This is a genomic window from Stenotrophomonas sp. 82F1 (genome assembly GCF_056861525.1).
Genome location: NZ_JBSPUD010000023.1, coordinates 9,563 through 63,503 on the forward strand (window position 1 = coordinate 9,563; position 53,941 = coordinate 63,503).

47 protein-coding genes and 1 tRNA gene are annotated in these 53,941 nt (G+C 65.8%); 29 read left to right on the forward strand and 19 right to left on the reverse strand.

Going from position 1 to position 53,941, the window contains the following annotated elements; translation table 11 throughout:
- Window positions 1-506 precede the first annotated feature (506 nt).
- The 7 genes from AC13GI_RS18155 (at window position 507) to AC13GI_RS18185 (ending at window position 10,683) form a co-directional block, all read left to right on the forward strand.
- On the forward strand, window positions 507-959 hold the full coding sequence (locus AC13GI_RS18155; protein WP_482997009.1) for a DUF2946 family protein: 453 nt from the start codon (window positions 507-509) through the stop codon (window positions 957-959).
- A 72-nt stretch (window positions 960-1,031) separates the two neighbouring features.
- Window positions 1,032-3,095 (forward strand): TonB-dependent copper receptor, encoded by a 2,064-nt coding sequence (locus tag AC13GI_RS18160; RefSeq protein ID WP_482996982.1) that lies wholly within the window; start codon window positions 1,032-1,034, stop codon window positions 3,093-3,095.
- A 303-nt stretch (window positions 3,096-3,398) separates the two neighbouring features.
- Entirely contained in the window at window positions 3,399-4,505 is a 1,107-nt protein-coding gene (locus tag AC13GI_RS18165) for an efflux RND transporter periplasmic adaptor subunit (protein WP_482996983.1), read from the forward strand.
- Window positions 4,502-7,627: an efflux RND transporter permease subunit gene (locus AC13GI_RS18170; RefSeq protein ID WP_380655175.1), complete on the forward strand. Its 3,126-nt coding sequence runs from the start codon at window positions 4,502-4,504 to the stop codon at window positions 7,625-7,627. The genes AC13GI_RS18165 and AC13GI_RS18170 overlap by 4 nt, the downstream gene beginning before the upstream one ends.
- Entirely contained in the window at window positions 7,620-8,159 is a 540-nt protein-coding gene (locus AC13GI_RS18175) for a GNAT family N-acetyltransferase (RefSeq protein WP_482996984.1), read from the forward strand. Before AC13GI_RS18170 ends, AC13GI_RS18175 begins: the two co-directional genes overlap by 8 nt.
- Window positions 8,160-8,339: 180 nt before the next feature.
- The gene (locus tag AC13GI_RS18180) at window positions 8,340-9,857 is read left to right on the forward strand and encodes an alanine/glycine:cation symporter family protein (RefSeq protein ID WP_380651013.1); all 1,518 of its coding nucleotides are present in this window, start codon (window positions 8,340-8,342) and stop codon (window positions 9,855-9,857) included.
- Entirely contained in the window at window positions 9,850-10,683 is an 834-nt protein-coding gene (locus AC13GI_RS18185) for a TrmH family RNA methyltransferase (RefSeq protein ID WP_482996985.1), read from the forward strand. Before AC13GI_RS18180 ends, AC13GI_RS18185 begins: the two co-directional genes overlap by 8 nt.
- 63 nt (window positions 10,684-10,746) lie before the next feature.
- Here AC13GI_RS18185 and AC13GI_RS18190 read toward each other — a convergent pair whose 3' ends face one another.
- From AC13GI_RS18190 to AC13GI_RS18205, 4 genes are all read right to left on the reverse strand, one after another.
- Entirely contained in the window at window positions 10,747-12,168 is a 1,422-nt protein-coding gene (locus tag AC13GI_RS18190) for a M28 family peptidase (protein WP_482996986.1), read from the reverse strand.
- Window positions 12,169-12,409: 241 nt separating this feature from the next.
- Complete coding sequence (gene mscL, locus AC13GI_RS18195) at window positions 12,410-12,814, reverse strand: large-conductance mechanosensitive channel protein MscL (RefSeq protein WP_482996987.1); 405 nt, start codon at window positions 12,812-12,814, stop codon at window positions 12,410-12,412.
- A gap of 56 nt (window positions 12,815-12,870) precedes the next feature.
- Entirely contained in the window at window positions 12,871-13,587 is a 717-nt protein-coding gene (locus tag AC13GI_RS18200; RefSeq protein WP_482996988.1) for a fumarylacetoacetate hydrolase family protein, read from the reverse strand.
- A gap of 70 nt (window positions 13,588-13,657) precedes the next feature.
- Complete coding sequence (locus AC13GI_RS18205; RefSeq protein WP_089236615.1) at window positions 13,658-13,939, reverse strand: hypothetical protein; 282 nt, start codon at window positions 13,937-13,939, stop codon at window positions 13,658-13,660.
- A 178-nt stretch (window positions 13,940-14,117) separates the two neighbouring features.
- Here AC13GI_RS18205 and AC13GI_RS18210 point away from each other — a divergent pair, with 178 nt between their 5' ends.
- Window positions 14,118-14,453 carry a Rieske (2Fe-2S) protein gene (locus AC13GI_RS18210; protein ID WP_049469607.1) on the forward strand — a complete coding sequence of 112 codons (336 nt, stop codon included), beginning with the start codon at window positions 14,118-14,120 and terminating at the stop codon, window positions 14,451-14,453.
- Window positions 14,454-14,888: 435 nt separating this feature from the next.
- Here AC13GI_RS18210 and AC13GI_RS18215 read toward each other — a convergent pair whose 3' ends face one another.
- The 4 genes from AC13GI_RS18215 to thiS all read right to left on the reverse strand — a co-directional run bounded on the left by AC13GI_RS18215 (window position 14,889) and on the right by thiS (window position 18,588).
- A complete protein-coding gene (locus AC13GI_RS18215; RefSeq protein WP_025874276.1) occupies window positions 14,889-16,736 on the reverse strand; it encodes an SLC13 family permease in 1,848 nt (615 codons plus the stop codon).
- A gap of 27 nt (window positions 16,737-16,763) precedes the next feature.
- On the reverse strand, window positions 16,764-17,498 hold the full coding sequence (gene trmB, locus AC13GI_RS18220) for a tRNA (guanosine(46)-N7)-methyltransferase TrmB (protein WP_265951428.1): 735 nt from the start codon (window positions 17,496-17,498) through the stop codon (window positions 16,764-16,766).
- Window positions 17,498-18,292, reverse strand: a complete 795-nt coding sequence (locus AC13GI_RS18225) for a thiazole synthase (protein ID WP_089236612.1) — start codon at window positions 18,290-18,292, stop codon at window positions 17,498-17,500. Before AC13GI_RS18225 ends, trmB begins: the two co-directional genes overlap by 1 nt.
- A 95-nt stretch (window positions 18,293-18,387) precedes the next feature.
- Window positions 18,388-18,588: a sulfur carrier protein ThiS gene (gene thiS, locus AC13GI_RS18230; RefSeq protein ID WP_089238075.1), complete on the reverse strand. Its 201-nt coding sequence runs from the start codon at window positions 18,586-18,588 to the stop codon at window positions 18,388-18,390.
- Window positions 18,589-18,794: 206 nt separating this feature from the next.
- Here thiS and AC13GI_RS18235 point away from each other — a divergent pair, with 206 nt between their 5' ends.
- The 9 genes from AC13GI_RS18235 to AC13GI_RS18275 all read left to right on the forward strand — a co-directional run bounded on the left by AC13GI_RS18235 (window position 18,795) and on the right by AC13GI_RS18275 (window position 26,409).
- Window positions 18,795-20,639 (forward strand): autotransporter outer membrane beta-barrel domain-containing protein, encoded by a 1,845-nt coding sequence (locus tag AC13GI_RS18235; RefSeq protein WP_099820864.1) that lies wholly within the window; start codon window positions 18,795-18,797, stop codon window positions 20,637-20,639.
- A 132-nt stretch (window positions 20,640-20,771) separates the two neighbouring features.
- Window positions 20,772-20,845, forward strand: a tRNA-Gly gene (locus tag AC13GI_RS18240).
- A 137-nt stretch (window positions 20,846-20,982) separates the two neighbouring features.
- Window positions 20,983-21,225, forward strand: a complete 243-nt coding sequence (locus AC13GI_RS18245; RefSeq protein WP_482996989.1) for a hypothetical protein — start codon at window positions 20,983-20,985, stop codon at window positions 21,223-21,225.
- A 94-nt stretch (window positions 21,226-21,319) separates the two neighbouring features.
- A complete protein-coding gene (rimK, locus tag AC13GI_RS18250; protein ID WP_025874283.1) occupies window positions 21,320-22,198 on the forward strand; it encodes a 30S ribosomal protein S6--L-glutamate ligase in 879 nt (292 codons plus the stop codon).
- A 253-nt stretch (window positions 22,199-22,451) separates the two neighbouring features.
- Window positions 22,452-22,928 (forward strand): hypothetical protein, encoded by a 477-nt coding sequence (locus AC13GI_RS18255; RefSeq protein ID WP_312705554.1) that lies wholly within the window; start codon window positions 22,452-22,454, stop codon window positions 22,926-22,928.
- Window positions 22,929-23,016: 88 nt separating this feature from the next.
- Window positions 23,017-23,490, forward strand: a complete 474-nt coding sequence (locus tag AC13GI_RS18260; protein WP_033831854.1) for a hypothetical protein — start codon at window positions 23,017-23,019, stop codon at window positions 23,488-23,490.
- An 8-nt stretch (window positions 23,491-23,498) separates the two neighbouring features.
- Window positions 23,499-24,176, forward strand: a complete 678-nt coding sequence (locus AC13GI_RS18265; RefSeq protein ID WP_025874286.1) for a response regulator transcription factor — start codon at window positions 23,499-23,501, stop codon at window positions 24,174-24,176.
- Complete coding sequence (locus AC13GI_RS18270) at window positions 24,139-25,509, forward strand: sensor histidine kinase (protein ID WP_088101008.1); 1,371 nt, start codon at window positions 24,139-24,141, stop codon at window positions 25,507-25,509. Before AC13GI_RS18265 ends, AC13GI_RS18270 begins: the two co-directional genes overlap by 38 nt.
- A gap of 513 nt (window positions 25,510-26,022) precedes the next feature.
- Entirely contained in the window at window positions 26,023-26,409 is a 387-nt protein-coding gene (locus AC13GI_RS18275; RefSeq protein WP_482996990.1) for a hypothetical protein, read from the forward strand.
- Window positions 26,410-26,553: 144 nt separating this feature from the next.
- Here AC13GI_RS18275 and coaE read toward each other — a convergent pair whose 3' ends face one another.
- The 3 genes from coaE to AC13GI_RS18290 are packed head-to-tail and all read right to left on the reverse strand — an operon-like array spanning window position 26,554 to window position 29,307.
- Complete coding sequence (coaE, locus tag AC13GI_RS18280) at window positions 26,554-27,165, reverse strand: dephospho-CoA kinase (protein ID WP_482996991.1); 612 nt, start codon at window positions 27,163-27,165, stop codon at window positions 26,554-26,556.
- An 11-nt stretch (window positions 27,166-27,176) separates the two neighbouring features.
- Window positions 27,177-28,040: a prepilin peptidase gene (locus tag AC13GI_RS18285; RefSeq protein WP_049463888.1), complete on the reverse strand. Its 864-nt coding sequence runs from the start codon at window positions 28,038-28,040 to the stop codon at window positions 27,177-27,179.
- 7 nt (window positions 28,041-28,047) lie between these two features.
- Complete coding sequence (locus AC13GI_RS18290) at window positions 28,048-29,307, reverse strand: type II secretion system F family protein (RefSeq protein WP_482996992.1); 1,260 nt, start codon at window positions 29,305-29,307, stop codon at window positions 28,048-28,050.
- 357 nt (window positions 29,308-29,664) lie between these two features.
- Between AC13GI_RS18290 and AC13GI_RS18295 the strand changes: the two genes are divergently transcribed.
- From AC13GI_RS18295 to pilB, 3 genes are all read left to right on the forward strand, one after another.
- Window positions 29,665-30,099 carry a pilin gene (locus tag AC13GI_RS18295; RefSeq protein WP_482996993.1) on the forward strand — a complete coding sequence of 145 codons (435 nt, stop codon included), beginning with the start codon at window positions 29,665-29,667 and terminating at the stop codon, window positions 30,097-30,099.
- 103 nt (window positions 30,100-30,202) lie between these two features.
- Window positions 30,203-30,622 carry a pilin gene (locus AC13GI_RS18300; RefSeq protein WP_482996994.1) on the forward strand — a complete coding sequence of 140 codons (420 nt, stop codon included), beginning with the start codon at window positions 30,203-30,205 and terminating at the stop codon, window positions 30,620-30,622.
- A gap of 65 nt (window positions 30,623-30,687) precedes the next feature.
- Window positions 30,688-32,415, forward strand: a complete 1,728-nt coding sequence (gene pilB, locus AC13GI_RS18305) for a type IV-A pilus assembly ATPase PilB (protein ID WP_482996995.1) — start codon at window positions 30,688-30,690, stop codon at window positions 32,413-32,415.
- A 42-nt stretch (window positions 32,416-32,457) separates the two neighbouring features.
- Here the strand turns inward: pilB and AC13GI_RS18310 are convergent, their stop codons facing one another.
- The 3 genes from AC13GI_RS18310 to AC13GI_RS18320 form a co-directional block, all read right to left on the reverse strand.
- The gene (locus AC13GI_RS18310) at window positions 32,458-32,754 is read right to left on the reverse strand and encodes a hypothetical protein (protein ID WP_099820873.1); all 297 of its coding nucleotides are present in this window, start codon (window positions 32,752-32,754) and stop codon (window positions 32,458-32,460) included.
- Window positions 32,755-33,031: 277 nt separating this feature from the next.
- Entirely contained in the window at window positions 33,032-34,405 is a 1,374-nt protein-coding gene (locus tag AC13GI_RS18315) for a sigma-54-dependent transcriptional regulator (protein WP_380651198.1), read from the reverse strand.
- Window positions 34,406-34,459: 54 nt separating this feature from the next.
- Window positions 34,460-36,073, reverse strand: a complete 1,614-nt coding sequence (locus AC13GI_RS18320; RefSeq protein WP_380651201.1) for a sensor histidine kinase — start codon at window positions 36,071-36,073, stop codon at window positions 34,460-34,462.
- A 377-nt stretch (window positions 36,074-36,450) separates the two neighbouring features.
- Here AC13GI_RS18320 and sucC point away from each other — a divergent pair, with 377 nt between their 5' ends.
- The 3 genes from sucC to AC13GI_RS18335 all read left to right on the forward strand — a co-directional run bounded on the left by sucC (window position 36,451) and on the right by AC13GI_RS18335 (window position 40,333).
- Complete coding sequence (gene sucC / locus AC13GI_RS18325) at window positions 36,451-37,620, forward strand: ADP-forming succinate--CoA ligase subunit beta (protein ID WP_025874298.1); 1,170 nt, start codon at window positions 36,451-36,453, stop codon at window positions 37,618-37,620.
- A 21-nt stretch (window positions 37,621-37,641) separates the two neighbouring features.
- A complete protein-coding gene (gene sucD, locus AC13GI_RS18330) occupies window positions 37,642-38,517 on the forward strand; it encodes a succinate--CoA ligase subunit alpha (RefSeq protein WP_017356169.1) in 876 nt (291 codons plus the stop codon).
- A 181-nt stretch (window positions 38,518-38,698) separates the two neighbouring features.
- Window positions 38,699-40,333, forward strand: coding sequence for an NAD+ synthase (locus AC13GI_RS18335; RefSeq protein ID WP_380651206.1), 1,635 nt, complete (start codon window positions 38,699-38,701; stop codon window positions 40,331-40,333).
- Window positions 40,334-40,465: 132 nt separating this feature from the next.
- Here the strand turns inward: AC13GI_RS18335 and AC13GI_RS18340 are convergent, their stop codons facing one another.
- On the reverse strand, window positions 40,466-41,350 hold the full coding sequence (locus AC13GI_RS18340) for an outer membrane protein assembly factor BamD (protein WP_099820877.1): 885 nt from the start codon (window positions 41,348-41,350) through the stop codon (window positions 40,466-40,468).
- Between the two features lie 114 nt (window positions 41,351-41,464).
- Here AC13GI_RS18340 and rluD point away from each other — a divergent pair, with 114 nt between their 5' ends.
- From rluD to AC13GI_RS18355, 3 genes are read left to right on the forward strand one after another with little or no spacing between them, the layout of a single operon-like run.
- Window positions 41,465-42,454 carry a 23S rRNA pseudouridine(1911/1915/1917) synthase RluD gene (rluD, locus tag AC13GI_RS18345; RefSeq protein ID WP_099820878.1) on the forward strand — a complete coding sequence of 330 codons (990 nt, stop codon included), beginning with the start codon at window positions 41,465-41,467 and terminating at the stop codon, window positions 42,452-42,454.
- Complete coding sequence (gene pgeF, locus AC13GI_RS18350) at window positions 42,454-43,221, forward strand: peptidoglycan editing factor PgeF (protein ID WP_099820879.1); 768 nt, start codon at window positions 42,454-42,456, stop codon at window positions 43,219-43,221. The genes rluD and pgeF overlap by 1 nt, the downstream gene beginning before the upstream one ends.
- Window positions 43,221-43,646 (forward strand): thiol-disulfide oxidoreductase DCC family protein, encoded by a 426-nt coding sequence (locus tag AC13GI_RS18355; RefSeq protein WP_482996996.1) that lies wholly within the window; start codon window positions 43,221-43,223, stop codon window positions 43,644-43,646. Before pgeF ends, AC13GI_RS18355 begins: the two co-directional genes overlap by 1 nt.
- A gap of 127 nt (window positions 43,647-43,773) precedes the next feature.
- Here the strand turns inward: AC13GI_RS18355 and otsA are convergent, their stop codons facing one another.
- From otsA to AC13GI_RS18375, 4 genes are all read right to left on the reverse strand, one after another.
- Complete coding sequence (gene otsA / locus AC13GI_RS18360) at window positions 43,774-45,138, reverse strand: alpha,alpha-trehalose-phosphate synthase (UDP-forming) (RefSeq protein WP_180165720.1); 1,365 nt, start codon at window positions 45,136-45,138, stop codon at window positions 43,774-43,776.
- Window positions 45,135-46,916 (reverse strand): glycoside hydrolase family 15 protein, encoded by a 1,782-nt coding sequence (locus AC13GI_RS18365; protein ID WP_482996997.1) that lies wholly within the window; start codon window positions 46,914-46,916, stop codon window positions 45,135-45,137. Before AC13GI_RS18365 ends, otsA begins: the two co-directional genes overlap by 4 nt.
- A 38-nt stretch (window positions 46,917-46,954) precedes the next feature.
- Window positions 46,955-47,713 carry a trehalose-phosphatase gene (gene otsB / locus AC13GI_RS18370; RefSeq protein WP_099820904.1) on the reverse strand — a complete coding sequence of 253 codons (759 nt, stop codon included), beginning with the start codon at window positions 47,711-47,713 and terminating at the stop codon, window positions 46,955-46,957.
- A 196-nt stretch (window positions 47,714-47,909) separates the two neighbouring features.
- Window positions 47,910-50,342, reverse strand: coding sequence for a TonB-dependent receptor plug domain-containing protein (locus tag AC13GI_RS18375; protein WP_482996998.1), 2,433 nt, complete (start codon window positions 50,340-50,342; stop codon window positions 47,910-47,912).
- Between the two features lie 241 nt (window positions 50,343-50,583).
- On the opposite strand from AC13GI_RS18375, the gene AC13GI_RS18380 reads away from it, so the two are divergent.
- The 3 genes from AC13GI_RS18380 (at window position 50,584) to AC13GI_RS18390 (ending at window position 53,785) form a co-directional block, all read left to right on the forward strand.
- Complete coding sequence (locus tag AC13GI_RS18380; RefSeq protein WP_482996999.1) at window positions 50,584-51,060, forward strand: DUF3574 domain-containing protein; 477 nt, start codon at window positions 50,584-50,586, stop codon at window positions 51,058-51,060.
- A gap of 36 nt (window positions 51,061-51,096) precedes the next feature.
- Window positions 51,097-51,957, forward strand: coding sequence for an XAC2610-related protein (locus AC13GI_RS18385; protein WP_482997000.1), 861 nt, complete (start codon window positions 51,097-51,099; stop codon window positions 51,955-51,957).
- A 109-nt stretch (window positions 51,958-52,066) separates the two neighbouring features.
- Window positions 52,067-53,785: a thiamine pyrophosphate-dependent enzyme gene (locus tag AC13GI_RS18390; RefSeq protein WP_482997001.1), complete on the forward strand. Its 1,719-nt coding sequence runs from the start codon at window positions 52,067-52,069 to the stop codon at window positions 53,783-53,785.
- The last annotated feature ends 156 nt before the right edge of the window (window positions 53,786-53,941 follow it).

The following is a 53,941-nucleotide window of genomic DNA, read 5'->3' on the forward strand; positions in this document are numbered from 1 at the left end:
TGTGTCCCCGCCGGCCCCGCCACCCCCCCCCCCCGCGGGGCCGCCCCCCCCCCCCCCCCCCCCCCCCCCCCCCCCCCCCCCCCCCGCCCCGCCTCTGACAGATTCCGACGGCTGTTGGTAGGTGTCGACCTTGGTCGACACGGTAGATCCACGCCATGCGTGGATGAATCTCTTTCAGATATCGAAATCAATCTGGAGTCAGATCCGTTTTCCGTAGGAAAACGGATCTGACTCCAAGAGCCATTCCAACAGATCGCGGAAATCTGTCGAAGGCGGGGTGGGTCCGGTTGCGGGGGTGTCCGCGGCATGGATGCCGCGGCCAAGCCTACAGGGACGTACTTGCGGCGTCCCCCGCAACCGGACCCACCCCGCCATCCCACGGAATGCCCGCTTTTGCCGTTGCCGTTGCCGTCGATTCGGCGGTGCAGGGCGCAGCCCTGCCGACAACCCTCTCCTGCGACGGTTCGTCGCACGGCGCTCCCGGGGGGCACCTCTACACTAGCGCGGTGATCCGTACCGCCCGCCTGCATCGAACGCTGCTCCAGCTCGCCTTCATCGCGACGCTGCTGATGGTGCTTGCGCCGCTGGTCAGCCGCGCGCTGCAGGCGCCTCAGGGTCAGATCCCTTCACCACAGGGAAGGGCTCTGACCCCATCCACAATGCATTGCGGCATGGACCATGCCCACATGCATCACGGCGATATGGCTGAGGGTCAGAGCCCTTTGCCGGGGCAAAGGGATCCGACCCCGCCTGCCGACCCGCATGCCATGCATGGCGAGGCTTGTGAGTACTGCGTGCTGGCCATGCGCCTGCTGCCGTGGCTGGCAGTGCTGGTGCTGCTGCTGCCCCTGCTGTGGCGGCCGACGCTGGTGTTCCCATGGTCGCAGCCGCGCCTGCCGCTGCTGCATTGGCCGGCACACGCCGCGCGTGGCCCGCCGCTGATCTCGACCGTCCGCTGATTTCCCTATCGAATCCGTCGCACGATGCCTGCAAGGGCGTCGTGCGCGCGTGCGTACCTTGGAGCTGTTCCCATGAAAATGACTTTCCCCGCCGCGGGCGCCCGTGCGCGCCTGCCGTTTGCGCTTGGCGTTGCCTTGACCGCGCCCTTCGCCCATGCCGCGCCCGCTGAAGAAGCGCGGACGCTGGAAACGCTGGTGGTCACCGCCGCTGCACCGTCCTCGCCCTTGCACTGGGTGACCGATCCGCGCCTGCCGCGGCAGCCGGTGCCGGCCAGCGATGGCGCCGATTACCTGAAGACCGTTCCCGGCTTTTCCGCCATCCGCAATGGCGGCACCAACGGCGACCCGGTGCTGCGCGGCATGTTCGGTTCACGCCTGAACATCCTCAGCAACGATGGCAATCTGATGGGTGCGTGTCCCTCGCGCATGGACAATCCGTTGTCCTACATCTCGCCGGAGAGCTTTGACCGGCTGACCATCATCAAGGGCCCGCAGAGCGTGCGCTGGGGCGCGGGTGCCTCGGCGGGCACCGTGCGTTTCGAGCGTGATACCCCGCGTTTCGATGCACCGGGGCTGCGTGCCGATGCCAGTGCGCTGGTCGGTTCGCGCAACCGCAACGACCAGGTGCTGGACCTCACCCTGGGTAATCCGACCGGCTATGTGCGGGCCAGCGGCAACCGCTCCGAAGCCGATGACTACAAGGACGGCAACGGTGATGTGGTTCCGTCGAAATGGCGGAAGTGGAATGGTGACGTAGCCGTTGGCTGGACGCCTGATGCCGATACCCTGTTTGAAGTATCCGCCGGTGCCGGCGATGCGATCGCGCGCTACGCCGGGCGCGGCATGGACGGTGCCGTGTTCGAGCGCACCAGCTACGCCGCACGCTTCGAGAAGCGCAACCTGCCCGGGGCGTGGGACAAGCTGCAGGCCAACGTGTACTACAACGAAGCCGACCACGTGATGGACAACTACACGCTGCGCGAACCGAATCCGCACAGCATGATGCCAATGCCGATGGCGTCGAACGTGGATCGCCGCACGCAGGGTGGGCGCCTCAGCGCCGAATGGCGCTGGCAGGACGTGCAGCTGGTGGCCGGTGTGGATGGTGAGGACAGTCGGCATCGCGGCCGCATGGGCATGGGCCGCGACACCTACAAGCAGGCGGACTGGAACACCGACGCCACCTTCCGCCGCTACGGTGCATTCACTGAACTGACCCTCGGCGCCGGCACCGACCAGCGCTGGATCGGTGGCCTGCGCGTCGATCGTGCCAGCGTGCGCGATGAGCGCGCCGACATCGGCGGCATGATGATGGCCATGCCCAATCCCACCGCCGGCCAGCGCCGCAGGGAATGGCTGGGCAGTGGGTTCCTGCGCTACGAACAGGATCTCGCCGACGGCCTGACCTGGTATGCCGGGCTGGGCCACAGCCAGCGCATGCCTGACTACTGGGAACTGTTCTCGCCCGATCATGGGCCGGCAGGTGCGGTGAACGCGTTCGCTGGCATCCAGCCCGAGCGCACCACCCAGCTCGACGTTGGCCTGCAGTACAAGGGCCCGCGCGTGCAGGCCTGGGTCTCGGCATATGCGGGGCAGATCCAGGACTACATCCTGTTCACCTACCGCGGCAGCGGCATGATGGGCATGAGCCAGGCCGACAACGTGCAGGCACGCATCGCCGGTGCCGAGGCCGGTGTGCAGCTGCAGCTGGACGCGCAGTGGAAGCTGGGTGGCACCCTGGCCTATGCCTGGGGCGAGAACCGCGACCAGCATCGCCCGTTGCCGCAGATGCCGCCGCTGGAAGCGCGCCTGAGTGCGGACTGGGAAGGCCAGCGCTGGAGTGCCGGCGCGCTGGTGCGCGCGGTCACCCATCAGCACCGGGTCGCGGACGGGCAGGGCAACGTGGTGGCGCAGGACCTTGGGCCGAGCAGCGGCTTTGCCACGCTGGCGCTCAATGCGGCCTATCGTTTCAGTTCGCAGCTGCAGCTCAGCGCCGGTGTCGACAACCTGTTCGACCGTGCCTACAGCGAGCATCTGAATCTGGCCGGCAGCGCCGATTTCGGCTTCCCGGCCGATCCGGTGCGCATCAACGAGCCCGGCCGCAGCCTGTGGATGAAGGTGAACTACCGGTATTGATCCGCCGGGCATGGCCCGGCGCTACCCATGCGCCGGGCAACAAAGAAAACGGGGTCGGATCCCCGCCAGGTTCCGACCCCGCCCGGCGCCCTCGGCCGGGCCTCCCGACTCTACGACGGCGTCGCCGCTCATGGCGCGCCGGGATACATCCCGACATACGCCGACACCGTGCTGCAGACCCTTGCATGGAATGGGCGCACGGCGCTATCGCAGTACCCGTTCCACGCCGGTAAACGCTTGGCACATACCGCTTTTGCGGGGCCTTGCCTACACTCGGCGGCCGTGGATCACTCAGGATTGTTCATGTTGGCTCGTATCGCTTCGACCCTGGCCCTTGGCCTCAGCCTGGCCGTGCTGGCCGGGTGCGCAGGCAAACAGGAGGCCGCCGCGCGTCGGCAGGGCGAAGCCGTGCCGGTCACCGCGCAGGTCGTGCAGTCGGTGCAGTGGAACGACACGCTGCAGGCGCTGGGTACGGCCAAGGCGCGCGAGTCGATCAGCGTGACCGCCAAGGTGAGCGAGATCGTCGAGCGCGTGCATTTCGAAAGTGGCCAGCAGGTCGCCGCCGGTGCGCCCCTGGTGACCCTGCGCGGGCAGGCCCAGGAAGCCGCATTGGTGCAGGCGCAGGCGACCTTCCGCGAAGCCGACCAGTTGTACAAGCGCCAGCGCGAACTGGCGGCGCAGCGGTTGGTGTCCAGCGCGACCCTGGACACGCAGAAGTCGATCCGCGACGCCGCCGAAGCACGCGTGGCGCAGATGCAGTCGGATATCGGCGACCGTCGCGTGCGTGCGCCATTCGCCGGCGTCCTCGGCATCCGCCAGATCAGCCCGGGCACGCTGCTGACGCCGACCACGGTGATCGCCACCCTCGACGACGTCGAGCGCATGCACATCGATTTCCAGGTGCCGGAAGTGGAGCTGGCGTCGCTGACCATCGGCGACAAGGTGCAGGCCACCAGCGTGGCCTGGCCGGGCCGCACCTTCGAAGGCGAGGTCAGCACCATCGATGCACGCATCGACCCGGCCACTCGTGCGGTGACCGTACGTGCCGACTTCGCCAACGGCGACCACGCACTGCGTCCGGGCATGCTGCTCGACGTGCGCCTGTTCCATCCCGATCGACCGGCACTGGTGGTGCCGGAAATCGCCGTGGTACAGGTCGGTCGCGATAGTTTCATGTACCGCATCAAGGCCGATGACACCGTCGAACGCGTGGACGTGGTTACCGGCGCGCGTCGCGCCGGCGTGGTCGAGATCAAGCAGGGCCTGCAGGCCGGCCAGCGCATCGTGGTGGACGGCACCGGCAAGCTGCGTGCGGGCCTGAAGGTGGCGGCCAGCGACGCCGCGCCCGCCAGTGGCGCGCAGCCGGCGACGGTTGAAGCACCGGCCGCTGCCGGGGGGCACGGCGGATGAAGCTGTCTGACATCTCCATCCAGCGGCCGGTGTTTGCCGTGGTGATGAGCCTGCTGTTGCTGGTGCTGGGCGTGATGTCCTTCACCCGCTTGACCCTGCGCGAACTGCCGGCCATCGACCCGCCGATCGTTTCGGTGTCGGTGGACTACACCGGTGCCTCGGCGGCGGTCATCGAAAGCCGGATCACCCAGGTGTTGGAAGACGCGCTGGCCGGCATCGAAGGCATCGATACGATCAACGCACGCAGCACCAACGGCCGTTCGCAGGTCAGCATCGAGTTCACCTCCAACCGTGACATCGAAGCGGCGGCCAACGACGTGCGCGATGCCGTCAGCCGCGTGGCCGACCGCATGCCCGAAGAGGCGCGGCCACCGGAGATCGCCAAGGTCGAGAGCGATGCCGACCCGATCATCTGGTTCAACATGGTGTCCTCGACCATGGACACGCTGGAACTGAGCGACTACGCCGACCGCTACGTGGTCGACCGCTTCTCCAGCCTTGATGGTGTGGCCCAGGTCCGCATCGGCGGCCGCCAGCGCTATGCGATGCGCATCTGGCTGGACCGTGACCAGCTGGCCGCACGTGGCCTGACCACCGGCGACATCGAAACCGCGCTGCGCAACGAGAACGTGGAACTGCCGGCGGGCCGCATCGAGTCCACCGACCGCGATTTCACCCTGCGCGTGGAGCGCAACTACATCAAGCCCGAAGACTTTGCGACCATTCCGCTGGGCAAGGGCCGTGATGGCTACGTGGTGCGCATGGGCGATGTGGCGAAGATCGAGCTGGCCTCGGCCGAGCGTCGCGCGTATTACCGCAGCAACGGCGAGCCCGGCATCGGCCTGGGCATCGTCAAGACCTCTACGGCCAACTCGCTGGACGTGGCGCGCACCGCGCGCGCCGAGGCCGAGCGTGTGGCGCTGACCCTGCCCAAGGGCACGCAGATCTTCGTTGCTTTCGACAACACCACCTTCATCGAGGCCGCCGTCGACCGCGTGTACGCCACGCTGGTGGAGGCGATGATCCTGGTGCTGGCGGTGATCTGGCTGTTCCTCGGCAGTTTCCGCGCGGCGTTGATTCCGGCGGTGACGGTGCCGGTGTGCCTGGTGGCGGCGTTCATCGCGCTGTACGCGTTCGACTTCTCCATCAACCTGCTGACGCTGCTGGCGCTGGTGCTGTGCATCGGCCTGGTGGTGGATGACGCGATCGTGGTGGTGGAAAACGTGCAGCGCCGCATCGACCTCGGCGAACCGCCGTTGGTAGCGTCCAAGCGCGGTACCGCGCAGGTGGCGTTCGCGGTGATCGCCACCACCGCCGTGCTGGTGGCGGTGTTCCTGCCGGTCGGTTTCCTGGAAGGCAACACCGGGCGCCTGTTCCGTGAACTGGCGGTGGCGCTGGCCGCCGCGGTCGCGCTGTCGGCGTTCGTCGCGCTGACGCTGACCCCGATGATGGCCTCCAAGCTGCTCAAGCCGCATACCGGGCAGGCACCGCGCGGGCTGCACGGTTTCATCAACCGCAATCTGGAACGCCTGGCCGGCGCTTACGGCCGCGTGCTCGACCACCACGTCGACCGCACCTGGATCTACCTGCTGGTGATGGTCGCTGCGTTGGCGGCCAGCTGGCTGCTGATCAAGGTGCTGCCTTCGGAACTGGCTCCGGCCGAAGACCGTGGTTCGTTCCAGATCATGATCGATGGCCCGGAAGGCGCCGGCTACGACTACACCGTGCAGCAGGTACAGCAGGTCGAAGCACTGCTGGCACCGCATGTGGGCGCGGACAAGCCGATCGTGCGCGCCAACCCGCGCGTGCCCGGTGGCTTCGGCGCCAGCGAGGAAATGCACACCGGTCGCGTCAGCGTGTTCCTGCAGCCGTGGCGCCAGCGCAGCGAAGGCACGCCGGAAGTAGCCAACGAACTGCAGAAGGAACTGGACACCATCCGTGGCGTGCGCGTGCGTACCCAGGTCGGTGGCGGCCTGGTGCGCAGTGGCGGGCAGCCGTTCCAGATCGTGCTGGGTGGCCCGGAATACGCCGAGATCGCGCAGTGGCGCGACCGCATCCTGCTGCGCATGGCCGACAACCCCGGCCTGGTCGGCCCGGACTCGGACTACAAGGAAACCCGTCCGCAGATGCGGGTGAACATCGACCGCCAGCGTGCGGCCGACCTCGGCGTGCCGGTCACCGCGATCGGTTCGGCGCTGGAAACGATGATGGGCTCGCGCCGCGTCACCACCTTCGTCGACAACGGCGAAGAGTACGACGTGCTGGTCCAGGCCGGCCGTGATGGCCGCGCCAGCCCGGCCGACCTCGCCGCGATCCGCGTGCGTGCAACCTCCGGAGAACTGGTGCCGTTGTCCAACCTGGTCACGCTGAGCGAAGTGGCCGAAGCGGGCACCTTGAACCGCTTCAACCGGCTGCGCTCGATCACCATCAGCGCCGGTCTGGCACCGGGGTATCCGCTGGGTGAGGCCATCGCCTGGGCGCAGCAGGTGACCCGCGAAGAGCTGCCGCAGTACGCGCAGGTGAACTGGAAGGGCGAATCGCGCGAGTACCAGAGTGCGGGTGGCGCGGTGCTGCTGACCTTCGCCATGGCCCTGCTGGTGGTGTACCTGGTGCTGGCCGCACAGTTCGAAAGCTTCATCCACCCGCTGACGATCATGCTGACCGTGCCACTGGGCGTGCTCGGCGCGCTGGTTGGCCTGTGGCTGAGCGGAGGGACGGTGAACCTGTTCAGCCAGATCGGCATCGTCATGCTGGTGGGCCTGGCGGCCAAGAACGGCATCCTGATCGTCGAATTCGCCAACCAGCTGCGTGACGACGGGCGAACCGTGCGCGAAGCGATCATCGAATCGGCGATGGTGCGCCTGCGTCCGATCCTGATGACCTCGATCGCCACCGTGGTCGGCGCCATCCCGCTGGTGGTGGCCGGTGGCCCGGGTTCGGCCAGCCGTGGCACCATCGGCATCGTGATCATCTTCGGCGTCACCCTGTCCACCTTCCTGTCGCTGTTCGTGGTGCCGGCGTTCTACGCGCGGCTGGCGCCGTATACCCGCTCGCCGGAGGCGGTGAAGCGCGAGCTGGAGAAGCAGGAGGCCGACTCGCCGTCGGTCGGTGGTCATGCCTGAGCCGGCGCGCATTCTGCAGGGCGAAGGCTTCCTCCTGCGGCCCTGGCGCAGCGATGACCTGGAGTCGCTGCTGCGCCACGCCAACGACGCGGACGTCTCGCGCGGCCTGCGTGACCGCTTCCCGTATCCGTACACCCGCGAGGATGGCGAAGCCTTCCTGGGCGGGCGCGTGCTGGCCCCCGGCACGTTGAACCTGGCCATCGAGATCAACGGCCAGGCCTGCGGCAGCGTGGGCGCCCAACAGGGTGTGGCCGAGCGCGGGCATACCGCTGAACTGGGCTACTGGCTCGGCCAGGCCCATTGGGGACGGGGCCTGATGACCGGTGTGGTCGGTCTGTTCGCGCCCTGGGTGATGGACGAGCTTGGCCTGTTCAGGCTGCAGGCCACGGTGGTCGACTTCAACCTGGGCTCGGCCCGGGTACTGGAAAAGAACGGTTTCCAGGAAGAGGGCGTGGAGCGCTGCGCCGTCTACAAGCGCGGCGTCCTGCATGACCTGCGCCGCTTCGCCCGGGTGCGCACGCAGCTGCCCTGAACACGCGGGCTGGCCGCTGTAGAGCCGAGCCCATGCTCGGCTTGGGCCCCTGACGGCAGCCGAGCATGGGCTCGGCTCTACAAAGCAGCGCTATCGCAGCGACCGTCGATCAGGGAGAATCGACCGGTCCCTTCCAGCCGACGGGACGTCCTCACAACCCGCCGACTGGAGAGAGCGCGCGTGGAAGCTACCGTACATTTCATCAACAGCATCATCTGGAGCAAGGCGCTGATCTTCATGTGCCTGGCCGCCGGCCTGTTCTTCAGCCTGCGCACCCGCTTCATGCAGATCCGTGGTTTCGTCGAGATGTGCCGCCTCACCGTGTCCGGTGAGAAATCCGACGCCGGCGTGTCCTCGTTCCAGGCCCTGGCCATGTCGATGGCCGGCCGCATGGGCATCGGCAACATCGCCGGCGTGGCCACCGCCATCGCCTTCGGCGGCCCCGGCGCGATCTTCTGGATGTGGGTGATGGGCTTCCTCGGCGCATCCACGTCGTACGTGGAATGCACCCTGGCGCAGATCTACAAGACCAAGGATGCCGAAGGCCGCTACCGCGGTGGCCCGGCCTACTACATCGAAAAGGCGATGGGCCTGAAGTGGTATGCCATGGCCTTCGCCATCGCCACGATCATCGCCGCCGGTTTCCTGATGCCGGGCGTGCAGGCCAACGCCATCGCCGACAGCATCATCAATGCCTGCCGAGGCACTGCGCTGTGCGGTCCGCTCGATGGCCAGGCCTTTGGCATGGAATCGGTGCAGGCGCTGAAGCTGGGCATCGGCATCGTTGTCGCCCTGCTGCTGGGCGTGGTGATCTTCGGCGGCGTCAAGCGCATCGCCAACTTCGCCGAAGTGGTGGTGCCGTTCATGGCGGCTGGCTTCATCCTGACCGCCATCGTCATCATGATCATCAACTACGACCGCGTGCCGGAAATGTTCGGCATCATCTTCAAGAGCGCCTTCGGTACCCACGCCGCGTTCGGCGCGATGATGGGCCTGGCGGTGGAATGGGGCATCAAGCGCGGCATCTACGCCAACGAGGCCGGGCAGGGCTCGGGTCCGCACGCTGCGGCGGCCTCCGAGGTCTCGCACCCGGCCAAACAGGGTTACGTGCAGGCCTTCGCCATCTACTTCGACACCATGATGGTGTGCACCGCCACCGCCTTCCTGATCCTGGCCAGCGGCACCTACAACGTGTATTCGCCGGTGGCCGGTGCCGAGCCGATCTTCCAGGGCCTGGCCGGCATTCCCGAAGGTGCGGGCTACGCGCAGGCGGGTGTGGAAGCAGTGCTGCCGGGCTGGGGCTCGGCGTTCGTGTCGGTGGCGATCTTCTTCTTCGCCTTCACCACGATCATGGCCTATTACTACATGGCCGAAACCAACCTGACCTACGTCAACCACAACAGGAAGCGCCCGCTCACCGTGCTGCTGCTGCGTCTGGGCATCATCGGCATGGTGGTGTTCGGTGCCTTCCACAACGCCACCCTGGCCTGGGCGCTGGGTGATATCGGCGTGGGCCTGATGGCCTGGCTGAACATCATCGCCATCCTCATCGTGCAGAAGCCGGCCATGCTGGCCCTGCGCGATTACGAACGACAGAAGAAGCTCGGTCTCGATCCGATCTTCGACCCCGATGCCCTGGGCATCAAGAACGCCGATTTCTGGCGTCAACGCAAGCTGGAGTTGTCCCGTAGTGAATGATCCCTGGAAGAATGCCCGCCGCCCGTCGTCGCGACCGCCGCGGGCCACCCCGCTGCCACCGCGTGAGGGCGGCACCCCGCCACCACCGGGGCGCGGCAACGACGAACTGCGCCTGTATGGCTGGAACGCGGTGCAGGCCCTGTTCGCCAAGCGTCCGCAGGCGCTGCGCAAGCTGTATCTGGTGGAATCGCTGATTCCGCGCATGCAGCCGGTGCTGAAGTGGTGCGTGGCCAACCGCGTGGGCTATCGCGTGGTGGAAGAGGGCGACCTCAACAAGCTGGCCGCCACCACCCACCACGAAGGCCTGGTGGCCGACGTGCTGCGTGCGCCGGTGGTGCCGCTGGCGCAGTGGCTGGCCGAACTGGGCGAAGGCCCGGCGCTGGCACTGTGGCTGGATGGCGTCGGCAATCCGCACAACTTCGGTGCGATCCTGCGCTCGGCCGCACACTTCGGTGCCAAGGCGCTGCTGCTGCCGGCCAGCAGCACGCTGGCCCTGTCCGGCGCGGCGGCACGCGTGGCCGAGGGCGGTGCAGAGTCGGTGCCGCTGGTGCAGCTGCCTGAGGACGCAGAAGCGATGGCGCAGCTGCGCGCGGCCGGTTTCGGCCTGGCCGCGACCCTGGTCGAGGGGGGCGATGACGTGTTCCGCGCGTCGTTGCCCGACCGCCTGGTGTACGTGATGGGCGCGGAAAGTGAAGGCATGGATCGCGGCCTGGCCAGCCAGTGCGATCTGCAGGTTTCCATTCCCGGCAGCGGCGCGGTGGAAAGCCTGAACGTGGCCTCGGCCACGGCGGTGCTGCTGGCGCAGTGGTCCAGCCGACACGGCTGAGCCCCTGACCGGGGTCAGATCCCTCGCCGCAGGCGAGGGCTCTGACCCCACTGTGTCACCGCATCACTCGTTCGGCGGCGTGGTCGCCTTGGCTTCACTGCCGAAACTGCCATCGGCTTCGGCGGCCAGATAGGCAAACACGGTGTAGGCCGCCACGTTCTGCGCCAGCGCCTTCGGGTCGATCTTGTCGAGCGTGTCGTCGGCGGTGTGGTGCAGGTGGAAGTAGTCCGAGCCATCCTGCGCCAGCCATGCCCACGCACCACCCTTGGCGGCCAGCGGGCCGACGTCCGGGCCCGGGCCGCCCTTGTCGGCCTGGTACTCGATGCCCAGCGGCTTCATCACCTCGGCAATCTGCTTGGTCGCCTCACGCGAACCTTCCGGGTTCGGCGAACCGGTGTTGAAGGCGTAGATGCGGCCAGCACCGAAATCGCTCTCGGCGGCCAGCTGGTGCAGGGCCACGTCCTTGGCATGCGCTTCGGCGTAGGCCTTGCCGCCGTATAGACCCTGTTCTTCGTTGGCAAAGGCGATCACGCGGATGGTGCGCTTCGGCGACTGCTTGAGCTGGCCGATCAGATGGCCGGCGGCCATGGTGATGCCCACGCCCGCACCGTCATCGACCGCGCCGGTGCCCAGGTCCCATGAATCCAGATGTCCACCGATCACCACCACTTCCTTCGGTAGGCTGCGGCCGGTGATCTCGCCGATCACGTTGTACGAGGTGGCGGTGCCATCCCAGCCGCAGTCCAGCGCCACCTTCACCGTGGTCGCGCCACGGGCGAGCAGGCGCGCCAGCTGGTCGGCGTCGGGCACCGACAGCGCCGCCGACGGTACCGGCGTCAGGCCGTCATCGAAGCGGGTGATGCCGGTGTGCGGCACGCGGTGCGAATCGGTACCGGCCGAGCGCATGAGAAAGCCGACCGCGCCCTTGCGGATGGCCTCGGATGGGCCCTTGCTGCGGATCGCGCCGCCGCGGCCGTAGTCGCGGCCATCGCGGAACGGCAGCATCTGGTAATCGACGAAGGCGATCTTGCCCTTCAGCGAACCGGCCGGTGCGGCCTGCAGCGCGGCCAGATCGGCGAAGCGCACCACCTCGGCTTCCACCGTGCCGCCCGGGCTGCCACCCAGCGCAGTGATCTGCAGCGGCTGCGGGTTCCTGCCGGTCACGGCGGCGTGTTCACCGCGGCGCTCCCACTTCGGGAAGGTCACCGGTTCCTTCCACACCTTGTCAAAGCCCAGTGCCTTGAACTTGGCTTCGGCCCAGGCCACGGCCCGGGCGTCGGCTTCGCTGCCGGCAATGCGCGGGCCGATCTCGGTGGTCAGCGATTCGACCACCTTCCAGCCGGTGTCATCGGCCAGCGCCTGGTCGCGCAGCTGCGCGGCGGTGGCCAGCGAGGCCGGCGGCAGGGTGGTGGCATGCGGTGCCGCGAAGGCTGGCGCGGCCAGCAGGGCGAGGGAGGATGCGATGGCAAGGACGCGGCGACGCATGGACAGCTCCGGGAAGGGTGTAAGCCTTGGAGCTTAACAGTCGTTCAGCGCCGCGCATGGGCGGGAGGTCATGGCCGCTGCGGATGCTGTTTTCCGCCAGATGCAGCAAAGCGAAAGCCCCGCCGGAGCGGGGCTTTCGCGTGTCATGTAGAGCCGAGCCCATGCTCGGCTGCCGTTTCCAGATCAGCCGAGCGTGGGCTCGGCTCTACAGGCGGCGCGGGCGCCAACGGCGCCCGACACCTTATTTCTTCAGGCTGTCGCGGATCTCGCGCAGCAGCACCACTTCCTCGGTCGGCGCTGCCGGTGCGGCTTCCTTCTTGCGCGACAGGCGGTTGATCACCTTGATCACCAGGAAAATGGCGAAGGCCACGATCACGAACTGGATCAGCGTGTTGATGAAATCACCGTAGCCGATCACCACGGCCGGAATCTCCTTGCCATCGGCGCCGATGCTGGCCGGCGACAGCGTCCACGCAAGCTGCGAGAAATCGACCTTGCCGATCAGCATGCCCAGCGGCGGCATGATGATCTTCTCCACCAGCGCGGTGACGATCTTGCCGAAGGCCGCGCCGATCACCACGCCGACGGCGAGGTCGATGACGTTGCCGCGCATCGCGAATTCCTTGAACTCGGTGAGCATTCCCATTGTTGTTTTTCTCCTGAGGGCGAGGGGGGACAGCGCGCAGGGTAGCGCAGGTGATGTCAGCCGGCGATCACGCCGTGGCGCTCGGCCACGTTCTCAAGACGTGCGCTGAAACGGTCGCCGGGGTTGAGCGCGGCTACGCCGGACGGCGTGCCCATGAACACCAGGTCGCCGGCACGCAGCTGCCACAGCTTGGACAGCTCGTGCAGGATCTCGGGCACGTTCCAGATCATCTGGTCGAGCAGGGACTGCTGGCGTACTTCGCCGTTGATTTCCAGCGACAGGTTGAGCGCAGCCAGGTCGCCGACTTCACCGGCATGCACGATCTCACTGATCGGCGCGGAGGCATCGAAACCCTTGGCCGAATCCCACGGATGGCCCTTCTCCTTGGCGGCGGTCTGCAGGTCGCGGCGGGTCAGGTCCAGGCCCACGGCATAGCCATACACCAGCGCCTCGGCATCGCCCACGGCCAGCTCGCCGGCGGGCGCGTCACGGCCGATCGCCACCACCAGTTCCACCTCGTGGTGCAGGTTGCTGGTGGCAGGCGGGTAGGGGATCACATCATCGTGGCCGACCACGATGGCGTCGGCCGGCTTGGTGAAGAACATCGGGCGGCCGCGATCGTCTGCGGCAGGCACGGCAGCGCCCATCTCACGCGCATGCTCGGCGAAGTTGCGGCCGACGCAGTAGATGCGGTGCACGGGAAAACTGCCGCCGCCAACAACCGGTACACGCGGCGTGGCTGCAGCAGGGATCACATCGGAGACATCGGACATGCGGGCATCCAGGAAGGGAGTGCCCGCAGTCTAGAACGCAGCAAGGCCCGCCGTCAGCGGGCAGCGTCGATCAGCGCGAGGCCGGCAGCGCCGACTTGCGCACCACGTGGTACTCACCCTCGACCACGTTCGGGTCGGCCGGGCGGCTCGGGCCGGGCTTGCGCGAAGCCAGCAGCTTCCACGCCAGGCCCACCAGGATCATGGCAGCACCGACGAATACGCCGATGAACACCATCGCGGCCAGGATCGCCAGGCCGAGCAGGCCTACGGCAACGCGCACCAGCGGATGGCGCGGCTTGCGCGGGGCAAACAGGGTACGGAACTGGTTGAAGGCGAAATCGCGATTGAACATGGTGGCTCGATAGGCTGGAAATCAGCGAGCCATGAGTATCGGCAGCTGCCACTGTCATTGAGTGAAAAACTCGTTAAATATAGCCTTGGCTTATTACGGATCAATGACTTGTGTTCATGTCGCAGCTAGTCACATGACCAGGCATGCGACAATGCGCGATTCCGTCCGAGCCTTCGCCATGACTGCCGCTGTCGCCCTGATCACCCTGGATGCCATTGCCGATGGCGCGTTTGCCGAGGTTGAAGCGGTGGTCGATGGCGATGCCGAGTCGCTGCTGCTTTACCGCGACGGTGAGCAGGTGCGCGCGTTCCTGAACATCTGCCCGCACGCGGGCCGCCGCCTGGACTGGGCACCCGGCCAGTTCCTGAAGAGCCGCGAAGGCCACCTGGTCTGCGCCGCCCACGGCGCCTCGTTCGCGCTGGACAGTGGCGACTGCATCGCCGGCCCCTGCAAGGGCGACCGCCTGCGCGCCGTGCCGGTGGACGTGCGGGATGGGCAGGTCTACCTGGCCTGATGCATCGGTGTGCGGACCAACGGTCCGCACCCACCAAGCCAACAGTCCGCATCCACCAAGCCAACAGTCCGCATCCACCAAGCCAACAGTCCGCACCCACCAAGCCAACAGTCCGCATCCACCAAGCCAACAGTCCGCATCCACCAAGCCAACAGTCCGCACCCACCAGATCAACAGGTATCCAGATCCATCCACGCATGGCGTGGATCTACTGCAGATTGCAGCGATCTGTCGAAGGCGGGGTGGGTCCGGTTGCGGGGGCGTGAGCGCCATGGATGGCGCGACCGAGCTTACAGGGACGTACTTGCAGCGTCCCCCGCAACCGGACCCACCCCGCCAACCCACGGATAGCCAGCTTTTGCTGTTGCTCCGGCTGTTGCCGTTGCCGTTGCCTCTGCGGGTGCAGGGCGCAGCCCTGCCAACCAACCCCAACCCTCAGAACATCAGGTTGATCATCACCACCACCACGCACGTATAGATCAGCGACAGCGGGCCGCCGACCCGCCACATCTCGCGTGGGGTGTAGTTGGCCGGGCCGGTGATCATCGAAATCACCGGGTTCGACGCCGTCATCAGGTTGTTGGACGCCGACAGCGCCACGATCAGCGCGAACGCCGTGGGATTACCGCCTGCCGCCAGCGCCAGGTTCACCGCGATCGGCACCATCACGATGGTCGCGCCGACATGGCTGATCACCAGCGAGAACACCGTGGTCAGCAGCGCCAGCGCCAGCTCCAGCACCCAGATCGGAATGCCGGTGGGCAGCTTGTCGATGGTATGGCCGGCCACCCACGCCGCGGCACCACTGGAATCCATCGCCCAGCCGAGCGGAATCAGCCCGGCCATCATGAACACCGTCTTCCAGTTGATCGAGGCATAGGCCTCGTCCATGCGCAGCACGCCGGTCAACAGCATGCCGGCCACGCCGGTCATCAGGGTCAGTGCTACCGGCAGCTTGCTGGTCAGCGCGATCAGGATGGTCAGGGCGAAGATCGCCATGGCGATCTTGAACTTGTGCGGGCGCTGCTCGCCGGTCGGGTAGTCGGTGACCACCACGAAGTCGCGGCTCTTGGCGGCCTGCGCCAGGTCGGTCCAGATGCTGTGGAAGACCAGCATGTCGCCGGCGCGCAGCTGCACATCGCGCACATCCTCGCGGATCACCTGCTTGTCGCGGTTGATCGCCAGCAGGCTGATGCCGCGTTCCTTGCGCAGGCGCAGCTCGCCTGCGGTCTTGCCGATGACGCCGGAGGTCGGCGGCACCACCGCCTCGGAAATGCCGGCGCGGCTGGGATTGAACAGGTCGCCCAGGTGTTTCAGGCGCGAGGACATGCGCAGGAACTGGTTCTGCGCGAAATCGTGGATCTGCTGGCGCGGGCCCATCGCGCCGAGCACGCTGCCCACCCAGATGCGCATTTCCGCCGGCGGTGCCAGGCGGGTGTCATTGCCGGTCTTCAGTGCCAGCAGCAGCGGCGCGTCATGCAGGTTCTCCGCTTCGCCCAGGGTCATGCCGACCAGCGGACTCTCGGCGGTGACCACCAGCTCGAACACATCGCCTTCGATGCCGTAGGTCTTGGCGAAGTAGCTTTCGGTGCGGGCCGGCGTGGTGCCGTCGTTGACCAGGCTTTCCTCTTCCACCAGCTTGCGGTCGCCGTAATAGCGGAAATACAGCAGCGAGGCGATCAGCAGGGCGATGCCGATCGGCAGCGGCGCGAACATGCGCAGCGGCTCGATGGTGGCCAGGCCGGAGGGCAGGTTGTTGTTGGCCGAGGCCAGCAGATCGTTCAGCAGGATCAGCGGCGAGTTGCCGACCATGGTCAGCGCGCCACCCATTACGATCGCCGCCGAGATCGGCAGCAGCAGACGCTGCATGGTCAGCCCGGTGCGTGCGGCCAGGCGCGAGGCGACCGGCAGGTACAACGCCATCACCGAGGGGTTCTGCATGAAAGACGAGTTCAGGCCGGCAATGGCCGTGGTCATCATCAGCAGCCGCTGCTCCACGCCATGCCCGCGCCGCAGCAGCCAGGCCGCGAGGCGGTTCAGCGCACCGGTGCGGTCCAGGCCGGCGCCGAGGATGGTGGTAGCGATGATGCTCATCACCGCGTTGCCGGAGAAGCCGCCGAAGATTTCCTCCGGCGCGATCAGGCCGGTCACGCCCAGCACCACCAGCACCACCAGCGCGACCACGTCGGCGCGGATGCGCTCGAACAGGAACATCGCCATTGTGAAGCCGACCAGCCCGAGCACGAGCTTCATGTCAGTGGTCAGCGTCAGCGCGGTATCCATGTGGGGCGCGGCGTCCTCAGGCGTTCATCAGGTGCGGTCGTACAACAGGTCCCAGACACCATGGCCGAGCTTCTGGCCGCGGGTCTCGAAGTGGGTCTGCGGGCGCCAGTCCGGGCGCGGCACGCTGCCACGCGGGCCGGCACGGTTGACCAGGCCGGGGGTGGCATCCAGCACGTCCCACATCTGCTCGGCGTAATCCTCCCAGTCGGTGGCGCAGTGCAGACGGCCACCGGAGCGCAGCTTGCGCACCAGCAGCTCGGCAAAGCCCGGCTGGATCAGGCGACGCTTGTTGTGGCGCTTCTTGTGCCACGGGTCGGGGAAGTAGATGCGCACCTCGTCCAGCGCGCCATCGGCGATTTCCTTCTCCAGTACTTCCACCGCGTCGTGGTGGTACAGGCGCACGTGGTCGGCGTTGTCCTCGGCCAGCGCGTTCAGCAGACGGCCGACACCGGGCGCATGCACTTCCAGGCCGATGTAGTCGCGGCTGGGGTCGTGCTGTGCGGCAAAGCGCAGCGCGGCACCGTTGCCGAAACCGATTTCCAGCACCTTGCGCGCATCGCGGCCGAAGGTGGCATCCAGATCACGCGGTTCACCGCTGAAATCCAGGCCGAAACGCGGCCAGCGCTCGTCGAACGCGCGCTGCTGGGCGGGGGTGAAACGGCCTTGCCGCAGCACGAAGCTGCGCACTTCACGGCGGCCTTCGTTGACCGTGAACGGCTTGGGCGGCGCCTTCGAACCGGCGCTGTCAAATGGATTGGTCATCAGCCGATCAACCCATCGATCGGCGAGGACGCACTGGCGTAGCGCTTGCGCGGAATGCGGCCGGCCAGGAATGCCTCGCGGCCTGCTTCCACGGCCTTGCGCATCGCGCTGGCCATCAGCACCGGGTGGCGCGCACCGGCGATGGCGGTGTTCATCAGCACGCCGTCGCAGCCCAGCTCCATCGCGATCGCCGCGTCCGAAGCAGTGCCCACGCCGGCGTCGACGATGATCGGCACCTTGGCGTCTTCGATGATCTGCAGCAGGTTGTACTTGTTCTGGATGCCCAGGCCCGAGCCGATCGGCGCGGCCAGCGGCATCACCGCAGCGCAGCCGATCTCTTCCAGGCGCTTGGCCAGGATCGGGTCGTCGGAGGTATAGACCATCACTTCGAAACCGTCCTTGACCAGCTGTTCGGCGGCCTTGAGGGTCTGCACCACGTCCGGGTACAGCGACTTCTGGTCGCCCAGTACTTCCAGCTTGGTCAGGTTGTGGCCGTCCAGCAGTTCGCGGGCCAGGCGGCAGGTGCGCACGGCATCCTCGGCGGTGTAGCAGCCGGCGGTGTTGGGCAGGATGGTGTAACGGTCCGGTGGCAGCACGTCGAGCAGGTTCGGCTCGCCCGGGTTCTGCCCGATGTTGGTACGGCGGATGGCCACGGTGACGATCCGGGCGCCTGCGGCCTCGGTGGCCAGGCGGGTTTCTTCCAGATCCTTGAACTTGCCGGTGCCGGTGAGCAGCCGCGAGCTGTAGGTCTTGCCGGCGATCACCAGCGAATCGGGGGAGACATGAGCGTTCATGACGCGATTATCGCTTATCCGCCTGAAGATGGGGTCGTCGCAGAAGGTGGGGTCGGATCCCTTTGCCACAGGCAACGGGCTCTGACCCCGCTGTCTCAACCACCGCCCAGCGCATGCACGATCTCCACCACATCGTCCTCGGCCAGTACATGCTCGGCATGACGGCTGCGGCTGACGATCTCGCCGTTGACCTCCACCGCCACCCGGCGTTGCAGCAGCTGCTCGGCCGCGAGCAGGTCCAGGAGGGTCGCCGAAGCGGGCAGGGTGCGGGGTTCGCCATTGAGCTGGATGTTCATGAGGCCATTGTCGCTGATCGCCGGTTCGCATCGGAACCATTGCAAGTAGCGCGCTACGCCCGTACCGGCAAAGCCTGCCAGGCCGGGCTCGGGCGACAATTCATGCGGCGGCGCAGCGTGAGCAATTGGCGGCGCAGTGAAACCATTCACCGTGCGCCGGCGTACGTGCGTCGGAACCTCAACGATATCCCCACAGGAGTTTTTACATGCTGCTCAGCAAACGCCCGATCCGCTCCCTCATGGCGGCCGCGATCGCGCTGGCCGCGCTGCCGGCCATGGCAGGCGAATCCCCCTACAGCCATGCGGTCTTCTTCGGTGACAGCCTTACCGACGCCGGCTACTTCCGTCCGCTGCTGCCGGCCGACGTGCGCCCGGTCACCGGCCAGTTCACCACCAATCCGGGCTGGGTGTGGTCGCAGCAGGTCGCCAATTACTACGGCCTCAATGGCGCTGCCAACGGCAATGGCCAGAACGGCGACAACTACGCTGTCGGCGGTGCCCGTGTCGGCGTCGACGTGGCCAGTGCCCTGGGCACCATTCCCTCGTTGAAGAGCCAGGCGGCCCGCTACCTGGCTGCCAACGGCGGCAAGGCTGACGCCAATGCCCTGTACACGGTCTGGGGCGGCGCCAATGACCTGTTCGCCGCAGCGCGTGCGCCGGCCCAGGCGCAGGCCATCATCGGCGCGGCCGTCACCGACCAGGTGGCCCTGGTGGGCGCCCTCAAGCAGGCCGGTGCCGAGTACGTGCTCGTCCCCAACCTGCCGGACGTCGGCATTGCTCCGCAGTTCCGTTCGCTGGGTCCGGCCGGTGCCGCGCAGGCCACCGCGCTGGCGGCCGGTTACAACAAGGCCCTGTATGGCGGCCTGAAGCAGGCCGGCATCGAGTTCATTCCGCTCGATACCTTCACCGTGCTGCGTGAAGTGGCGGCCAACCCGGCCATGTACGGTTTCCGCAACGTCACCGATACTGGTTGCAGGATCAACCCCGCTGACACCACCACCAGCATCCTGACCTGCAACCCGACCAGCTACGTCAGCCCGGATGCGGCCACCGCCTACCTGTTCGCCGACGGCGTGCACCCGACCACCGCCGGTCATGCGTTGCTGGGGCAGTACGCGGTGTCGATCCTCGAAGGTCCGCGCCTGCAGCAGGTGCTGAGCCATTCGGCACAGACCATCGGCCGCTCGCGCGCCGACCAGGTCAGCCTGCACCAGGCGGGTCGCCCGGCTGACGGCCTGTCGTGGTGGGGTGGCGTGCGCGGCGACATGCAGCGCTACGACCACGCCGATCTGTACGACGGTCTGGCCCCGGCCGGCCTGTTCGGTATCGACTGGGCGCGCGACGGCATGGTCTTCGGTGGTTTCGCCGGCTTTGGCCGTCTCAACGCCGACTTCGGCAACAGCCGTGGCGACTTCACCCAGAAGGACACTACCGCAGGTCTGTTCGCTGGCTGGTACGGCGACCGCATCTGGGTCAATGGCCAGGTCAGCTACACCTGGCTGTCCTATGACGTGAACCGCAAGGTCCAGCTCGGCCCGGCAACCCGCGAGCACAGCGGCTCGCCGGATGGCAGCAACCTGACCGCCGCCCTGAACGCCGGTTACGAGTTCGGCACCGAAGGCGGCTTCCGCCACGGCCCGATCGCCTCGGTGATCTGGCAGCAGGTCAAGATCGACGGTTACACCGAAAGCGCCGATGCCGGCACCCTGGCTACCGCGCTGGGCTACGGCAAGCAGGATGTCGATTCCACCGTGGGCCGTATCGGTTGGCAGGCCCGCTTCGACGGCGGCACCGTCAAGCCGTACGTGCAGGTGACCTACGACCACGAGTTCGAAGACACCAAGCAGGCCAGCGCCTGGGTGCAGAGCCTGCCGGACGTGGGCATGTACCGCGTACCGGGTATGGACTTCGACAAGAACTATGCGACCGCCATCCTGGGCGCGCGCATGGAACTGTTCGGCCTGCAGAGCAACATCGGCCTGAGCGCCACCACCCTGCAGAAGCGTGCGCAGGACGCGACGTTGTTTGCCAGCTTCAGCGGCAGCTTCTAAGGGCTGCGGTCCCGGGCGCCGCAGCGTGCCCGGGACCTCCACACGGTAGCGCCGGGCCATGCCCGGCGAGCCGCTGGCAGCGGTTGCCATTGCGCAAACCCGGCGGGTCCGCATAGACTTCAGCCCTGCAACGCGGGCGTAGCTCAATGGTAGAGCTGTAGCTTCCCAAGCTACTGACGAGGGTTCGATTCCCTTCGCCCGCTCCAGAATCCAGACCCCGGAAGCGGCATTGTCGCTTCCGGGGTTTTTCGTTTGCGCACGGCATGCAGATTCAAACAATCCGCATGTCCGGCCGCTGCGGTCTTCGCTAGCGTGTTGCTCTCATTTCAGGGAGTAGGCAGGCATGGATCGCAGGGATGACGTCGTCACCGCGCTGCATCGGATCTTTCTTTCCGCCGGCATCGGCTCGGCCAAACAGGTTGAAGCGGTTCGAGCACTCGGGCGCGCCGGTGGCCCGCAGGCGGCGCAGTTGATCGGGCAGATCTATCAGGAGGCCTTCAGTGGATCGGCGATCCAGATGGCCTGCATCGCGGCGCTGGGCGAAGCGGCGCGCACATATCCGTCGGCGCTGCCAGGTCCCGATTGAGCTGGGCAGCCACTGCCGCGCGTGGACCGAACAGCATCATCCAGGCGCAACGCCGCCACGCTATGCTGCGCGCCTGCCGACCGATCCCACTGCGATGAAGCTCGCCATCCTGTCCCGCAACACCCGGCTGTACTCCACCCGTCGGCTGGTCGAGGCCGCGCGTGCGCGCGGCCACACCGTGCGCATCCTCGATCCCCTGCGCTGCTACATGCGCATCGCCGCGGACGGCTTTTCCATGCACTACAAGGGGCGGCCGATGACCGGCGTGGACGCGGTCATCCCGCGCATCGGTGCTTCGGTCACCCGCTATGGCACCGCCGTGCTGCGCCAGTTCGAATTGATGGGCGCGCGCACGCCCAATCCATCCGACGCGATCCTGCGCTCGCGCGACAAGCTGCGGGCACACCAGCTGCTGGCCGCCAAGGGCATCGACATGCCGGTCACTGTTTTTGGCGACAACCCGGACGACACCGTCGACCTGTTGTCCATGCTCGGCCCGCCGCCGCATGTGGTGAAGCTCAATGAAGGCACCCAGGGCCGTGGCGTGATCCTCACCGAGAAGGCCAGCGCGTCGCGCGGCATCGTCGAAGCCCTGCGTGGGCTGTATGCCAACTTCCTGATGCAGGAGTTCATCGGCGAGGCCAAGGGCGCCGACCTGCGCTGCTTCGTGGTCGGCGACCAGGTGGTGGCGTCGATGCAGCGCCAGGCTCCGGAAGGGGATTTCCGCTCGAACCTGCATGCCGGCGGTACCGCGGTGGCCTCCAAGGCCAGTCGGGCCGAGCAGCAGGTGGCCGTGCGTTCGGCCAAGGCGCTGGGGCTGGGGGTATGCGGGGTGGACCTGATCCGCTCCGAGCGCGGCCCGCTGGTGCTGGAGGTGAACTCCACTCCCGGCCTGGAAGGGATCGAGGCGGCCTGCGGGGTGGATGTCGCCGCACGCATCATCGAGCATGTCGAGAAAATCAAAAAATCCTGATATTTCAATAATTTGAAATTTAGTTCAGGCGGGATTGGCGGGTTTAACACCGCTTTAATCGCCCCGGGCGTAGCCTTCAACGAACCGCAGCTCTGCCTCTCAGCAGGATCGGTATCGGGATACAACTTCAGGCCCAGGCGGGTGCACCGCCTGGGTCTTTTTTATGCCCGCGCCCCCTGCCAAGGGGCCCTTGTGGGCACGTGGGGACACTCGTAGAGTTGGGCCTTCGTTCCGAAGGATCGGGAGGTTGGCGATGTACCGCACCACGATGATCGTGCTGTTGTTGTGCCTGCCTGGCGTTGCACTGGCCAAGCCGGAAAAGGCGGCTGTGCAGATGGACCGCCAGAGCCCGGTGGCCGAGCAGGTCCGCCAGGTCGAAAAAGCCCTGCAGCAGGGCGATTACAACGAAATCTCCTCCGAGGACCGCAGCCAGGTCCAGCAGGCACTGGCACGGATCACCCAACGGATGGGCGACCGGCAGACTGTCCAGGAGCTGCCGCCGCAGGTGCAGAATGACGTCTTCAACGATCAGGAGCGGGTCAACAGCATCCTGACGCGCGCCCACGACGACAGTCGCCAGATCTGCTCATACCAGCGCACCACGGGCAGCAACATGCCCAAGAGCCGCTGCATGACCGTGGCCGAACGCCGCCGTATCGAAGAGAAGGGCAAGGCCCTGCTCAACGACCAACGCACCTACAGCAACGTGAACCCGGATTCCAAGCTGTAAGGCTACCTGCACCCTGCCGGCCAGCACTTGCTGGCAGAGCGCGCATCCGCATACAGTCGGCGTTCACCTCAGACAGGGATTCGTTTGTATGAAGCATCCAGTGATATCGGCGGTTCTGGTTTCGGCATTGGCCCTGGTCGCTGCCTCGGCAGGGGCCAAGAGTGCCGAAGAGGTCTTCCTGCCGGGGAAGCCGCTGCTGCAGCAGGTTGAGCGCATCGAGATCGAGCTCAACGATGGCGAAACCTATTCCGAGCTGCGCCAGGAAGAGCGCGGCAAGGTCCGTGAGACCCTGGTTCGCATCCGCGCCGCTGCCGAGCAGTATCCGACCAAGGACGCGATGCCTGAATCGGTACGAACTGAGGTCTTCAACGATCAGCAGGTCGTGAACACCGTTTTGACACAGGCGCGTGAAGATAGTCGTCTAATATGCCGACGTGAGAAGGCCATTGGTTCCAACATGTCGTCCACGCAATGCATGACCGTCGCCGAGCGTGCTCGGCAGAAGGACAAGGCACAGCGCGACATGGGCCAGGCCCAGCGCGTCGGTAAATTCGTCAATTAGAGGTGACAGTGAGAATCCTGGTAATCGAAGACAACAGCGACATTGCGGCCAATCTGGGTGACTACCTGGAGGACCGGGGCCACACCGTGGACTTCGCTGCCGACGGAGTGACCGGATTGCATCTGGCTGTCGTGCATGAGTTCGACGCGATTGTCCTGGATCTCAACCTGCCCGGCATGGACGGTATCGAGGTCTGCCGCAAGCTTCGCAACGAAGCGCGCAAGCAGACCCCGGTGCTGATGTTGACCGCGCGCGATTCGCTGGACAACAAGCTGGCCGGCTTCGATTCCGGTGCTGACGACTACCTGATCAAGCCCTTCGCGCTGCAGGAAGTCGAAGTGCGTCTGAACGCCCTGTCGCGTCGCGGCAAGGGCGTGCAGACCCGCGTGCTGGAAACCGGTGATCTGGAATACAACCTGGATACGCTGGAAGTGCGCCGCCAGGGCAAGCTGCTGCAGCTCAACCCGACCGCACTGAAGATCCTGCAGGCGTTGATGGAAGCGGCCCCGGCCGTGGTCACCCGGCAGGAACTGGAAACCCGTGTCTGGGGCGAAGAGCTGCCGGACTCCGATTCGCTGCGCGTGCACATCCATGGCCTGCGCGCCGTGGTGGACAAGCCCTTTGAAGTGCCGATGATCCAGACCCGCCATGGCATCGGATACCGCATCGCCACGCCGGAAGCCTGATTCTGTGGCAAGCAAGGGGGAGCGCCGGCGCACGCCTTATCGGCGGCGTCTGCGCAGCCGCATCATCGTCTCGTTCGTGTTGTTGGGCTTCTGCCTGACGACACTGTTCGCGTTCGCCACCAACTGGGCCCGCATGCGGGTGGAAAACCAGCTGGTGGAAGACGTGATGAACCGCAACATCAGCGAGTACGTGCGGCGTTACTACGAAAGCCCGGACCGCAACCCCGATCTGCCGGTGCAGCAGATGCGCGCGCGCCTGATCAAGCCGGACAAGTTCGAGGCGTTGCGCGAGGAAGAGCCGGACTGGTACGAGTTCAAGGACGGCTTGTACAACATGGGCGGTGTGGACGAGCGCGGTGAGCGCTATTCCTACAAGCTGGCCGTGCGCAAGACTCCTGATGCCTGGGCGTTCCTGGCCTACGACATGACCGACAGCGTTCGCGGTGGGCAACAGCTCAACCGCGCGCTGTTCCTGTCGGTGCTGGTGTTCAGCCTGCTGTCGCTGGTGCTGGGTTGGTGGTCGGCCTCCAAGGTGATGAAGCCAGTCTCGGATCTGGCCGCACGCCTGCGTGCGTATCGTGGCGGCACCAGTGAGCCCGAACCTTTGGCACCGCGCTTCCCCGATGACGAAGTGGGGCAGCTGGCGCAGGCGCTGGATGATTATTCCTCGCGGCTGACCGAAGTGGTGCAGCGCGACCGTGAGTTCAATGCGGACGTCAGCCACGAGCTGCGTACGCCGTTGGCGGTGATCCGTGGCGCCACCGAACTGCTGCTGACCCGCCCGGGCCTGGACGAGAAGGTGCTGCAACGCCTGCAGCGCATCCAGCGTGCCGAGCAGCAGTGCAGCGATCTGATCGGCGCGCTGTTGCTGCTGTCGCGCAACGAACGCGGGCAGGGCAGCAGCAATGTGGCGCGTGTGGCCGAACAGCTGCTGGATGCGCATCGCGCGCAGTTGGGTGGCAAGCCGCTGGAACTGCACCTTGATGGCGAGCGCGATCTGGTCATCGATGCCCCCGAAGCGGCGTTGTCGGTGGCGTTGGGCAACCTGATCGGCAATGCGGTGAAGTACTCGCAGGATGGCGAGGTGCGCGTGCATGTGGGCGCCAACGCCGTGTCGGTAACCGACAGCGGGCCGGGCCTGAGCGAGGAAGATGCCGCCAAGCTGTTCCAGCGTGGCTATCGCGGCACCCACGCCGGTCACTCGCAGGGCGGCGGCATTGGCCTGTCGATCGTCAGCCGCCTGTGTGATCTGTACGGCTGGCAGGTAAGCGTGCGCCCGGGCGGTGCCCGTGGCGTGATCGCCACGCTGACGTTCTCGCCGAAGCCGCTGTAACCCATTCTGGCTGCGGCTTCGGTAGGTGCCGACCTTGGTCGGCACAAATCCATCCGTCGCCAAAATCTCCCACTCGGCGCTATATGTCGCATGCAACGCCAATGCAGCTTTCGCGAAGGCGCGGCGTCACTGGCCCGGCACGACACCTGCGTGATGCAGTCCGCGCGCTGAGCGTGTCACACCGCACGGTTCCGCAGTCGGTTGGCCCACATGGCGTTTTCGCCTCATGACCGCAGTGCATGCAGCTGGCGAGATGGCATGGCTGGGGCCATCGCCCTGGCCGGGATTGGCGTCCTGAATAAACCCGACAACTTGAAAGCTCCAGATGCGCTTTGGCCATCATGGAAAATGCACCGCATGCCTTCTGCTTCGGCGGGCGGTGCGTGGGGACTCGCAAGAGTCCGCTGGAGTCTTTTTCCTTGCTTTCGAGTTGTTGGGTCTCCGGTACGCCAACCCGCACCGTCCGCCACCCCGCATCCGCGGGTGGCCTTGCCGTCTGCGAGGAGCATTGCCATGTCTGCACGCACCACCTATCCCAACCTGCGCCGCCTGGTCGGCGAATCCGCCGATCAGTTGCCGGCCGACATCGCCGAACGCATCGAAGACGTGCTGGCCGAACCCAGCGACCTGCTGCCCGCGCTGATGGCACGCATGGATGGCCGCGACAATGCCGATGGCCAGACCCGGCAGGGCACCGGCCTCACCCCGTCGCAGGCAGTGACCCTGGCCAGCCTGAGCCGCACCTTGGCTGGCCTCAATGCGTTGATCCAGATGCTGCACGCCGCGGAAGCGGCACGGGTGCAGGGCAGCGCAGGACAGCAGCTGCCGCCGGACGTGGTGGAAGGACTGTTGTTGGCCACCCGCGAACTGGCCCGCTACGCCCGCCAGCAGCTGGAGTAGATCCACGCCATGCGTGGATGCCTGTCGCGCGGAGCCGGTGAAGTAGATCCACGCCATGCGTGGATGCCATTCGCGCGGAGCCGGTGAAGTAGATCCACGCCATGCGTGGATGCCTGTTCGGGCGGAGCCGGTAGACCTGCCGGCTTACCCGACAGCCAACCCCAGATATCGTGCGTGCAACCGCTCCACCTGCGCTTGCAGGTCATCCGGATGTCCATCATTGACCACCACGTCATCGGCCAGCGCCAAGCGCTGTGCGCGGGTGGCCTGGGCGGCGATCATCTGGTCGGCCAGCGCGGCGTCGATGCCGTCGCGCTGCATCAGCCGGGCGTGCTGCACAGCTTCGGGCGCATCCACCAGCAATACCCGGTCCAACCACGGGTAGGCCTGCCGCCCACCGACCTCGGTCAGCAGCGGGATGGCGGCAATCGCATAAGGGCTGGCGGCCTGCTCGCACTGCTGCTGCATCAGCCGGCGGATGGCCGGGTGGGTGATCGCTTCCAGCGCCGTCCGCTCGGCCGGGTCTGCAAAGATGTGGGCACGCAGACGCGCCCGGTCCAGGCTGCCGTCGGCCAGCAGCATGTCCGCGCCGAAGCGCTCGGCAATCAGAGACAGGGCAGGGCTGCCCACCGTCACCACCGCGCGCGCGGCAAGATCGGCGTCGGCCACGACAATCCCCAGCGCCTCGAAGCGCCGGGTGACCTCACTCTTGCCCGAGGCGATGCCACCGGTCAGGCCCACCACATACTGGCTCATGGGGACTCCCCTCAGCGCAGCCCGCTCATCACCAGATACTGGTTCAGCAGGGGCTCGCCCCACATGAAGAACAGCCAGCCGGCCAGTGCCAGGTAGGGGCCGAACGGGATCGGCGTCGCCCGGTCACGACCACGGCTGTACAGCCAGATCGAACCGATGAGGGCGCCCAGCACCGACGACATCAGGATGATCGGCAGGATGCCCTTCATGCCGCACCAGGCGCCCAGCGCGGCCAGAAGCTTGAAGTCGCCGTGGCCCATGCCTTCCTTGCCGGTCAGCTGCTTGAACAGCCACCACACCGACCACAGCGACAGGTAGCCCAGCAGGGCGCCCAGCAGGGCAGGTTTGGCCGGCATGTACAGGTTGTCGATGCTGCCGATCAACCCCAGCCACATCAGGGGTAGGGTCAATTGGTCCGGTAGCAGCTGGGTGCGCAGATCAATGCCGGACAGGGCGATAAGGAAGCAGGTCAGCACGATCGCACCGAAGCCCTGCCAGCCGAAGCCGAACTGCCACACACAGGCCAGCACCATCACCGCGGTCAGCGCTTCCACCAGCGGGTACTGGATGGAGATGGGCGCCTTGCAGTGGCGGCACTTGCCGCCCTGGATGATCCAGCTGAACAGCGGGATGTTCTCGTACCAGGCCAGCTTGTGCTTGCAGTGCGGGCAGTGCGAAGGCTCAACCACGATGCCTGGCGGGGGGGGCTCGTAGAAGTCCGGCTCCTCCAGCACCTCGCGCGCATCGCGCTTCCACTGCCATTCCAGCCGCTTGGGCAGGCGCAGGATGACGACGTTCAGGAAGCTGCCGAGAAGCAGTCCCAGGCCGGCCGCAGCGGGATAACCGAGGCCGGGATGCTGGTCGAGAAATGCCATGTATGTTTTATCCGACGACGGCGCCGAGCTTGAAGATGGGAAGGTACATGCCGATGACCATGCCGCCTACGACGACACCGATGAAGATCATGATCATCGGCTCCAGCAGGCTGCTTAGTGCATCCACAGAATTGTTGACTTCCTGCTCATAGTACTCGGCAACCTTGAACAACATGGTATCCAGGGCGCCGGCCTCTTCGCCGATTCCAGTCATCTGGATGACCATGTGCGGGAACAGCCCCTGCTGTTTCATGGCCATGTTGACCGGGTAGCCTACTGATACATCGTCGCGCATGCGCAGTACGGCTTCTTCGTAGACCTTGTTGCCCGTGGCTCCGGCAACGATGCCCAGCGCTTCCACAAGTGGCACACCTGCCTTGAAGGTGACTGCAGTGGTGCGGGCGAATCGAGCGATGGCACTGTTGTGCATGATCTGACCAATGACCGGCACCTTCAGGATCAATCGATCCATGGTGTGCTGCATTCTTGGCGAGCGCTTATAGCTGACAATGAAACCAACCACAGCACCAAACAGTACGATCGCCATGAGCCACCACCAAGACACCATAAATCTTGACAGGTTGACGATCATCTGGGTAAAGGCAGGCAGGTCGGCGCCGAAGCCGCGGAAGACCTCCTCGAACTGTGGCACTACATATATGAGCATGATGGAGCTGACCAGCAGGGCAACTACTACAACCATAGCTGGATAGAAAAGGGCCTTCTTGATCTTACCCTTCAGCGCCTCGATGTTTTCCTTATAAGTGGCTACGGTGTCGAGCACGGTTTCCAGAACACCAGCGCCTTCGCCCGCCCGCACCAGATTGCGATACAACTCGTCGAACTGGACTGGATGTCTGCTGACCGCCTCATACAATGACGAACCACCTTCGATATCGGTGCGAATGGTGTCGACCATCTTTTTCATACGCGGGTTCTTGTGCCCGCTGGCGATGATATCTAGTGCCTGGACGATTGGTACGCCTGATTTCATCATGGTCGCCATCTGACGACTGAAGAAGGCGATATCCTTTGCGCTCACAGGCTTGCCCGCGGCTCCAAACAGCGGCTTGGATTTGGGCTTGACCTGACCCGGATTGATGCCTTGCCGGCGTAGTTCGGCTCGAAGCAGATTGGCGTTCTTGGCCAACTGCTCGCCTTTCATCTTGATCCCCCGCTTGTCGGTCCCCTCCCAGACAAACGGCTGCAATTCCATGGTGCTACGCGCCACGGGCTCTTTCTTGATCGCACTGCGACTGACCGACATGTGGACTCCCCAAGGCCCGCCATCCCCAGGCGGGCATCATGACCGGAGATGTTAGCTGGTTCGAGACCATCCGGGGAGCTTGCCAACGTGACGTGCGGCAGGGTTTTCGTCGTGGCGGGGCCGAAGGTGACGCAACGCGTCACATTGCCGGGTCCATCGCAATTTCTGCTCAGGGGGGTTCCCATCCACGAAATTGCTGCCATCATTGGTCCCGGGGAAATCCAGGGGGAGGCGTGCCGGGGTTGGCACGCAACCTGCGTTGATCCACCCGCAGGGCACAGGACCCGCTCAGCCGGCCGTTGGTCGGATCGATTCTGTGCACTGAATCAACCACCACTATCTTGGGGATGTACGACTATGAAGAACCAAAAGGGCTTCACCCTTATCGAATTGATGATCGTTGTTGCGATCATTGCAATCTTGGCCGCTATCGCTATCCCGCAGTACAACGACTTCACCGCCCGTGCGCAGATGTCGGAGGCCTACACCTTGGCCTCTGGTTTGAAGACTCCGATCGCTGAAGCCTACTCTCAGGACAATGGCGACGCATCTTGTGCTAAGCCGGCAAACACGGTTTCCAGCGGTAAGTACGTTACTTCTGTTGAGGTTGCTAAGTCTGGTAACAATTGCGCCATCACTGCGACGATGAAGAGTGCAGGCGTCAATGCCAAGGCTTCTGGCAAGAATGTGGTGTTGACTTTCGCCCCCGCAACTGGCGCGTGGACCTGTGCTACTTCGGCAGACTCGGAAGTCCAGCCGAAGGCCTGCACCACCGCTGCTTCGGGTAGCTGATTTATAGTTTTTGAATTAAAAAAGCCCCGGCGTCGCCGGGGCTTTTTTTTGGCATGGGTTTTGCCCTTTGTCCACTCCTATCCGCGCGTTGGGGAGCGCTCAAATGAACAGACAGTCTGGTTTTACGCTCATTGAGCTGATGATCGTAGTGGCCATCATTGCGATCCTCGCAGCTATTGCGATTCCGCAATACAACGATTACACGGCGCGCACTCAGCTCGTCGAAGCTGTGACGATGTTGGGAGGGCTGAAGACTCCAGTGGCTGAGCAGTTCATCAATAGCAATGGAGCTTCTTCCTGCGTTTTACCAAACAATGCTGTGGTAATCGGTAAATATGTGGAGAACATAGAGGCGGCTCCAGCCGTTCCTTGCGTCATCATCGCGACGATGAAGGCTGTAGGCGTGAACGAAAAAGTGAAGTCTGCAACGATCACAATTACATATGTGGCGAACACAGGGAATTGGGATTGCAAGACCAGCGCCCCGGTGGAAGTGGCACCGAAAGCTTGCCCGCACGACTGATGCATTTGATGGTTTCGGGTTGGCGGCGCTTACGATAGTCTGCGCAGGGGAGTAGGAGTGCACAGATGAACACCATTGTTAACGCTAACCTCGTCGGCATCACCGGCCTGGCCCGCCGCTTGGTCCAAGACGGCGCGCTCGATGAGGTTGCCGCACGTGATGCAATGGCCAAGGCCACTGCCGCGCGTCAGCCGCTGCCGACCTGGTTTGCGCAGAACAAGGTCGTTGGTGCTGCCCAACTGGCGGCTGCCAACGCGGTCGAATTCGGCATGCCGCTGTTCGACGTGTCGGTTTTCGATGCCAGCCAGAACGCGATGAGCCTGGTCAGCGAGGAATTGCTGCGCAAGCACAACGTGCTGCCGTTGTTCAAACGTGGCGGCAAGCTATTCGTCGGCACCAGCAACCCTACCCACTCGCTGGACGAGATCAAGTTCCACACCAATCTGGTGGTGGAACCGATTCTGGTGGATGAGGATCAGATCCGCCGCACGCTGGAGCAGTGGCACGCCAGCCACGACACCATCGGCGATGCCTTGGGTGGCGACGACGAGGGCATGGCCAATCTCGATGTCGGTCTTGGTGATGATGAGGGTGGAGGCAACGATTCGGGCATCGACGCCAAGGGCGACGATACCCCGGTGGTCAAGTTCATCAACAAGGTGCTGATCGATGCCATCCGCAAGGGCGCGTCGGATATCCACTTCGAGCCCTACGAAGACGACTACCGCGTGCGCTTGCGCATCGACGGCCTGCTGAAGATGGTCGCGCGCGCACCGAACAAGCTCAACCAGCGCATCGCTGCGCGCCTGAAGGTGATGGCGCAGCTGGATATCGCGGAAAAGCGCGTGCCGCAGGATGGGCGCATCAAGCTCAACCTGTCCAAGACCCGTCAGATCGACTTCCGCGTCAGTACGCTGCCCACCCTGTTCGGCGAGAAGGTGGTGCTGCGTATCCTCGATGGCAGCGCGGCCAAGCTGGGCATCGACAAGCTGGGTTACGAGCCGGACCAGCAGAAGCTGTTCCTGGACGCCATCCACAAGCCGTACGGCATGGTGCTGGTAACCGGCCCGACCGGTTCGGGCAAGACGGTGTCGCTGTATACCGCGCTGGGCATCCTCAACGATGAGACCCGCAACATTTCCACCGCCGAAGATCCGGTGGAAATCCGCCTGCCCGGCGTCAACCAGGTGCAGCAGAACAACAAGCGCGGCATGACCTTTGCCGCCGCCCTGCGCTCGTTCCTGCGGCAGGATCCGGACATCATCATGGTCGGCGAAATCCGCGACCTGGAAACCGCCGAGATCGCGATCAAGGCGGCGCAGACCGGCCACATGGTGCTGTCCACGCTGCATACCAACGACGCGCCGCAGACCATCGCGCGCCTGATGAACATGGGCATCGCGCCGTACAACATCACCAGCTCGGTGACGCTGGTGATCGCCCAGCGCCTGGCGCGCCGCCTGTGTTCGAACTGCAAGCGCCCGGCCAATCTGCCGGAGCATGCGCTGCTCGCCGAGGGCTTCACCCAGGCGCAGCTGGACGCGGGCATCGAGCTGTATGAGGCGGTGGGTTGCGATGAATGCACCGAGGGCTACAAGGGGCGTACCGGTCTCTACCAGGTGATGCCGATGACCGACGAGATCGCGTCCATCGTGCTGGCGGGCGGCAACGCGCTGCAGATTGCCGAGGCTGCGCAGGCGATCGGCGTGAATGACCTGCGGCAGTCGGCGCTGAAGAAGGCGGCTGCGGGTGTGACCAGCCTGGCCGAAATCAACCGCGTCACCAAGGATTGATCCCTGCAGGGCAAGAGCCCTGCAGGGACACCTCGGCAGAGGTCAGGGGCGCGGCGGGCAACCGTAGGCCAGTACACCGTCGCGGTTGCACAGGTTCTGCAACCGTGCGGGGTCGAATGAGCCGTTGTTGAGATAGGTCGAGCCGTTGTTGCGTCGGCAGGGAATCTGCATCTGGCATCGGCCGGCAACCACTTCCACGCTGTTCACCATGCAGGTGAGGTAGGCCTCGGACCGCGCGAAGTTTTCCTGGCACACCAGCGGGGTCGTCTGGGCACTTGCATCGGTGCTGTGCAGGAGGCTGATGCCAGCCAGAAGAGCGAGAGCGAACAGTGGTTTCATGACGTGTACTCCTTGGATTGGAAGGAGGACACAGGGTGCACGTGCGAGCTTACGGATCACTTCGGAATGGTTGCAATAGCAGCTGCTCGCGATCAAAAACAGGCGCTGGTCGCGAACAGACTGTGACCTTCGTTGCGGCAAACCCCAATCATGCGCTGCCCGCATCGCGGGTCTCGATGCGGCGCGGGGCATTTGCGACTGCTCACCTCCGTCGTGCCCTGCACGTTGTCGGTCAGCGCTGGTAGCGCCTGGGATGCATCCGCGCAGCGTATGGGCCTTACTCCATCCCCAGCTTCTTCAGCTTGTAACGCAGCGCGCGGAAGGTGATGCCCAGCTGCGCGGCGGTACGGGTCTTGTTCCAGCGGTTTTCTTCCAGCGCGCGCTGGATGGCACTGCGCTCGAGCTGCTCGATGTACGAGGGCAGGGCGGCGCTGCCCGGGTGCAGGTCGACCACGGCTTCGGCATGCGCAGCGCTGCCCGGTGAACGCGGCGCGTGCTGCGGCAGGCGCAGGTCGTCGGCGCCGATACGGTCTTCCTCGGCCAGTGCCAGTGCGCGTTCCAGGATGTTCTCCAGCTCGCGCACATTGCCCGGGAAGCCGTACTGTGCCAGCGCGTCCAGCGCCGAGGGCGCCAGCAGCGGGGTGGCGCGGCCGTGGCTGCGGGCCAGCCGTGCCAGGATTGATGCGGCCAGCGCCGGCAGATCCTGGCGGCGCTCGCGCAGGGGCGGCACGCGCAGTTCGATGACGTTGATGCGGTAGTACAGGTCGTGGCGGAAACGCCCGTCCTCGACCAGCTCGGCCAGATCCTTGTGGGTGGCCGAGAGGATGCGCACGTCCACCGGCTCTTCACTGGGCGCGCCAACCGCGCGCACCGATTTTTCCTGGATCGCGCGCAGCAGCTTCACCTGCATCTGCAGCGGCAGTTCGGCCACTTCATCCAGGAACAAAGTGCCGCCGTGCGCGGCCTGGAACAGTCCCGGCTTGTCGGCATGGGCGCCGGTGAAGCTGCCCTTGCGATGGCCGAAGAACTCGCTCTCCATCAATTCGGTGGGGATGGCGCCACAGTTGACCGGCACGAACGGCCCGGCTGCGCGTGCGCCCTGCGCATGGATGGTGCGCGCAACCAGCTCCTTGCCCACCCCGGATTCGCCGAGGATGTAGACCGGTGCCTGGCTGCGCGCGACCTTGCCGATGGTGGCACGCAGCACGTCCATGGCCGGCGATTCGCCGAGCAGGCGCGCGGCCTGTTCTACGGCGGGGCCGGTAGCGGGGCGTTCGCTGTTGTTGAGTTCCAGCGCATGCTTGACCAGGCCGCGCAGCACGGTGATGTCCACCGGCTTGCTGACGAAATCGAACGCGCCCGCCTTCAGTGCTTCCACTGCCAGGTCCATGCTGCCGAAAGCGGTGATCATCGCTACCGGCGTGCGCGGATAGTGCTGGGCGATCTCGCTGACCAGTTCGATGCCGTTGCCGTCGGGCAGGCGCATGTCGGTGATGCACAGGTCATAGGGATTGCTGGCCAGCAGTTCGCGGGCTTCGGCGAGGTTGGCGGCGGTGCTGATGCGCAGGCCCATGCGGCCGAGGGTCAACACCAGCAGTTCGCGGATATCGCGTTCATCGTCGACGACGAGGGCGCTGCGGGTTTCGTTCATGGGTGGGAAAGATAGCCGAGGGGGTGGGATGCGACAAATGTTTGACGCACGAAATCAGTCCGGAAACAGGGTGTGCGGGCCAGGCAGAACCAGGCGGAAGCAGGAGCCACCGGCGGGGACGGGGATGTAATCCAGTCGTGCCTGGTTGGCGCGGCACAGCTCGCGGGCGATATACAGGCCCAGGCCGGTGCCGTGCTCGGAAGTGGTGAAGAAGGGGCGGAACAGCTGCGCGGCGACGGTCTCGGGAATGCCCGGGCCGCGATCCATCACGTCGATCACCGCACTGCGTTCGTGCTGGGCCACACGCAGCCGCACGCGCGCGGGCTGCTCGCCGATGCGACCGTACTTCAGGGCGTTGTGCACCAGCACGGTCAGCACCTGGTACAGGTGGCGCGGGTCGACCTGGGCCGGCACCGAGGTGTCGTTGATGATCGGCTCGATGCTGTCGGTTTCCAGCGTCTGCCCCTGCTTGTACTCCAGCACGAAGCGGCGCACGAAGGCCGCGAGATCGACGTTTTCCGGATTGGCGCGTTCGCGCCGGGCCAGGCCCAGCACGCTTTCAACGATGCCGTTGGTGCGTTGGCACTGCTGGTGGATGATCTGCAGCAGGCGGCGGTCGCTGTCGTTGAAGCCGGTGCCTTCTTCCAGCAGCTGCACGGCGTAGTTGATGGCCGCCAGCGGGTTGCGGATCTCGTGGGCAAGGCTGGCCGAGAAGCGCCCCATCGCCGACAGGGTGAGCGATTCGGCGCGGCGCGAGACCACGCTGGAGTCATCCAGGAACACCAGCACCAGGTCGCTGCCGGCCAGCAGGCGGGCAAAGCGCGGTTGTACTTCCGGCTGGTCGGGGTTGAGCTGCAGCGGCATTTCGTCCTGCGCCCAGCCGTTGCGCCAGCGTTGCAGGCGGCGGGCAAGTTCGGGGGCGACGCTGGCCAGGTCGAGGCGGCCGGAATCACTGTTGCCGTCGCTGTCGCCGAGCAGGATCGAGGCGGCCTCGTTGGCCAGGGTAATGCGGTTGTCGGCGTCCACCACGACCACGCCGGTACGCATGCGGCGGATGATCAGTTCGTTGATCTGGAACAGGTTGGCCACTTCGTCGCCACGCTGGTTGGCCAGCTGCTGGTTGCGGCGGGCGCGGTTGCCGACCTGGTAGCTGATGAAGGCCAGCGCCAGGTAACTGGTGGCGAACATCGCCAGCTCGGCCAGGGTGCGGGTGGGATCGCCGCCTTCCAGCACCTTCCACAGGTACTCGGCGGCGGTGGCGACGCTGGCGGCCAGCGCCAGCACCAGGCCCCAGCTGAGCGGCAGCAGGGTGGCAGCGGCGGCGATGTTGAACAGCAGCGACATCGAGATGCCGGCGCTGGCACCGGGCAGGGCGTGCGCCAGCAGGCTGGCGGCGACGATATCCAGCAGCACGCCGCCGACCACGATGGGCCGCAGCCAGCGCTCGTTGCGGCCGATCACCAGCAGCAGCAGCGACAACAGCAGGTAGGCGGCGCCGACCGAATAGGCCAGGCGCGGGTGATGGGCTTCGCCGCTGATCGCCGACAACGGGCTGTACAGCAGGGCGGCGATGACCGAGGCGATCAGCACCCGGTACAGGGCGAAGAAATACAGCTCGCGCCGCGGTATCGATTCGATGCGGTCGATCAATGAAGCACTGGGTGACACGCCGGAACTCCCCTTCTGGCTGCCTGGAACTGGATCATGACGGCGGTGGGCCGAACCTGCCCGACGTCCCCCGATCGTCGGATCTGCTCGCTGCCCGGTTGCCGGCACCGTGGGCTCGAATTTACGGGGCCAGTATAGGGCGCCTGCACCGGGCTGGGCTGCGCAATCGGCCGGGGCCGGCACGGGGGCTCTGGTCCATGCCGTGCCGCAACTGCCTGAATGACCGTGGAAATCTGGCCGGGTGCGGCCTTTTGTCCATACTTCTTTGCGCCCCGGCGCCGGCTCGGCCACAATAGTGGGCCCGCCGCGGTCCATGCCGGCGCCCCGCCGGGGCCCTGAGGAATTGCGTGCGGTCGTTCCTATTCCCACGGTGACGCATGAATTTCCACGAATACCAGTCAAAACAACTGCTTGCCGAGTACGGCATCCCGGTCCCGGCCGGCAAGGTCGCTGCGACCCCGGACGAAGCTGTTGCCGCTGCCAACTCCCTGGGCCAGGGCCCCTGGATGGTCAAGGCGCAGATCCACGCTGGCGGCCGCGGCAAGGCTGGCGGCGTCAAGTTCTGCAAGACCACCGACGACGTGAAGGCCGCTGCGGCCAAGATGCTCGGCACCAAGATGGCCACCTACCAGACCGCTGGCGTTGAACTGCCGGTCAACCTGGTGCTGGTGACCACCGCTGGCGAGATCGTCAAGGAACTGTACCTGTCGGTGCTGGTTGACCGTGGCACCAAGACCATCACCTACATCGCTTCTTCGGAAGGCGGCGTGGAGATCGAGCAGGTCGCCGCTGAAACCCCGGAGCTGATCCACTCGCTGAACGTCGACTTCGTCGAAGGCGTGCAGGGTTACCACGGTCGTGATTTCGGCTTCAAGCTGGGCCTGACCGCCAAGCAGGCCGGCCAGTTCGCCAACATCATGGTGAACCTGTACCGCCTGTTCAACGAAAAGGACCTGGCGCTGGTCGAAATCAACCCGCTGGCCATCCTGGACGACGGCAACCTGTACGCGCTGGACGGCAAGTTCGACAGCGACGACAACGCCGCGTTCCGCCAGAAGGCGCTGGTCGCCATGCGCGACAAGACCCAGGAAGATCCGACCGAAGTGATCGCTTCGGAACTGGACATCAACTACGTCACCATGGACGGCAACATCGGCTGCATGGTCAACGGCGCCGGCCTGGCCATGGCCACCATGGACGTCATCAAGCTCAACGGCGGCGAGCCGGCGAACTTCCTGGACGTGGGCGGCGGTGCCAACAAGCAGCGCGTCATCGAAGCGTTCAAGCTGATCCTGTCCTCGGACAAGGTCGAAGGCATCTTCGTCAACATCTTCGGCGGCATCGTCCGCTGCGACATGATTGCCGAAGGCATCATCGCTGCTGTGAAGGAAGTGGGCGTCAAGGTTCCGGTCGTGGTGCGCCTGGAAGGCACCAACGTGGAAGAAGGCAAGCAGCTGCTGCGTGACAGCGGCATGGCCATCATCCCGGCCGACAACATCAACGACGGTGCCAAGAAGGTCGTCGAAGCTGTCAAGAACGCCGCCTGATCCGACACCGAAGGAAATCCAATGTCAGTTTTGATCAATAAGAACACCAAGGTGATCGTGCAGGGCTTCACCGGCCAGCAGGGCACCTTCCACGCCACTCAGATGATCGAGTACGGCACCCAGGTTGTCGGCGGCGTGACCCCGGGCAAGGGTGGCACCACCCATATCGACCTGCCGGTCTTCAACACCGTGGCCGACGCCGTGCAGAGCACCGGCGCCAACGCTTCGGTCATCTACGTGCCGCCGCCGTATGCGGCTGACGCGATCCTGGAAGCCGCTGCTGCCGGCATCAAGGTCATCGTCTGCATCACCGAAGGCATCCCGGTGCTGGACATGCTGCGCGTCAAGAACGTGCTGACCCGTTCGCATCCGGACACCGTGCTGATCGGGCCGAACTGCCCGGGCGTCATCACCCCGGGTGAGTGCAAGATCGGCATCATGCCGGGCCACATCCACAAGCCGGGCAAGATCGGCATCGTGTCGCGTTCGGGCACCCTGACCTATGAAGCGGTCAAGCAGACCACCGAAGTCGGCCTGGGCCAGTCCACCTGCATCGGCATCGGTGGTGACCCGATCAACGGCCTGAACTTCGTCGACTGCCTGAAGCTGTTCAACGAAGACCCGCAGACCGAAGGCATCATCATGGTCGGCGAAATCGGCGGCGACGCTGAAGAAGCCGGTGCCGAGTACATCAAGAACCACGTGAAGAAGCCGGTCGTCGGTTTCATCGCCGGTGCTTCGGCTCCGGCCGGCAAGCGCATGGGCCACGCCGGTGCGATCGCATCGGGCGGCAAGGGCACTGCCGAAGGCAAGTTTGCTGCAATGGAAGCTGCTGGCGTCGTCACCGTGCGTTCGCCGGGCGACCTGGGCGCTGCCATCGCCAAGCTGGTGAAATAAGATCGACTGCCTCCGGCAGACGATTGTGTAGAGCCGAGCCCACGCTCGGCTGCCTGAAACAGAAAGGCCGCCTCCGGGCGGCCTTTCTGCGTCTGCAATGGGGTCAGATCCCTTTTGCCATGCAAAAGGGATCTGACCCCAGCGTTACAATGGCGGCATTGCAACCACAGGCTGGATTCCAATGGCTTCGATCCGCATCGCGATGGCGCAGTTCGACTTCCCGGTCGGCGACGTCGCCGGCAACACCGAGCGCATCATCGAGATGATCGGCCAGGCGCGCGACGAGTACGGCGCCGGGCTGGTGATGTTCCCCGAGCTGGCAGTCAGCGGCTATCCACCGGAGGACCTGCTGCTGCGCCCGGGCTTCCTGTACGAGTGCGAGCAGGCGATGACCCGCATTGCCGCGGCATGCCGTGGCATCACCGCCGTGGTCGGTTGGCCGCAGGCGGCCGGCGCGGTGGTCTACAACGCGGCCAGCGTGCTGCGCGATGGCCTGGTGGAGCAGACCTACCGCAAGCGCGAGCTGCCCAACTACGCGGTGTTCGACGAGCGTCGCTACTTCGATGTCGATCCCGACGGTGGCAGCTGCGTATTCGAGGTTGATGGCATTCCGGTGGGACTGCTGATCTGCGAAGACCTGTGGTTCGCCGAGCCGCTGGCCGATACGGTGCGGGCCGGTGCGCAGTTGGTGGTGGTGCCCAACGCTTCGCCCTACGAGCGCGGCAAGCATGCCCAGCGCGATGCCGTGCTGGCTGCACGCACCCGCGAAAGCGGCGCGGCCATCGCCTACCTCAACGTGGTGGGCGGCCAGGATGCGCTGGTGTTCGATGGTGCATCGGTGGTGGCCGACGGCGATGGCACGGTGCATCCGGCCGCGGCGGCCTTCGTCGACCAGTGGCTGGTGGTGGAGTACGACGGTGCGACGCGCCGCTTCATGCCGCACGTGTGGTTGGACGACGGCGACGAGAGCATGGATGCGCTGGCCTGGCGCGCGGTGACCCGCGGCATCCAGGACTACTGCAGCAAGAACGGCTTCAAGAAGGTGTGGCTGGGTCTGTCCGGCGGCATCGACTCGGCGATCGTGCTGGCGATGGCGGTCGATGCCCTGGGCGCGGAGAACGTCACCGCCGTGCGCCTGCCCTCGCGCTATACCGCCGGCATGTCCAACGACCTGGCCGCCGAGCAGTGCGAGGCGCTGGGCGTGAAGCTGGAAGCCGTTTCCATCGAGCCGGCATTCCAGGGCCTGATGCAGGCGCTGGCACCCATGTTCGAGGGCACCACGCCGGATGTGACCGAAGAGAACCTGCAGTCGCGCAGCCGTGGCGTGATCCTGATGGCGTTGGCCAACAAGTTCGGCGGCCTGTTGCTGACCACCGGCAACAAGAGCGAGTACGCGGTCGGCTACGCCACGATCTATGGCGACATGTGCGGCGGCTACGCACCGCTGAAGGATCTGTACAAGACCGAGGTGTTCGGCCTGTCCAAGTGGCGCAACACGGTGGGCGGCGCGCCGGTGATTCCGCCGGCAGTGATCAGCCGCCCGCCATCGGCCGAACTGCGCGAGAACCAGACCGACCAGGACTCGCTGCCGGCCTACGATGTGCTGGACGGCATCCTGTACCGCTACATCGACCAGGAGCAGTCGCGTACGGAGATCGTTGCCGCCGGCTACGACGCGGCGGTGGTGGATCGTGTGCTGCGCCTGGTGCGCATCAGCGAGTGGAAGCGCCACCAGGCCGCGCCCGGCCCGAAGGTTTCGCGTCGCGCGTTCGGGCGTGAGCGCCGGTACCCGATCAGCAACGGCTACAAGGGCTGAGGGCTGGTTGCGGGGCCCATCCAGAGTGGGTGCGGCCCCTGGTCCGCACCGTTCAGGATGAGGTGCATGCCCCATCCACGCGTGGCGTGGATCTGCCAGGCAAAAAAAAGGCCCCTTGCGGGGCCTTTTTTCTTACTTCTTTTCCAGTCGCGCGTTGCGCTGGCCGGTGGCGGCGGACTTCTCGCCGGCAAACGGGTTCAGCTTGCGGATCATCCACGGGTACTTCGGCCACTTGCCTTCCAGCCACGGGTGGTCCGGCTGGTTCAGCTGCAGGACGCGGCGGGCGTCGTCGGCCAGGGTCTTGTTGCCCAGGTGGGTGTAGGAGTCGGCCAGTACCGCCACGGCATCGTTCTGGAACGCGCTCTGCGGGTAGGTTTCCAGCAGGTAGTTGGCGCGGCCGGCGGCCGAGACGTAGGCGCCACGGCGCATGTAGTACAGCGCGTTGTCGAGTTCGTGCTGGGCGAATACGTCACGCAGCACCAGCATGCGCTGGCGCGCGTCGGCGGCATAGCGGCTGTTGGGGTAGCGGTCGACCACGATGTTGAAGTCTGAATACGCCTGGTGCGGCGTGGACAGATCGCGGCGGCTCGCGTCCAGTGACCATACGCGACGCAGGAAAACCGTATTGCGGTTGGAGTTGGCCAGGCCGCGCAGGTAGTACAGGTACGCGATGTTGCGGTGGGTCGGGTAGGTACGGATGAAGCGGTCGATGCTGGACACCGCGTCATCGTGCTTGCCGGCCTTGTACTGGGCATAGGCCGATTCGATCATCGCCTGCTCGGTGTACGGGCCGTAGGGATACTGTGCCACCAGACGGCGGAAGCTGGCTTCGGCGCCGCTCCAGTTGCCGCCTTGCATCAGCTTGTGGCTCTTTTCGTAGAGCTGTTCGACCGGGGTGCCTTCATCAGGGCGATCGCCCTTGGTGCCGCGGTTGCAGCCGGTGGCGACGATGACCAGCACCAGCAGAAGGGCGGTCAGGCGGACGGGCGCGGAGAGCAGGACGGAGCGTCGGATCATGGGGTCAATGCGGGACGCGGCTGGAATACGAAGGGTCGATGATAGCCTAGTGTCCTGTCCAGCGACTGAAACCGGCTCGCCGGGACCCCAAAATTTCAAAGATACCCCCCTGCCATGTCTGAACAACCCTCCGAATCGGCCCGCCAGGCCATTGTCCCCGACACCTCCGCCGGCCGTCGTTTCGACGCAGTCGTGGCCGAGCTGTTCCCCGAATATTCCCGCTCCCGCCTGACCGAGTGGATCAAGGCCGGCGACGTCCTGCTGGACGGCGCGCAGGCGCGGCCGCGCGACGCCCTGCGCGGTGGCGAGGTGGTCACCCTGCAGGTGGTGCTGGAAACCCAGACCACCGCCGAGCCGGAAGACATCCCGCTGGACGTGCTGTTCGAGGACGAGCACCTGCTGGTGATCAACAAGCCGGTCGGCCTGGTCGTGCACCCCGGTGCCGGCAACCACAGCGGCACGCTGGTCAATGCGCTGCTGTACCGCGACCCGTCGGTGGCGGTGCTGCCGCGCGCGGGCATCGTGCATCGCCTGGACAAGGACACCAGCGGCGTGATGGTCGTGGCCCGCACCTTGGAAGCGCAGACTGCGCTGGTCGAGCAGCTGGCCGCCCGTGACGTGCACCGCCAGTACCTGGCCGTGGTGATGGGTGCGCTGGTGGCCGGTGGTACGGCGGATGCGCCGATCGACCGTCACCCGCGCGACCGCCTGAAGATGGGTGTGCGCGAGGATGGCAAAGAAGCGGTGACCCATTACCGCCTGCGCGAGCGCTTCCGCGCGCATACCGCGCTGGAATGCCGCCTGGAAACCGGGCGTACCCACCAGATCCGCGTGCATATGGCGCACCTGCGCCATCCGATCGTGGGCGATCAGCTGTACGGCGGCGCGCTGAAGCTGCCCAAGGGTGCCAGCGACGAGCTGGTGGCCGCGCTGCGCGGCTTCAAGCGCCAGGCCCTGCATGCAGAGACCCTGGAGTTCGTGCACCCGATCAGCGGTGAGCCGGTGCGCAACACCGCGCCGGCGCCGGCTGACATGCTGCACCTGATGAAAGTGCTGCGCGAAGACAGCGCAGCCTTCGCCGAACGCGAGCGGAACCGCTGGTAATGACGACCGCGCTGCCACTGCTGCAGGCCGATTGGCCGACGCCCCCGGGCGTGCATGCACTGACTACGCGCCGACGCGGCGCGGGGGTCTCGCCCGAGCCGTTCGCGCAGTTCAACCTGGGCAACCGGCATACGGCCGATGGTGACAGCCCGGCCAATGTCGAGCACAACCGGCAGTTGCTGCAGCAGGGGCTGGCGCTGCCGTCGGCGCCGCATTGGCTGCGCCAGGTGCACAGCAGCACCGTGCTGCGTTTCGCTGCGCCGCCGGTGGAGGGGGCCAGCGAACCGGTAGCCGATGCCGCGGTGACGTCGGTGCCTGGCGTGGTGCTGGCGATCCTCACCGCGGACTGCCTGCCGGTGGTGTTCGCCGCTGTCGATGGCAGCGAGGTGGGCGCCGCCCATGCCGGTTGGCGCGGCCTGGCCGACGGCATGCTGGAGGCCACCGTGGCCGCCATGCAGACGCCGCCGGCACAGCTGCGCGCGTGGCTGGGCCCGGCAGCGGGACCAGCCGATTACGAGATCGGCGAAGAGGTGTACCACGCCTTCGTCGGCCACGACGCGGCCGCTGCGGCGGCCTTCGTGGCAACCCGCCCCGGCCACTGGAAAGTGGACCTGTTCGCGCTGGCGCGACAGCGTCTGCAGGCGGCGGGCATGGAGCTGGGCAACATCCATGGCGGCACGGTCTCGACCATGGCCGATGCGGATCTGTACTCGCATCGCCGCGACCGCCGTACCGGACGGATGGCGACGCTGGTGTGGATGGACTGATGCGCGGGGATCGCGCTGCGGGTGTAGAGCCTGGCGGCGTGATCGTCTTCGACGGCGTCTGCGCGTTGTGCAGCCGCTGGGTGCGTTTCCTGCTGCGGTTCGACCGGCAGGAGCGCTTTCGCTTCGCGGCAATGCAGGGCGCGCAGGGCAGCGCGTTGTTGCGGGCGCACGGGCTGGACGCGCACGACCCGACCTCGTTCCTGCTGTTGGACGGGCAGGGCGCGTGGACCGATACCGATGCGATCCTGCGCGTTCTGGACGCACTGGGCAGTGGTTGGCGCTTGGCGGCCGTGCTGCGCGTGCTGCCACGGCGCTGGCGCGATGGTGCGTACCGCGTGCTGGCGCGCAACCGCTATCGCTGGTTCGGGCGCCATGACGCCTGTTTCCTGCCGACGCCGGCACAGGCCGCGCGCTTCCTCGATTGATCGCCTGTTGTTGTAGAGCCGAGCCATACTCGGCTGGCTCTTGCGCAGAGTCGAGCGGAGCAATCGAGCATGGCTTGACTCTACAAAAGCCAGCCGAGCACGGCTCGGCTCTACAGGAGCGCTTGCCTCAGCCTTCCAGCGCCTCGAGGTAGCTGCGGCGCCAATGGTTGATGTCGTAGGTGCGCAGGTGTTCCATCATCGCGTGCCAGCGTTCCTGGCGCTTGCGCAGTGACATCGTGGCGGCGGTGGCGATGGCATCGGCTACGCCGTCCAGGTCATGCGGGTTGACCAGCAGCGCCTGCTTCAGTTCATCGGCGGCGCCTGCCAGCAGGGACAGCACCAGCACGCCCGGATCTTCCGGGTCCTGCGAGGCCACGTATTCCTTGGCCACCAGGTTCATGCCATCGCGCAGCGGGGTGACCAGGCCGACAGCGGCGGCACGGTAGAAACCGGTCAGGGTGGCGTGGGTGAAGTTCTGGTTGACGTAGCGCAGCGGGGTCCAGTCGGGCTCGGCGTGGCCCCCATTGATGTGGCCGGCAATCTGCTCCAGCTGGCTGCGCAGTTGCCGGTACTCGGTGACATCGCCGCGCGAGACTGGCGCGATCTGCAGGTAGGTGAGCGAACCGCGCTGGTCGGGATGGCGCTGCAGGTAGCGTTCGAAGCCGAGGAAACGCTCGGGCAGGCCTTTGGAGTAGTCCAGGCGATCCACGCCGATGGCGAGCTGGCGGTCGCGCAGGCTGCTGCGCAGGTTCTTCACTGCTGCCTTGCTGGCGGCGGTGCTGGCCTGGCGGGCGATCAGCTCGGTGTCGATGCCGATCGGGAACGCCGCGGCACGGAAGTGGCGTCCACCGGGCGCTTCGAGGTTGCCGTTGTCGAGCACCCGACCGCCGCCGAACAGGCGCAGGTAGGTCTGGAAGCGATCGGCATCGCGCTGGGTCTGGAAGCCGACCAGGTCGTAGGCATACAGCGCCGAGAACAGCCGCAGATGGTCGGGCATGGCCTGCAGCAGGTCGGCCGAGGGCATCGGGATGTGCAGGAAGAAGCCGATGCGGCAGCCGATGCCGCGCTCGCGCAGCATCGCGCCGAGCGGAATCAGGTGGTAATCGTGGATCCAGACGATGTCGTCTTCGCGCAGCAGCGGCGCCAGCTTGTCGGCGAACAGTGCGTTGACCCGGTGATAGGTCTCGCGGGTGCCGCGGTCGTAGTCGACCAGGTCCAGGCGGAAATGCAGCAGGGGCCACAGCGTGCGGTTGGCGAAGCCGTTGTAGTAGCCATCCACATCGCGCTTGGCCAGGTCCATGGTGACGTACTGGATGTCACCATCGCGCTGTTCGTGCAGCGCGCCACTGGCCTCGCGCACGCTCTTGCCACTCCAGCCGAACCACAGCCCACCGCGCTCCTTCAGTGCCGCCAGCAGGCCCACGGCGAGGCCGCCGGCACGGTTCTCGCCGGGGACGGCCACGCGGTTGGAAACAATGACAAGACGGCTCACGAGGCCTCCTGCCAGGAACGCGACAGGCGCATCGCCGCGGTGATCAGGCCGACATGCGAGTAGGTCTGCGGGAAGTTGCCCCAGGCCTCGCCACCGTCGAAGGCGAGGTCCTCCGACAGCAGGCCCAGATGGTTGCGTTGCTGCAGCAGCGCTTCGAACATCTCGCGCGCTTCGTCCATGCGGCCGATCGCAGCGAGCGCATCGATGTACCAGAACGTGCAGATGGTGAAGCTGGTTTCCGGCTCGCCGAAATCATCCGGTGCGATGTAGCGGTACAGCGCGTTGCCGTGCTTGAGGTCGCGGCCGATGGCCTCGACAGTGGCGACGAAGCGTGCGTCGTTGGCATCGATGAAGCCGATGTCGGCCAGCAGCAGCAACGAGGCATCCAGGCGGTGGCCATCGAAGGTGTCGGTAAAGTGGCCGAGTTCTTCGCTCCAGGCTTTTTCCATGATGCGTGCGTGGATGGTGTCGGCACGTTCGCGCCAGTACTGCGCGCGGTCATCACGCTTCAGGCGCACGGCGATCTTGCACAGGCGATCGCACGCCGCCCAGCACATCGCACTGGTGTAGGTGTGCACTTCGGTGCGGCCGCGGAATTCCCACAGGCCGGCGTCGGGCACGTCGTGCAGGGCGAAGGCCTGTTCGCCCAGCGGTTCCAGCCGCGCGAAGGTATGGCTGTCACCGGGATCCTGCAGGCGGCGGTCGAAGAACAGCTGGGTGGAGGCCAGCACCACGCTGCCGTAGACATCGTGCTGGCGCTGCACCCAGGCCAGGTTGCCGCGCCGCACCGGGCCCATGCCGCGGTAGCCGGACAGGCTGGGTACTTCATCCTCGTCCAGCTTGGCTTCGAAGCCGATGCCGTACAGCGGCTGCAGGGTGCCGTCGGTGGTGGCGAGGTTGAAGATGTAGCCGAGGAACTGCTCCATCGTGCGGGTGGCGCCCAGGCGGTTCAACGCGCGCACCACGAAGGCGGCATCGCGCAGCCAGCAGTAGCGGTAATCCCAGTTGCGCACGCTGCCGGGCGCCTCCGGAATCGAGGTGGTCATCGCCGCGATGATCGCGCCACTGTCCTCGTACTGGCAGAGCTTGAGGGTGATCGCACTGCGGATCACCGCGTCCTGCCATTCCAGCGGAATGGACAGGTAGCGCACCCATTCGCGCCAGTAGTCGCGGGTGCGCTGGAAGGCTTCCTGCACGTAGCCGCTGATGGAACGGTTGAGCGATTCATCCACGCCCAGGATCAGGTGGATGGGATGGTTGAGCACGAACGGCATGCCATCACGCACGAAGCGCACCGGGACATCGGTGGTCAGCCGCAGCACATGTTCGGGCAGGATCCAGCGCACATGGTTGCTGCCCCAGGTGGACTCGGGCACGCGCGCGCCCCAGTCGGCCAGCGGGCGTGCGCGGATCACGATGCGCGGGCTGCCGGACAACGGACGCACCTGGCGGATCAGGCTGACCGGCCGGTAGAAACGATCGTTCTGGCGCCAGCGCGGGGCGAAATCGAGGATTTCCAGCGCGCCGCCATGCGCATCGCGCAGCACGGTGCGCAGGATCGCGGTGTTGGTGAGGTATTCCTGTTCGCTGTCGGCGAAGTCCTCCAGCTCGATGGCGAAGTCGCCGCCGCTCTGCTGGTTGGGGCTGAGCAGGGCACAGAAGGTCGGGTCGCCGTCGAAGGTCGGCAGGCAACTCCAGACAACACGGGCGTGTTTGTCGACCAGGGCGCCGAAGCTGCCGTTGCCGACCACGCCCAGATCAAGATCGGGTTGGGTCATCACGCGGTACATCTCGGTTGCGGCCGTGGGGGCCGGGGTCAATACGCATTCTCACGCAGCCAGGCGTGCACGCTGCGTATGTCGGGCAGCGCGAACACCGCCGCGCTGGGTTCACGTTCACCGATCAACACGCTCCAGCCGTGCAGGCCGTTGGCCGCATCGAAGCCGAATTCATCGGTCAGGTCATCGCCGAGGAACACCGGCAGACGCCCACGGAACGGCAGGTACTGCATCAGCCGACGTACGGCCCGGCCCTTGTTGGTCGCCACCGGAACGAATTCAACGACATGGTCGCCCGGCTGCAGGCGGTAGCTGGCACGGCCGCGGATGTGGCGGTCGGCGAAGGCACGCACGTCGTTGGCGGCATGCGGTGCGCCACGCCAGTGCAGGGCCAGGCCTACACCTTTGTTCTCGACCAGTACGCCGGGGTGGCCATGGGCGAAACGCATGGCTTGTTGATGAAGGGCATGCAGCCAGTCGGCGGTGTCATCGCCATGCTCATCGCGTATCACATGCCCGTCCTGCGCACGCAGTTCGTGGCCATGCAGGCCCGCGGCGGGAAGCTTGAGTGGCGCGAACAACTGGTCCAGCTGTTCAAGCGGGCGACCACTGACCAGTGCGACGGCACCTTCCAGTCGATCACTGATGCGGCCGATGGCTTCACGCACATCGGGGAGAAGCTGCACGGCGTCGGGGCGTGCAGCGAATTCGATCAGGGTGCCATCCACATCGAGGAACAACGCGCAGGCGTCGTCCAGCAATGGAGGTGGCGGACGCAGGGGGAGCGGTTCAGCCATGGCGACCACCATGCCAGCGTCAGCGTGTACGTGGGGTCGAGGTCGGGCTACGGCTGTGGGTCGTGCCGGCTGTGCGGACCAACGGTCCGCACCCTCCCGCAGCGATCAATGGCGTCCCGGTGGGTGCCGACCGTTGGTCGGCATGCTGTGCGGACCAACGGTCCGCACCCACCCAAGGCAATCACACCCAGAGCAATCAGAACGTGTAACGCACGCGCCCGTAGTAGTACGCACCGTTGCTGCCGATCGGCGACAGCACGTCGTAGGGCAGGTTGCCGAAGTAGTGGATGTCCTCGTTGGAACGATCCGGGTAGTTGTCGGTCAGGTTCTGCCCACCGATGGCTACGCTCCACTGCGGCGTGATGCGGTATTCCACTTCCGCATCCAGCTGCCACTCGGCCTGGTAGGTCTGGCGCGGAATGTAGCCATCGCCGAAGTTGAATACGCGGGTGGCGCTGCCGTAGCGGTTCACCCGGCTGCTCAGCGACCAGCGGTCGTTGCTCCAGCTGGCCGCGAAACTGCCACGGGTACGCGGTGTGGCATCGGTCAGTGTATTGGTCTCTTCGATGCCGAACAGTACGTAGTCCGGGTCAAGCGCCTGCAATTGCGCGGGCGTGGCCAGTACGTTCTTCAACGTGGTCTTGGTGTAGGCGTAGGTGCCGGTCAGCAGCAGCTGGCCATCGCCCAGCGACTGCCGCCAGTTGCTCACCAGCTCGGCACCGCGGGTGCGCGTGTCGGCGGCGTTGACGAAGAAGCTGGCGCTCTGCAGGCCGCTGACGCCGTAGTTGGTGGCCACGTAGTCGGTCAGCGCATCGCCGGTGATGCTCTCCGACAGTGCGATGCGGTCATCGATGTCGATCTGGAAGAAGTCCAGTGACAGGTCGAAGTGCTCGCCGATGCGGCTGGTGAAGCCGAGCGAAGTGTTCAGCGACTTCTCCGGCTTCAGGTCCTGCGCGCCGAGGCCACGGGCGATCGGATTGTTGACCGACAGCAGGCGGCCCTGCACCAGCTGGCCACCGGCGTTGTAACCGGTGGAGGTGGATTCGTAGCCGATCTGCGCCAGCGACGGCGCGCGGAAATTGTTGGAGATCGCACCGCGCAGGGCGAATGCGGGGTTGAATTCGTAGCGCAGGCCGAGCTTGCCGGTCAGCTCGCCGCCGAAGTCATCGCTGCGCTCGTAGCGCGCCGCCAGGTCGGTGGAGAATTTCTCGCCGAACTGGCTGGACAGGCTGGCGTAGGCGCTGGCCACATCACGTGACAGGGTAGCCGCGTCCTGCGGGGTCAGGCCGCCACCCGCCTGCGAACCGGTCGGACGATCGGTGTACGGGCCGGCGGCGTAGCTGGCCGGGTCGCCTGGACGGGTCTGGTAGCGCTCGTGGCGGGCTTCGGCGCCCAGGCCCAGGGTGTGGCTGATGCTGTCGGACTGCGAGAACACGCGGCTCAGATCGACGTTGCCCACGGTCTGCGCGTACTCGTAGTCCGCGGTCTTGAATCGGGTTGGGCTGGTCGGCCCCAGCGAGGCGTTCAGCGAATCACGCAGGCGGTAGGTGAAGTCGTTCTGGCCGTAATCCAGGCTGCCGTCGTAAGCCCATTCGCCCCACTGCCCGCGCACACCGGCCACCGCCTGCACGTCGCGGTTCTCGCCTTCGGAGATCGGCCGGTAGCCGTTGGGGTAGACCTGCTTCCAGTTGGCATCGCCGTCGGGGTAACGGAAGTAGTTCGCGCCTTCGGTGTCACGCTGGTTGAACGTGCCGAACGCATAGAACGTCGCGGTCTTGCCGACCGGGATCTCGGTGTTCAGCCACAGGTTGATGTCCTTGCTCGCGCCATCTCCGAGCACGTAGTTGCGCTTGCCCTGCAGGGCAAGATTGGCCTCGGTCTGGTCCCACGGCGGTATCTGGTCGAAGCCGGCGCGGTTGGTACCGTTGCGCTTCTTGTATTCCAGGCCCACGCGCAGGAAGCCACCGTCCTCGCCCAGCGAAGTGCCGACCTTGGCGCTGATGTTGCCGGTCTGGCCATCGGTGAGGGTGCGGCCGATCGGCTTGAGATCGGTGTGGTTGGCGCCGTAGCTGGCTTCGATCTCGCCGCCGTCGCCGCCGTTGTCGAGAATCACGTTGATCACGCCGGCCACCGCATCGGAGCCGTACAGCGCACCTGCGCCATCGCGCAGCACTTCGATGCGCTTGATGGCGCTGACCGGAATCGAATTGAAGTCGACCGGGGTGGTGCCCTTGCCGATCTTGCTGTCGGTGTTGACCAGCGCGGTGTGGTGGCGGCGCTTGCCGTTGATCAGTACCAGCACCTGGTCCGGTGACAGCCCGCGCAGCTGCGCGGCGCGCACGTGGTCGGCGCCGCCGGAGTTGGACTGGCGCGGGAAGTTGAACGACGGCAGCAGGGCCTGCAGGGCGCTGCCGAGCTCGCCATTGACCACGCCGGCCTTGCGGATGTCCTCGGCGGTCAGCACGTCCACCGGCGAAGTAGATTCAAGCACGGTGCGGTCGGCAGCGCGGGTGCCGGTGACGATCACCGTGTCCAGGTTGGTGGCGGCATCCTGGGCCGAAGCCAGGGCGGGGGACAGGGCGAGCGCGATGGCGAGGCCGAGCGGCGACGCGGACAGGCGGGGGGACATGCGGACTCCAGCAGCAACGACGTGGGGAAGGGGCGGGGGAGATAGTTTCACTTACATCCATCCGGATGAAGCGATATATTATCTTGGCGTGAGGAGGTGGTGCGATGCAAGCCCCTTCTCCCATCGCATCACTTCATGCCCTGCCGGCATGAGGGCATTGGTTGCAGCCGCAACCGAGGCGCAGGTGTACCCTCCGTGCCCCTTCGTCGTGCTTTTTCCCCTTCCCGGAGTGCTGTCCCAGATGAAACACCTTGGCCTTGTCTTCGCCGTGCTGCTGGCCACCAGTGGCTGCGCCAGCCTGTCCTCCAAGGCGCCCAGCGCCTATGCCACCACCGCCGAGCTGCAGGGCGACGCCGCGCGTCCGTCCAGCGGCCATGGCTGGGTGCGCAGCGAGCTGTACTTCGGCGTGGGCGAAGAGCAGGGCGCCGGTGACCGCCCGCAGGCCGACACCATCAGCGATGCGCAGTGGCGCGCGTTCCTGGACAAGGAGGTGACCCCGCGCTTCCCGGATGGGCTGACCGTGTTCGATGCCTACGGCCAGTGGCTGTTCCGTGGCGATGCCTCCCCGAACCGCCTGCGCACCAAGGTGCTGGTGGTGCTGCACGAGGACAGCCCGCAGCGCCGCGCCGACATCGAAGCGATCCGGCTGGCGTGGAAGCAGCAGACCAAGCACCAGTCGGTGTTGTGGTCGCGGCAGGCGGTTGACGTATCGTTCTGACCCAGAGGCGCCACGGTGGCGCTGCAGGGAATGACGATGAAATCCAGGGATCTGCTGTTGGGCGTGATGCTGGCCGGCGTGTTGGTGCCCGTAGCGCAGGCGCAGGATGAGGACCGGGGCCCGCTGCGGTTTTCACCGGCAGCGGGCGTGCAGGTGACGGCAGAGGTGCAGGAGGACGGCATGCTTGCCGTGCTGATGCAGCCTGCCGGGAAGCGCCAGCACCTGCCCGGCGCGCCCGATGCCGATGGCAACGCCCGCCTGAGCGCAGAGGATCTCGATTTCGATGGACACCCTGAACTGGTCGCGCGCGCGGCGGTGGGCATGGTCAATGAGGCTGTTGCGGTCTATCGCTTCGACGTGGGCAGCGGTGAATTCCGCGCGCTGAAGGCGGTGACCCATGGACACGATCAGTGCGGTGAACTGATGGGCCTCACCGCCGATGCAGCTGCGCGCACGCTGACTGCCAGCTGCCGCAGTGGGCCGATGTGGTACACCGACGTGTATCGCTTCAACGGCCCGCAGCTCTATCTGTATCGCGGTGAGAATGTGCTGATGCTGGGCGATACGCTCAACCAGGCGCTGCACTGGGAAGAGACCGAAAGCCAAGGCCCGCTGGCGGTGTGGCGCACCTATGATCCCGCCGGCAAGGTGCTGGAAAGCGCCATTGGTGACGGATTGGGTGCACCCGCCAGCGGCGCACCGCTGCGGGGCCTGGACGCCACCGTGGTGCCTGCGCGCCTGTTCCTGTTCGACCGGCCCGGCGCATCAAGCACCAAGCGCTACCTGGTACAGGGCGATCAGGCGGAGATGCTGGATGAGCAGGATGGTTGGGTGAAGCTGCGTTACCGCACTCCGAAACAGGGCGCGATCGAAGGCTGGATCAACGTCAACGATTGACGGCAGCGCTGCCCGGAGTTTGCACAACAAGGCGATCGGCCTCTTGCCCACGGGAGCATCACTTCACCGGGTCTAGCCTCGGCTTTCCCCCGAACCAGGCTGCAGCACCATGAGCAAGCGCGTTGCCGAGATCGTCGTCGATACATTGCAGCAGGCGGGCGTCCGCCGTTGTTATGGCATCGTCGGCGACACCCTGAACCATGTCACCGACGCACTGCATCGCAGTGAAATCGAGTGGGTGCATGTGCGCCATGAAGAGGTCGCTGCGTTCGCGGCCGGTGCCGATTCATTGATCAGCGGCCAGCTGACCGCCTGCGCAGGCTCGTGCGGGCCCGGTGGCCTGCATTTCATCAACGGCATCTTCGAGAGCAACCGCAACCGCGCACCGATGGTGCTGATCGCCAGCCAGGTGGTCACCAGCGAACTCGGCATGGAGTTCCCGCAGGAAGTGGATTTCAAGGCGGTGTATGGCAGCTGCACGGTGTTCTGCGAGCAGGTGCACAGCCCGGCGCAGGCACGCCGCGTGGTGGCGCTGGCCTGTCAGGCGGCGATCAGCCGTCGCGGCGTGGCGGTGGTGATCCTGCCGGCCGACATCAGCGAAGCGGACGTGAAGCACGATGTGCCGTTCTCGGTGCATTACACCCAGCCGGTGCTGCGCCCCTCCGATAGCGAGCTGCAGCAGGTCGCTGAACTGCTGGGGCAGGGCAAGCGCATCGGCATCTATGCCGGCGCCGGTTGCCAGGGGGCGCATGCGCAGCTGCTGGAGCTGGCGCGGCGCCTGCAGGCACCGGTGGCGCACACGTCGCGTGCCAAGGACTTCGTCGAACCGGACAACCCGTACAACATGGGCATGACCGGCGTCTTCGGCATCGAATCCGGATTCCATACGCTGATGGAGTGCGACACGCTGCTGCTGCTCGGCGCGGATTTCGCCTGGGGCCAGTTCTATCCGGACAAGGCCACGATCATCCAGGTCGACCGCGACGGCAGCCACCTCGGTCGTCGCCATCCGGTGAACCTGGGCGTGGTCGGTGATATCGCGCCGACGCTGGATGCGCTGCTGCCGATGCTGCCTCCTCGCGAAGACAGCAGTTTCCTGGACGAATGCATCGAGCATCGCGACAAGGCGCTGAAGAAGCGCGAGCAGGAGGAGCAGCCGGGTGAAGGTGAACTGATCCATCCGCAGCACCTGACCGCGCTGCTGTCGAAGTACGCTAGCGACGATGCACTGTTCACCGCGGACGGTGGCTCGCCGATGGTGTGGGTGCTGCGGCACATCCGGGTGAACGGCAGGCGCCGTACGCTGACCAGCCTGCTGCACGGCACGATGGCCAACGCGATGCCACAGGCGCTGGGTCTGCAGAAGGCGTTTCCTGGCCGCCAGGTGATCTCGTTGTCCGGCGACGGTGGGCTGGCGATGCTGCTGGGCGATCTGCTGACCGCGGTACAGGAGAACCTGCCGATCAAGGTGGTGGTGTTCAACAACGGCTCGCTGAACTTCGTCGAGCTGGAGCAGAAGGTGGAGAGCCTGCTGGACAACTACACCGACCTGAAGAATCCGGACTTCGGCCGGTTGGCCGAGGTGATCGGCTTCCACGGCCGCACCGTGACCCGCAGCGAGGATCTGGAAGAAGCAGTGCAGGATTTCCTGGCCCAGCGTGGGCCGGCGCTGCTGGACGTGCACACCAGTCGCGCGGAGCTGGTGATGCCGCCGCAGATCGAGGCCAAGCAGGTGGCGGGCACGGCGCTGTATGCGACCAAGGCGGTGCTGAGCGGTCGCATCGACGACGTCAAGCATCTGCTGGTGGACAACTTCCTGAAGAAGTAAGAGGTTGGGTTTGATGCAGGGCTGCGCCCTGCACCCGCAGAGGCCAGAGCAACAGCCGAAGCAACAGCAACAGCGGGCATTCCGTGGGAGGGCGGGGTGGGGGGGGGGGGGGGGGGCGCCCGGCACCCCCACCAGGGGGGGGGGGCGCGGGCAACC

What these genes read in the sequence shown, in the direction of transcription:
- AC13GI_RS18160 (WP_482996982.1), top strand. Translation starts at nt 1,032, where the DNA reads ATGAAAATGACTTTCCCCGCCGCGGGCGCCCGTGCGCGCCTGCCGTTT.
- AC13GI_RS18165 (WP_482996983.1), top strand. Translation starts at nt 3,399, where the DNA reads ATGTTGGCTCGTATCGCTTCGACCCTGGCCCTTGGCCTCAGCCTGGCC.
- AC13GI_RS18170 (WP_380655175.1), top strand. Translation starts at nt 4,502, where the DNA reads ATGAAGCTGTCTGACATCTCCATCCAGCGGCCGGTGTTTGCCGTGGTG.
- AC13GI_RS18175 (WP_482996984.1), top strand. Translation starts at nt 7,620, where the DNA reads ATGCCTGAGCCGGCGCGCATTCTGCAGGGCGAAGGCTTCCTCCTGCGG.
- AC13GI_RS18190 (WP_482996986.1), bottom strand. Translation starts at nt 12,168, where the DNA reads ATGCGTCGCCGCGTCCTTGCCATCGCATCCTCCCTCGCCCTGCTGGCC.
- mscL (WP_482996987.1), bottom strand. Translation starts at nt 12,814, where the DNA reads ATGGGAATGCTCACCGAGTTCAAGGAATTCGCGATGCGCGGCAACGTC.
- AC13GI_RS18200 (WP_482996988.1), bottom strand. Translation starts at nt 13,587, where the DNA reads ATGTCCGATGTCTCCGATGTGATCCCTGCTGCAGCCACGCCGCGTGTA.
- AC13GI_RS18205 (WP_089236615.1), bottom strand. Translation starts at nt 13,939, where the DNA reads ATGTTCAATCGCGATTTCGCCTTCAACCAGTTCCGTACCCTGTTTGCC.
- AC13GI_RS18210 (WP_049469607.1), top strand. Translation starts at nt 14,118, where the DNA reads ATGACTGCCGCTGTCGCCCTGATCACCCTGGATGCCATTGCCGATGGC.
- AC13GI_RS18215 (WP_025874276.1), bottom strand. Translation starts at nt 16,736, where the DNA reads ATGGATACCGCGCTGACGCTGACCACTGACATGAAGCTCGTGCTCGGG.
- trmB (WP_265951428.1), bottom strand. Translation starts at nt 17,498, where the DNA reads ATGACCAATCCATTTGACAGCGCCGGTTCGAAGGCGCCGCCCAAGCCG.
- AC13GI_RS18225 (WP_089236612.1), bottom strand. Translation starts at nt 18,292, where the DNA reads ATGAACGCTCATGTCTCCCCCGATTCGCTGGTGATCGCCGGCAAGACC.
- thiS (WP_089238075.1), bottom strand. Translation starts at nt 18,588, where the DNA reads ATGAACATCCAGCTCAATGGCGAACCCCGCACCCTGCCCGCTTCGGCG.
- AC13GI_RS18235 (WP_099820864.1), top strand. Translation starts at nt 18,795, where the DNA reads ATGCTGCTCAGCAAACGCCCGATCCGCTCCCTCATGGCGGCCGCGATC.
- AC13GI_RS18245 (WP_482996989.1), top strand. Translation starts at nt 20,983, where the DNA reads ATGGATCGCAGGGATGACGTCGTCACCGCGCTGCATCGGATCTTTCTT.
- rimK (WP_025874283.1), top strand. Translation starts at nt 21,320, where the DNA reads ATGAAGCTCGCCATCCTGTCCCGCAACACCCGGCTGTACTCCACCCGT.
- AC13GI_RS18255 (WP_312705554.1), top strand. Translation starts at nt 22,452, where the DNA reads ATGTACCGCACCACGATGATCGTGCTGTTGTTGTGCCTGCCTGGCGTT.
- AC13GI_RS18260 (WP_033831854.1), top strand. Translation starts at nt 23,017, where the DNA reads ATGAAGCATCCAGTGATATCGGCGGTTCTGGTTTCGGCATTGGCCCTG.
- AC13GI_RS18270 (WP_088101008.1), top strand. Translation starts at nt 24,139, where the DNA reads ATGGCATCGGATACCGCATCGCCACGCCGGAAGCCTGATTCTGTGGCA.
- AC13GI_RS18275 (WP_482996990.1), top strand. Translation starts at nt 26,023, where the DNA reads ATGTCTGCACGCACCACCTATCCCAACCTGCGCCGCCTGGTCGGCGAA.
- coaE (WP_482996991.1), bottom strand. Translation starts at nt 27,165, where the DNA reads ATGAGCCAGTATGTGGTGGGCCTGACCGGTGGCATCGCCTCGGGCAAG.
- AC13GI_RS18285 (WP_049463888.1), bottom strand. Translation starts at nt 28,040, where the DNA reads ATGGCATTTCTCGACCAGCATCCCGGCCTCGGTTATCCCGCTGCGGCC.
- AC13GI_RS18290 (WP_482996992.1), bottom strand. Translation starts at nt 29,307, where the DNA reads ATGTCGGTCAGTCGCAGTGCGATCAAGAAAGAGCCCGTGGCGCGTAGC.
- AC13GI_RS18295 (WP_482996993.1), top strand. Translation starts at nt 29,665, where the DNA reads ATGAAGAACCAAAAGGGCTTCACCCTTATCGAATTGATGATCGTTGTT.
- AC13GI_RS18300 (WP_482996994.1), top strand. Translation starts at nt 30,203, where the DNA reads ATGAACAGACAGTCTGGTTTTACGCTCATTGAGCTGATGATCGTAGTG.
- pilB (WP_482996995.1), top strand. Translation starts at nt 30,688, where the DNA reads ATGAACACCATTGTTAACGCTAACCTCGTCGGCATCACCGGCCTGGCC.
- AC13GI_RS18310 (WP_099820873.1), bottom strand. Translation starts at nt 32,754, where the DNA reads ATGAAACCACTGTTCGCTCTCGCTCTTCTGGCTGGCATCAGCCTCCTG.
- AC13GI_RS18315 (WP_380651198.1), bottom strand. Translation starts at nt 34,405, where the DNA reads ATGAACGAAACCCGCAGCGCCCTCGTCGTCGACGATGAACGCGATATC.
- sucC (WP_025874298.1), top strand. Translation starts at nt 36,451, where the DNA reads ATGAATTTCCACGAATACCAGTCAAAACAACTGCTTGCCGAGTACGGC.
- sucD (WP_017356169.1), top strand. Translation starts at nt 37,642, where the DNA reads ATGTCAGTTTTGATCAATAAGAACACCAAGGTGATCGTGCAGGGCTTC.
- AC13GI_RS18335 (WP_380651206.1), top strand. Translation starts at nt 38,699, where the DNA reads ATGGCTTCGATCCGCATCGCGATGGCGCAGTTCGACTTCCCGGTCGGC.
- AC13GI_RS18340 (WP_099820877.1), bottom strand. Translation starts at nt 41,350, where the DNA reads ATGATCCGACGCTCCGTCCTGCTCTCCGCGCCCGTCCGCCTGACCGCC.
- rluD (WP_099820878.1), top strand. Translation starts at nt 41,465, where the DNA reads ATGTCTGAACAACCCTCCGAATCGGCCCGCCAGGCCATTGTCCCCGAC.
- pgeF (WP_099820879.1), top strand. Translation starts at nt 42,454, where the DNA reads ATGACGACCGCGCTGCCACTGCTGCAGGCCGATTGGCCGACGCCCCCG.
- AC13GI_RS18355 (WP_482996996.1), top strand. Translation starts at nt 43,221, where the DNA reads ATGCGCGGGGATCGCGCTGCGGGTGTAGAGCCTGGCGGCGTGATCGTC.
- AC13GI_RS18365 (WP_482996997.1), bottom strand. Translation starts at nt 46,916, where the DNA reads ATGACCCAACCCGATCTTGATCTGGGCGTGGTCGGCAACGGCAGCTTC.
- otsB (WP_099820904.1), bottom strand. Translation starts at nt 47,713, where the DNA reads ATGGCTGAACCGCTCCCCCTGCGTCCGCCACCTCCATTGCTGGACGAC.
- AC13GI_RS18375 (WP_482996998.1), bottom strand. Translation starts at nt 50,342, where the DNA reads ATGTCCCCCCGCCTGTCCGCGTCGCCGCTCGGCCTCGCCATCGCGCTC.
- AC13GI_RS18380 (WP_482996999.1), top strand. Translation starts at nt 50,584, where the DNA reads ATGAAACACCTTGGCCTTGTCTTCGCCGTGCTGCTGGCCACCAGTGGC.
- AC13GI_RS18385 (WP_482997000.1), top strand. Translation starts at nt 51,097, where the DNA reads ATGAAATCCAGGGATCTGCTGTTGGGCGTGATGCTGGCCGGCGTGTTG.
- AC13GI_RS18390 (WP_482997001.1), top strand. Translation starts at nt 52,067, where the DNA reads ATGAGCAAGCGCGTTGCCGAGATCGTCGTCGATACATTGCAGCAGGCG.